At 69.1% G+C, this 48,423-nt stretch carries 44 protein-coding genes, 1 tRNA gene and 2 pseudogenes; 20 read left to right on the forward strand and 27 right to left on the reverse strand.

Going from position 1 to position 48,423, the window contains the following annotated elements:
* Window positions 1-72: 72 nt before the first annotated feature.
* A pseudogene (locus N5096_RS11320) lies at window positions 73-186 on the forward strand (IS6 family transposase); the annotation flags it as partial.
* A 423-nt stretch (window positions 187-609) separates the two neighbouring features.
* Here the strand turns inward: N5096_RS11320 and N5096_RS11325 are convergent.
* The 3 genes from N5096_RS11325 to N5096_RS11335 all read right to left on the reverse strand — a co-directional run bounded on the left by N5096_RS11325 (window position 610) and on the right by N5096_RS11335 (window position 4,102).
* Window positions 610-816, reverse strand: a complete 207-nt coding sequence (locus N5096_RS11325) for a hypothetical protein (protein ID WP_267664801.1) — start codon at window positions 814-816, stop codon at window positions 610-612.
* 3 nt (window positions 817-819) lie between these two features.
* On the reverse strand, window positions 820-2,214 hold the full coding sequence (locus N5096_RS11330; protein ID WP_267664802.1) for a cytochrome P450: 1,395 nt from the start codon (window positions 2,212-2,214) through the stop codon (window positions 820-822).
* A gap of 268 nt (window positions 2,215-2,482) precedes the next feature.
* Entirely contained in the window at window positions 2,483-4,102 is a 1,620-nt protein-coding gene (locus N5096_RS11335; protein WP_267664803.1) for a methyl-accepting chemotaxis protein, read from the reverse strand.
* Window positions 4,103-4,236: 134 nt separating this feature from the next.
* Between N5096_RS11335 and N5096_RS11340 the strand changes: the two genes are divergently transcribed.
* The 3 genes from N5096_RS11340 (at window position 4,237) to serA (ending at window position 8,562) form a co-directional block, all read left to right on the forward strand.
* Window positions 4,237-6,006, forward strand: coding sequence for an excinuclease ABC subunit C (locus tag N5096_RS11340; RefSeq protein ID WP_267664806.1), 1,770 nt, complete (start codon window positions 4,237-4,239; stop codon window positions 6,004-6,006).
* A gap of 77 nt (window positions 6,007-6,083) precedes the next feature.
* Complete coding sequence (gene thpR, locus N5096_RS11345; RefSeq protein ID WP_267664807.1) at window positions 6,084-6,659, forward strand: RNA 2',3'-cyclic phosphodiesterase; 576 nt, start codon at window positions 6,084-6,086, stop codon at window positions 6,657-6,659.
* Window positions 6,660-6,957: 298 nt separating this feature from the next.
* Window positions 6,958-8,562, forward strand: a complete 1,605-nt coding sequence (gene serA / locus N5096_RS11350) for a phosphoglycerate dehydrogenase (RefSeq protein WP_267664809.1) — start codon at window positions 6,958-6,960, stop codon at window positions 8,560-8,562.
* 90 nt (window positions 8,563-8,652) lie between these two features.
* On the opposite strand, the gene N5096_RS11355 is transcribed toward serA, so the two are convergent.
* The 5 genes from N5096_RS11355 to N5096_RS11375 form a co-directional block, all read right to left on the reverse strand.
* On the reverse strand, window positions 8,653-8,844 hold the full coding sequence (locus tag N5096_RS11355; protein ID WP_267664810.1) for an antitoxin VapB family protein: 192 nt from the start codon (window positions 8,842-8,844) through the stop codon (window positions 8,653-8,655).
* A 65-nt stretch (window positions 8,845-8,909) separates the two neighbouring features.
* A complete protein-coding gene (gene thrC / locus N5096_RS11360; RefSeq protein WP_267664812.1) occupies window positions 8,910-10,193 on the reverse strand; it encodes a threonine synthase in 1,284 nt (427 codons plus the stop codon).
* Between the two features lie 123 nt (window positions 10,194-10,316).
* Window positions 10,317-10,532 carry a DUF7569 family protein gene (locus N5096_RS11365; protein ID WP_267664815.1) on the reverse strand — a complete coding sequence of 72 codons (216 nt, stop codon included), beginning with the start codon at window positions 10,530-10,532 and terminating at the stop codon, window positions 10,317-10,319.
* Window positions 10,533-10,608: 76 nt separating this feature from the next.
* Complete coding sequence (upp, locus tag N5096_RS11370) at window positions 10,609-11,286, reverse strand: uracil phosphoribosyltransferase (protein ID WP_267664817.1); 678 nt, start codon at window positions 11,284-11,286, stop codon at window positions 10,609-10,611.
* A 216-nt stretch (window positions 11,287-11,502) separates the two neighbouring features.
* Entirely contained in the window at window positions 11,503-11,718 is a 216-nt protein-coding gene (locus tag N5096_RS11375; protein ID WP_267664818.1) for a DUF8107 family protein, read from the reverse strand.
* 59 nt (window positions 11,719-11,777) lie between these two features.
* On the opposite strand from N5096_RS11375, the gene N5096_RS11380 reads away from it, so the two are divergent.
* Window positions 11,778-12,104, forward strand: coding sequence for a hypothetical protein (locus N5096_RS11380; protein WP_267664820.1), 327 nt, complete (start codon window positions 11,778-11,780; stop codon window positions 12,102-12,104).
* 92 nt (window positions 12,105-12,196) lie between these two features.
* Window positions 12,197-12,436, forward strand: coding sequence for a hypothetical protein (locus N5096_RS11385; RefSeq protein WP_267664822.1), 240 nt, complete (start codon window positions 12,197-12,199; stop codon window positions 12,434-12,436).
* A 40-nt stretch (window positions 12,437-12,476) separates the two neighbouring features.
* Here N5096_RS11385 and N5096_RS11390 read toward each other — a convergent pair whose 3' ends face one another.
* Window positions 12,477-13,736, reverse strand: a complete 1,260-nt coding sequence (locus tag N5096_RS11390) for a CobW family GTP-binding protein (protein ID WP_267664824.1) — start codon at window positions 13,734-13,736, stop codon at window positions 12,477-12,479.
* Window positions 13,737-13,906: 170 nt separating this feature from the next.
* On the opposite strand from N5096_RS11390, the gene N5096_RS11395 reads away from it, so the two are divergent.
* From N5096_RS11395 to N5096_RS11410, 4 genes are all read left to right on the forward strand, one after another.
* Window positions 13,907-14,122 (forward strand): hypothetical protein, encoded by a 216-nt coding sequence (locus N5096_RS11395; protein WP_267664826.1) that lies wholly within the window; start codon window positions 13,907-13,909, stop codon window positions 14,120-14,122.
* Between the two features lie 119 nt (window positions 14,123-14,241).
* On the forward strand, window positions 14,242-14,538 hold the full coding sequence (locus N5096_RS11400; protein WP_267664829.1) for a DUF7990 family protein: 297 nt from the start codon (window positions 14,242-14,244) through the stop codon (window positions 14,536-14,538).
* A complete protein-coding gene (locus tag N5096_RS11405) occupies window positions 14,538-15,515 on the forward strand; it encodes an ArsA family ATPase (RefSeq protein ID WP_267664830.1) in 978 nt (325 codons plus the stop codon). Before N5096_RS11400 ends, N5096_RS11405 begins: the two co-directional genes overlap by 1 nt.
* Before the next feature lie 162 nt (window positions 15,516-15,677).
* Window positions 15,678-17,567 (forward strand): carbon starvation CstA family protein, encoded by a 1,890-nt coding sequence (locus N5096_RS11410; protein ID WP_267664831.1) that lies wholly within the window; start codon window positions 15,678-15,680, stop codon window positions 17,565-17,567.
* A gap of 77 nt (window positions 17,568-17,644) precedes the next feature.
* Here N5096_RS11410 and N5096_RS11415 read toward each other — a convergent pair whose 3' ends face one another.
* The 3 genes from N5096_RS11415 to N5096_RS11425 are packed head-to-tail and all read right to left on the reverse strand — an operon-like array spanning window position 17,645 to window position 19,289.
* Window positions 17,645-18,283, reverse strand: a complete 639-nt coding sequence (locus tag N5096_RS11415) for a DUF6517 family protein (protein WP_267664832.1) — start codon at window positions 18,281-18,283, stop codon at window positions 17,645-17,647.
* 6 nt (window positions 18,284-18,289) lie between these two features.
* Window positions 18,290-18,916, reverse strand: a complete 627-nt coding sequence (locus tag N5096_RS11420; RefSeq protein ID WP_267664833.1) for a DUF8052 family protein — start codon at window positions 18,914-18,916, stop codon at window positions 18,290-18,292.
* Window positions 18,909-19,289 carry a cupin domain-containing protein gene (locus N5096_RS11425; protein WP_267664834.1) on the reverse strand — a complete coding sequence of 127 codons (381 nt, stop codon included), beginning with the start codon at window positions 19,287-19,289 and terminating at the stop codon, window positions 18,909-18,911. The genes N5096_RS11420 and N5096_RS11425 overlap by 8 nt, the downstream gene beginning before the upstream one ends.
* Window positions 19,290-19,446: 157 nt before the next feature.
* Here N5096_RS11425 and N5096_RS11430 point away from each other — a divergent pair, with 157 nt between their 5' ends.
* The 4 genes from N5096_RS11430 to N5096_RS11445 all read left to right on the forward strand — a co-directional run bounded on the left by N5096_RS11430 (window position 19,447) and on the right by N5096_RS11445 (window position 21,191).
* A complete protein-coding gene (locus N5096_RS11430; RefSeq protein WP_267664836.1) occupies window positions 19,447-19,680 on the forward strand; it encodes a DUF8007 family protein in 234 nt (77 codons plus the stop codon).
* 56 nt (window positions 19,681-19,736) lie between these two features.
* Complete coding sequence (locus tag N5096_RS11435; RefSeq protein ID WP_267664838.1) at window positions 19,737-20,423, forward strand: DUF5828 family protein; 687 nt, start codon at window positions 19,737-19,739, stop codon at window positions 20,421-20,423.
* Window positions 20,424-20,475: 52 nt separating this feature from the next.
* Window positions 20,476-20,736 (forward strand): DUF8001 family protein, encoded by a 261-nt coding sequence (locus N5096_RS11440; protein WP_267664840.1) that lies wholly within the window; start codon window positions 20,476-20,478, stop codon window positions 20,734-20,736.
* 77 nt (window positions 20,737-20,813) lie between these two features.
* Window positions 20,814-21,191 (forward strand): helix-turn-helix domain-containing protein, encoded by a 378-nt coding sequence (locus N5096_RS11445; RefSeq protein ID WP_267664841.1) that lies wholly within the window; start codon window positions 20,814-20,816, stop codon window positions 21,189-21,191.
* Between the two features lie 4 nt (window positions 21,192-21,195).
* Here the strand turns inward: N5096_RS11445 and N5096_RS11450 are convergent.
* The 7 genes and pseudogenes from N5096_RS11450 to N5096_RS11480 all read right to left on the reverse strand — a co-directional run bounded on the left by N5096_RS11450 (window position 21,196) and on the right by N5096_RS11480 (window position 30,280).
* Window positions 21,196-23,328, reverse strand: a pseudogene (locus tag N5096_RS11450) (S9 family peptidase).
* Window positions 23,329-23,407: 79 nt separating this feature from the next.
* A complete protein-coding gene (locus tag N5096_RS11455) occupies window positions 23,408-24,016 on the reverse strand; it encodes an IMP cyclohydrolase (RefSeq protein ID WP_267664843.1) in 609 nt (202 codons plus the stop codon).
* A gap of 429 nt (window positions 24,017-24,445) precedes the next feature.
* Entirely contained in the window at window positions 24,446-25,036 is a 591-nt protein-coding gene (cgi121, locus tag N5096_RS11460) for a KEOPS complex subunit Cgi121 (RefSeq protein WP_267664844.1), read from the reverse strand.
* Window positions 25,033-27,492: an ATP-dependent DNA helicase gene (locus N5096_RS11465; protein ID WP_267664845.1), complete on the reverse strand. Its 2,460-nt coding sequence runs from the start codon at window positions 27,490-27,492 to the stop codon at window positions 25,033-25,035. The genes cgi121 and N5096_RS11465 overlap by 4 nt, the downstream gene beginning before the upstream one ends.
* Window positions 27,493-27,575: 83 nt before the next feature.
* Window positions 27,576-28,172, reverse strand: a complete 597-nt coding sequence (gene hisB / locus N5096_RS11470) for an imidazoleglycerol-phosphate dehydratase HisB (RefSeq protein ID WP_267664846.1) — start codon at window positions 28,170-28,172, stop codon at window positions 27,576-27,578.
* A gap of 453 nt (window positions 28,173-28,625) precedes the next feature.
* Complete coding sequence (gene hisA / locus N5096_RS11475; protein WP_267664847.1) at window positions 28,626-29,366, reverse strand: 1-(5-phosphoribosyl)-5-[(5-phosphoribosylamino)methylideneamino]imidazole-4-carboxamide isomerase; 741 nt, start codon at window positions 29,364-29,366, stop codon at window positions 28,626-28,628.
* A 92-nt stretch (window positions 29,367-29,458) separates the two neighbouring features.
* Window positions 29,459-30,280, reverse strand: a complete 822-nt coding sequence (locus N5096_RS11480) for a DUF6517 family protein (protein WP_267664848.1) — start codon at window positions 30,278-30,280, stop codon at window positions 29,459-29,461.
* 139 nt (window positions 30,281-30,419) lie between these two features.
* On the opposite strand from N5096_RS11480, the gene N5096_RS11485 reads away from it, so the two are divergent.
* From N5096_RS11485 to N5096_RS11495, 3 genes are read left to right on the forward strand one after another with little or no spacing between them, the layout of a single operon-like run.
* Window positions 30,420-31,700 carry a thiamine ABC transporter substrate-binding protein gene (locus N5096_RS11485; protein WP_267664849.1) on the forward strand — a complete coding sequence of 427 codons (1,281 nt, stop codon included), beginning with the start codon at window positions 30,420-30,422 and terminating at the stop codon, window positions 31,698-31,700.
* 7 nt (window positions 31,701-31,707) lie between these two features.
* Window positions 31,708-33,528, forward strand: coding sequence for an ABC transporter permease (locus N5096_RS11490; RefSeq protein WP_267664850.1), 1,821 nt, complete (start codon window positions 31,708-31,710; stop codon window positions 33,526-33,528).
* Window positions 33,518-34,651 (forward strand): ABC transporter ATP-binding protein, encoded by a 1,134-nt coding sequence (locus N5096_RS11495; RefSeq protein WP_267664852.1) that lies wholly within the window; start codon window positions 33,518-33,520, stop codon window positions 34,649-34,651. The genes N5096_RS11490 and N5096_RS11495 overlap by 11 nt, the downstream gene beginning before the upstream one ends.
* Window positions 34,652-35,100: 449 nt before the next feature.
* On the opposite strand, the gene N5096_RS11500 is transcribed toward N5096_RS11495, so the two are convergent.
* On the reverse strand, window positions 35,101-35,358 hold the full coding sequence (locus N5096_RS11500) for a DUF7561 family protein (protein WP_267664853.1): 258 nt from the start codon (window positions 35,356-35,358) through the stop codon (window positions 35,101-35,103).
* Between the two features lie 185 nt (window positions 35,359-35,543).
* Window positions 35,544-37,916: an amino acid permease gene (locus N5096_RS11505; RefSeq protein ID WP_267664855.1), complete on the reverse strand. Its 2,373-nt coding sequence runs from the start codon at window positions 37,914-37,916 to the stop codon at window positions 35,544-35,546.
* Between the two features lie 196 nt (window positions 37,917-38,112).
* Between N5096_RS11505 and N5096_RS11510 the strand changes: the two genes are divergently transcribed.
* Window positions 38,113-39,222 (forward strand): pyridoxal-phosphate-dependent aminotransferase family protein, encoded by a 1,110-nt coding sequence (locus N5096_RS11510; RefSeq protein WP_267664857.1) that lies wholly within the window; start codon window positions 38,113-38,115, stop codon window positions 39,220-39,222.
* Between the two features lie 17 nt (window positions 39,223-39,239).
* On the opposite strand, the gene N5096_RS11515 is transcribed toward N5096_RS11510, so the two are convergent.
* From N5096_RS11515 to N5096_RS11525, 3 genes are read right to left on the reverse strand one after another with little or no spacing between them, the layout of a single operon-like run.
* Entirely contained in the window at window positions 39,240-39,584 is a 345-nt protein-coding gene (locus tag N5096_RS11515; protein ID WP_267664859.1) for a hypothetical protein, read from the reverse strand.
* A 10-nt stretch (window positions 39,585-39,594) separates the two neighbouring features.
* A complete protein-coding gene (locus tag N5096_RS11520; RefSeq protein ID WP_267664870.1) occupies window positions 39,595-39,894 on the reverse strand; it encodes a DUF424 domain-containing protein in 300 nt (99 codons plus the stop codon).
* 42 nt (window positions 39,895-39,936) lie between these two features.
* Window positions 39,937-40,821: a tetratricopeptide repeat protein gene (locus N5096_RS11525; RefSeq protein ID WP_267664860.1), complete on the reverse strand. Its 885-nt coding sequence runs from the start codon at window positions 40,819-40,821 to the stop codon at window positions 39,937-39,939.
* Between the two features lie 595 nt (window positions 40,822-41,416).
* Between N5096_RS11525 and N5096_RS11530 the strand changes: the two genes are divergently transcribed.
* Window positions 41,417-42,082 (forward strand): DUF7119 family protein, encoded by a 666-nt coding sequence (locus N5096_RS11530; protein ID WP_267664862.1) that lies wholly within the window; start codon window positions 41,417-41,419, stop codon window positions 42,080-42,082.
* Here N5096_RS11530 and N5096_RS11535 read toward each other — a convergent pair.
* Window positions 42,058-43,392: a M20/M25/M40 family metallo-hydrolase gene (locus tag N5096_RS11535; protein WP_267664864.1), complete on the reverse strand. Its 1,335-nt coding sequence runs from the start codon at window positions 43,390-43,392 to the stop codon at window positions 42,058-42,060. The two genes, N5096_RS11530 and N5096_RS11535, sit on opposite strands and share 25 nt — an antisense overlap.
* Window positions 43,393-43,503: 111 nt before the next feature.
* On the opposite strand from N5096_RS11535, the gene N5096_RS11540 reads away from it, so the two are divergent.
* Window positions 43,504-43,577, forward strand: a tRNA-Lys gene (locus N5096_RS11540).
* Between the two features lie 645 nt (window positions 43,578-44,222).
* Here N5096_RS11540 and N5096_RS11545 read toward each other — a convergent pair.
* Both N5096_RS11545 and N5096_RS11550 read right to left on the reverse strand, forming a co-directional pair.
* Window positions 44,223-45,227, reverse strand: coding sequence for a PGF-CTERM sorting domain-containing protein (locus tag N5096_RS11545; RefSeq protein ID WP_267664866.1), 1,005 nt, complete (start codon window positions 45,225-45,227; stop codon window positions 44,223-44,225).
* 30 nt (window positions 45,228-45,257) lie between these two features.
* Complete coding sequence (locus tag N5096_RS11550) at window positions 45,258-48,401, reverse strand: SwmB domain-containing protein (protein ID WP_267664868.1); 3,144 nt, start codon at window positions 48,399-48,401, stop codon at window positions 45,258-45,260.
* Window positions 48,402-48,423 lie beyond the last annotated feature (22 nt).

The raw sequence follows: 48,423 nt of genomic DNA on the forward strand, positions 1-48,423 counted from the left end.
TCAGCAATAATGAGGTTATCTCACGGGCTCACGCTGTGCCGGCTGTCGAGACCTCGGGGTAAACACATACGGGAAATAGAACGACGAACATCATCGTTTGCGAATAGTTTCAGCAATGTCGCGTTAGAGACAGCTCAAAACTGGCTCGAAGCCTTCGCCGTCTACCACAATTCACGCCAAACTTAACGCGACCGATCGTTGGCGGGTTCCTCCGAAACAGTAGTCGATCATTGATAAATGGTTGATACTGGACCGGCGATGAACGCCTCCCCGCTGCCCCTTTGAGTCCCGCCTCGCACCACCGGAAGACGGTCCTGCTCGCTCACTTCGTTCGCTGCGCGGGCTGCGACTTCCGTGCTCCCGCTCGCGTTGCTCGCGGGGCCGCAACCGCACCTCAGGCCTCCCCAGCCTCGCGGCTCACGACTCGCGGCTCCGCCGCTCGCGTTCGCCGCGTCCAGCGAAAATCGAAGATTCTCTGGCAGCCGGCGCTACGCGCCTCTGGCAGTCGGGCTTCGCCCGACGTTCTCGCACGCGCTCCTCACGTCCTGCGGGCGTTCGGAGGCGCGCGCCACCGCCATCAGTTTATAACTAGTGGGTCGCCGTCGGCGGTCACTCTCGGCTCTCACCTTCAGTGGCCGCACCGTCGCACTCGCCCGGCTCGTCCACTGCGTGGTGCGGGCCGACGGGGCCGTGCGTCGGGCAGACTCCGGCGATGGGGGTGGCGTTGAGACAGCAGGCGCGCTGCCGGCTCGCGATAACTCCCCGAGAAAGGGGCTCACCGCAGCGTCGGCAGTACGACTCCTCGCCGTCGACCATCCCTCAGCGCTCGCGGATCCGCATCGGGACCGGGTGGTTCGGGTGCATCGTCAGCGAGCCGCGCAGCGAGAGGTCCGGGCCCTCGTACTCCAGGTCGTACTGCGAGCAGACCTTCGCGAGGATCAGCTTGGCCTCCAGCAGCGAGAACGCCTTCCCGATGCAGTGGCGCGGGCCGCCGCCGAACGGGAAGTACGCGAACCGGGGGCGCTGGCTCCGGCGCTGGGGCTCCCACCGGCTCGGGTCGAACGTCTCGGGGTCGTCGTACCAGCGCGGCGAGCGGTGGACCACCCACTGCGAGAGCATGAGCGCGGAGCCCTCCGGGATCCGGTACCCGCCGACCTTCACGTCGATCTTCGGCTCCCGGAATACGGTGTAAACCGGGGGATACAGCCGCATCGACTCGTTCAGGACGCGCTCGGTGAAATCCATGTCGCGGGCGTCGGCGGCGGTGGGGGGACCGTCCGCCGTCGCCGCCGCGGCCTCCTCCGCCACGCGCTCCCGCGCTTCGGGGTGGTTCGAGAGCAGGTAGAAGGTGTACGTCAACGCGAGCGCGGTCGTGTCGTGGCCCGCGAGCAGCATCGTCACCAGCTCGTCGCGGAGGTTCTCGTCGGTCTGCTCGCCGCGCTCACGGGCGCGCAACAGGACCGAGAGGAGGTCCATCGGCAGGTCGCCGTCGCCGTCTCCGGCGGGGCCGCGCACGGCGACGCCCTCGGGGCCGGCCGGGTCCACGCTCGGGTCGCGCTCGGTCCCCTGCCGGCGCTCGACGATCCCGTCGATCACGGACTCGAGGGTGTCGATGGCGGCGTCGAACTCGCGGTTCTCGCGGGTCGGCACCCAGCTCGGGATCAGGAAGCGGCGCGGGTCGGGCTCGAACCGGGCGCCGAGCGGCTCCAGTTTCTCTTGGACCGTCTTCACCTCCTCGTCGGTGATGTCGGCGCCGAACATCGCTGAGACGATGATCTTGACGGTGAGGCGGGCGACCTCCAGCTGGATGTCGACGACGTCGCCGTCGCTCCAGTCCCCGAGCTGCGACTCGGTGTGGTCGACCATCGTCCCCGCGAGCGCCCCGATCCGTCGGTTGTGGAACGAGGGGTTCGCCAGCTTCCGCTGGCGCTGCCACGTCTCGCCCTCGCTCATGAGGAGGCCGTCCCCGAGCAGGGTGTCCATGGCGTCGTCACCGAACTGCGGCTTCCGGTAGCGCTCGGCGTCGGCGACGAGGACGCGCTCGACGTCGGCGGGGTTCGTCAGGAGGAAGGTCTCGCGCGGGCCGAGGTCGAACCGAACGACGTCGCCGTAGCTGTCGGCGCAGGCGCGCATGAACGAGAACGGGTCGTCGGCGTACTGGCGACCGTTGCCGAAGACGGGGTCGCCGATGGGTCCCGGCGGCGTGACTGACATACGAGAAATAGGGTCTCGTCGAGCTTAAACGTTCGGCGCCGGGGAGAACGACCGAGGCGTGCGGCGGTCGGTTTTCCCTCTGACTCCTCCGCCTCTGCTCCGCCTCCGCCCTGCCTCCGGCCCGCCTCTGCTCCGCCTCCGCCCTGCCTCCGGCCCGCCTCTGCTCCGCCTCCGCCCTGCCTCCGGCCCGCCTCTGCTCCGCCTCCGCCCTGCCTCCGGCCCGCCTCTCCTCTGCCTCCGGCCCGCCTCTGCCCCGCCTCCGCCCCGCCTACTGTCGGGTGTCCAGCCGCTCGACGCGCGCGATCAGTTCGTCGACGGCGACCTCCTGCTCGTCGGTCGCCTCGACGATGCGGTCGGTCGCGTCCTCGGTGCGGTCGGAGCGTTCCCGGACCGCCTCCAGCGACGACGTGAGCTCCTCGACCGTCGCGGCTTGGTCGTCCGTCGTCCGGGCGACCTCGGCGACGCCCGCGGCCGCCTCGTCGACCGCGTCGGCGATCTCCTCGAGGGAGTCGAGCACCGTCTCGATCTCGGTGCCGGCGTCCTCGATGCGGTCGTGCGAGCGCTCGACGGCGGCGCTCGTCTCGTCCGACTGCGCCTGGAGCTCCGCGAGGCTCTCCGTGATGTCCTCGGTGTAGCCGCGGGTCTCGTCCGCGAGCTTCTTCACCTCCTCGGCGACGACCGCGAAGCCGTCGCCGCCCTCGCCGGCCCGGGCGGCCTCGATGTTGGCGTTGAGCGCGAGCAGGTTGGTCTGCTCGGCGACGTCCGAAATCACTTCGATCACCTCCTCGATGTCGTCCATGCGCTCCGAGAGCGCCCCGACGCTCTCGACCAGCTCGTCGCCGATCTCGACGACGTCCTCGGTCGCCTCGCGGGCGTCCTCGCTGGCGTCGAGCCCCTCGTCGGCGGCCTCGCTGGCCGCGACCGCGGCGGAGTCGACCTGGTCCGCGGTGGCGGCGACCTCTTCCATGCCGGCGGAGAACGATTGCATCTCGGAGACGCTCTCCTCTAACAGCTCGTTCTGCTCGTCGACGTTCTCGGCGATGTCGGCGGCGGCCCCGCTGGCGTCCCGGACCGTGTTGTCGATCTGACGCGCCTGCTCGTGGACGCTCTCGGAGAGGTTCTCCAGGTTCTCGGCCATTCCGTTGACGACGTCGATGACATCCAGCAGCTCCTCGTCGAGGGTCTCGCACTCCTCCCGACAGACCGCGCGGGCACCGAGGTTCCCCTCGCCGATCTCCTCGGCCGTGGTCCGGATCTCCGAGACCAGCTCCGTCGTCGCGTCGCGCTCCTTGACGTTCTCCGTGCGGTCGATGACGATCTCGGTGACACCGACGAGCTCGTCGCCGTCGTACAGCGGGGTCGCCGTGAACTCGATGTGTTTCTCGTCGCCGTGGCGGTCCACCATCGTGCTGGTGTCGCGGTAGCGGTCCTCTGTCGGACCGCAGCGCTCGACCCCGTACACCTCGTCCGCGCTCTTCGGCGCGTCGAGGACCTTGTCGGCGAGCGTGTCGGCCCGCCGGCCGTCCGGGTAGAACAGCTCCGAGACGTGAGCGTGGCCGACGGCGTCCTCGCGCTCGGCCCCGGTGAGCGAGGCGATGGACTCGTTCCACTCGGCGACGTTGCCGTCGGCGTCGAGGATGAACGTCGGGACGCTCGTCGCGTCGAACACCTGCTGGAAGCCCGCCCTCGCCAGCGTCTCGGCGCGCTCGACGCCGTCCTCCTCGGCGATCGCGAACTCCTCGCCGTCGGCTCCGTTCGTCCGGGTTCCCCCCGCGCTCACTCCGTCGTTACCGGTCGGACCGTCGACGACGACCCCGCCGTCGGGCACCGACCGCGAGTTCCGATCCCGGCCCAGCACGCGCTGGATCAACTCTCGAACTCCGGTCATATCTGTGTCGTTTTTTCCTAACTATTCTCATAAGCGGTTCCCTCCATTATTCACACGTGATAATTTCGGTCCGGCTCGCTCTCTCCCTCCCCCGCCCGCAGCGTTCAAACGCGTCCGGCGGCTACCGTGGACCGATGGACGCCGACGCCGTGCGCGAGCGGGCCGCCGCCCTCCCGACCGAGCCCGGCGTCTACCAGTTCCGAGCGGGAGAGACCACGCTGTACGTCGGTAAGGCGGTCGACCTCCGAGATCGGGTCCGGTCGTACGCGGACCCGCGCTCGGGGCGGATCCGGGGGATGGTCGCGCGCGCCGACCGGATCGAGTTCGCGGTCACCGACACGGAGACGCAGGCCCTCCTCTTGGAGGCGAACCTTATCAAGCGGCTCCAGCCCCGGTTCAACGTCCGGCTCAAAGACGACAAGTCGTACCCGCTGATCGCCCTGACCGACCACCCGGTCCCCCGGATCGAGGTGACCCGCGACCCGGAGGAGGGCGCGGTCGCGTACGGCCCGTTCACGGACAAGGGCCGGGTCGAGACCGTGGTGAAGGCGATCCGCGACGAGTACCTGCTCCGCGGCTGCTCGGACCACAAGTACGCGAACCGCGACCGCCCCTGTCTCGACTACGAGATGGGGATCTGCTCGGCCCCCTGTACCGGCGAGATCGACCCCGAGAGCTACGCCGAGGACGTCGCCGCCGTCCACCGATTCCTGGAGGGCGAGACGGGTGCCCTCGCCGACCCGCTGCGCCGGCGGATGGAGGCCGCCGCCGAGAGCGCGGAGTTCGAGCGCGCCGCGAACCTCCGGGACCGCCTCGAGGCGGTCGAGGCGTTCCACGGCGAGGGGGGTGAGGCGGTCAGCGACCGATCGGACGACCGCGCCGTCGACGTGCTCGCGGCCGCCGTCGAGGGCGACGTCGCCCGCGTCGCCCGGCTCCACAGCGAGCGCGGCCAGCTGGTCGACCGGAGCCGCCACCGACTCGATGCGGCGGCGGTGGGGGACGGGTCGACCGACGACGGAGGCGGCCCCGACGCCAACACCCCGGCCGCGGTGCTGTCGGCGTTCCTCACGCAGTACTACGCCGAGCGCGAATTCCCGGATGCGGTCCTCTTGGCGGAGCGCCCCGCGGACCCGGACGTGGTCGACTGGCTGGAGGCCGAGGGCGTCGCGGTCCGGGTCCCCGGCGCGGGCCGTGAGGCGAAGCTCGTCGAGCTCGCTCTCAAAAACGCCCGCAAACGCGGGGGTCGCGACGATTCGGTGGGCGCCCTCGGCGAGCGGCTCGGGGTCGGCCGCCCCGACCGGATCGAGGGGTTCGACGTGAGCCACGCGCAGGGGACCGCGGTCGTCGGCTCCGACGTCTGCTTCGTCGACGGGAGCGCGGAGACGGCCGACTACCGCCGGAAGAAGCTCACCGACCGCAACGACGATTACGCCAACATGCGCGAGCTGGTCCGATGGCGCGCCGAGCGCGCGGTCGAGGGCCGCGACGACCGCCCCGACCCCGACCTCCTCCTGATCGACGGGGGCGAGGGCCAGCTCGGCGCCGCCCGCGACGCCCTCGCGGAGACCGGCTGGGACGTCCCCGTCGCCGCGCTCGCGAAGGCCGAGGAGCTGGTCATCACTCCGACCGGCACCCGCCGGTGGGACGACGACGCCCCCGAGCTCCACCTGCTCCAGCGCGTGCGCGACGAGGCGCACCGCTTCGCCGTCTCCTACCACCAGACCGTCCGGGACGAGGTGAAAACGGTCCTCGACGACGTGCCCGGCGTCGGCCCCGAGACCCGCCGCCGACTCCTCCGCCGCTTCGGCTCGGTCGAAAACGTCCGGGAGGCCTCTCCCGAAGACCTCACCGACGTCGACGGAATCGGCGACAGGACCGCCGAGACCCTCGGCGAGCGCTTATAACTGAACGGCCGGGAATTCGGCGGCGTCTCCCGCGTCATCAACGATTTATAAGCCGTCTCGTGCAACTCCCCACCGTCATGCGAGCGTTCTTCGCCCTCGACCTCCCGGACGCCCTCACGCCCGCTATCGCGGACGCACAGGCCGCGTTCGAGGGCGCCGAGGGACTCCGGTTCGTCGACCCCGAGCAGACGCACGTGACGCTGACGTTTCTCGGCCAAATCGGCGAGAGCGACGACGACGACACCACTCCCGCCCTCGACGACGTGGTCGCGGCCGGCGAGCGTGCGGTCGCGGACGCCGACGTCGACCCCTTCGAGTGCGCCGTCGAGGGGTTCGGCGTCTTCCCGGGCCTCGACTACGTCTCGGTCGTCTGGGCCGGGGTCGGCGCGGGGAGCGCGGAGCTGACCGCGCTCCACGAGGCGCTTGAGACCGAAACGACCGCGCTCGGCGTCGACCCGGAGGCGCACGACTTCGCCCCGCACGTCACGCTCGCCCGGATGAACGACGCCCGCGGGAAAGAGCTGGTCCGAGAGATGGTCCGCAAGCGCGACCCCGAAATCGGTCGGTTCGAGGCCGATGCGGTCCGGCTCGTCAACTCGACGCTGACCGCCGACGGACCGGTCTACGAAACCGCCGCGTCGTTCGACCTCTGACGAGTCCCGGTCCCGACACCCCCTCACTCCTCGTCATGCGGACTCCTCGCCATGCGGACTCCTCGCCACGCGGGTACGTGCGGCCGGATGTAGACGGGAGCACCGCCCCGGGGCGGGCGCGTTCGCCGAGCGGGCTCGACGCGTCTCGACCACCGCTCCGACCGCGATTCGGGTAGACATGAACGAGGTGTTTCCACCCGAAATAGGGGGGACGAAAAAGCACGATCGCGGATCGTATCGGACGGCAAAACGGAGCGATGAGGAAAGCGTTAACCTCGCGCCGCAGGTGGGTACCCACATGAAGGTACTCGTGACCGACCCCATCGCGGACGCGGGGTTGGACCGACTCCGAGACGCCGGCCACGAGGTCGAAACGGACTACGAGGTCGAAGGGGAGGCCCTCCTCGACGCCGTGAGCGACGCCAACGCGCTCATCGTTCGCTCCGGCACCGACGTGAACGAGGACGTCTTCGAGGCCGCCTCCGAGCTCGTCATCGTCGGCCGGGCGGGAATCGGCGTCGACAACATCGACATCGAGGCCGCCACGGACCACGGGGTCATCGTCGCCAACGCGCCCGAGGGCAACGTCCGGGCCGCCGCCGAGCACACGGTCGCGATGACGTTCGCCGTCGCGCGCTCGATCCCGCAGGCGCACGGCCGCCTCCGCGGCGGCGAGTGGGCCAAAGGCGAGTATCTCGGCACCGAGCTGAACAACAAGACGCTCACCATCGTCGGCCTCGGCCGGGTGGGCCAGCAGGTCGCAAAGCGGCTCGACTCGCTCGGGATGGACCTGGTCGTCTACGACCCGTACATCTCTCAGGACCGCGCCGACCGGCTCGGCGCCGAGCTGGTCGACGACCTCGACGAGGCGCTCGGACGCGGCGACTTCGCGACGATCCACACTCCCCTCCTCCCCGAGACCGAGGGGATGATCGGCGAAGAGGAGCTGGCCCAACTGGAGGGCGGCTACCTCATCAACTGCGCCCGCGGCGGCATCGTCGACGAGGACGCGCTCGCGGAGGCCGTCGACGACGGCGTCCTCACGGGCGCCGCGCTCGACTCCTTCGCCGAGGAGCCGCTCGCCGAGGACTCGCCCCTGCTCGACGTCGAGGGGGTCGTCGTGACCCCCCACCTCGGCGCCTCGACGGAGGCCGCACAGGAGAACGTCGCGGTCGACACCGCGGCGGCCGTGATGGCGGCGTTCAACGACGAGCCCGTCCTGACGGCGCTCAACGCCCCCTCCGTCGACGAGACGGCGTTCCCCCGGATCAAGCCGTACATCGCCGTCGCCGAAACCGCCGGGAAGGTCGCCGCGCAGCTGCTCGACGGTCGCATCACCGAAGTGGAGGCGACCTACGAGGGCGACATCGCCGAGGAGGACGTCGACCTCGTCACCGCGAGCGCCCTGAAGGGCGTCTTCGAGCCGCTCGAGTGGCAGGTGAACTCGGTGAACGCGCCCCGGCTCGCCGAGGAGCGCGGCATCGAGGTGACCGAGTCGAAGACCCGACAGACCGACGACTTCCAGAGCCTGGTTCGCGTCACCGTCCGGAACGGCGACGACGAGATCGCGGTCGAGGGCACCCTGTTCGCCGGCGAGGACGCCCGGATCGTCCGGATCGACGGCTTCCGCGTCGACGCGGTCCCGTACGGCCACATGCTGGTCGCGCGCAACACCGACGAGCCGGGCGTCATCGGGCTCATCGGCACCGTCCTCGGCGACCACGACGTCAACATCGCCGGGATGTACAACGCCCGCGAGACGCAGGGCGGCGAAGCGCTCACCGTCTACAACCTCGATCAGGACGTCCCCGACGCCGCGATCGAGGCCCTGCTCGGCGACGACCGGATCATCGAGGTCACCGAGATTACGCTGGACGACGCCGACGAGCGGCCGGCGGAGTAGGCGGCAGTCAGCCGCGTCCTCACTCGAGACGGCCGCCAACCGCCCGATCGCCGCAGCCTGTCGTTCGCTCGCCGAATCGTTGAACCGCTTTCACGACCCGATCGCGGCCTCCCGAAGCGACTTGCCGTCCTCCGTCGACAACGATCCGAACCCCTCGCGCCAATCGCCTTCGCTCTCGTCGATCAGCCGATCGATGACGTCAGTGAAGCTCTCGTTGTCCCGCTTTCGCGCGCGAAGGCGCTCATACACCCCCTCCCGAACGCCGATCGTCTTGGTGGGCATCGCGTGTTTGTGTCTGTGTTTGTGTGTGTGAAATGTAGCGGGGAAGCCGCGCACGGACAGTTCGATCAGCCGTGCAGGTGGTCGAGCACCGCCTCCACGTCGTTCGGGACCGGTTCGGGGTCGCCGCCGGCCTCGTAAGCGGCCTCGGGGTCCTTCAACAGGTGGCCCGTCGTCAGGCAGACGACCCGCTCGTCGTCGTCGACGACGCCGGAGCGCCGGAGCTTCTTCAACCCGGCGACGCTCGCCGCGGAGGCGGGCTCGACGCCGACGCCCTCGGCGGCGAGGTGACGCTGCGCCGCGGTGATCTCGTTGTCGCTGACGGCGACGGCGGTGCCGTCGGTGTTGCGGATCCCGGGGATCGCCTTCGGCGCGTTGACCGGGTTGCCGATGCGGATCGCGGTCGCGCGCGTCTCGACGTCCTCCCACCGGCGGATCTCGTCGTTCCCCTCCTCGACCGCCTCGACCATCGGCGCGGCGCCCTCGGCCTGAACCCCGGTCAGCTTGGGGACCTGTTCGACGTCGAGCGCGCCCGCCTGGACGAGCTCGCGGAATCCCTTATAAAGCGCCGAGGTGTTGCCCGCGTTGCCGACCGGGAGCACGATCCGGTCCGGGAAGGTCCCGTAGTCGGCGTAGAACTCCTCTAAGATCTCGAAGCCGATCGTCTTCTGTCCCTCCAGGCGGAACGGGTTCAGGGAGTTGAGCAGGTACGCCTCGCCGCGCGCGGCGAGCTCTTGGACGATGTCGAGGCAGGCGTCGAAGTTGCCGTCGACCTCCAGGATCCGGGCGCCGTGGAGGCTCGCCTGCGCGACCTTCCCGGCGGCGACCTTCCCTGCGGGGAGGAGCACTAGCGTCTGCATGTCGCCGCGCCCGCCGTAGGCGGCGAGCGCGGCCGAGGTGTTCCCGGTGGACGCGCACGCGAGCGCGCCGACGCCCAGCTCCTTGGCGACCCGGACGCCGACCGTCATCCCCCGGTCCTTGAACGAGCCGGTCGGGTTCATCCCCTCGTGTTTGATCCGGAGCGCGTCGACGCCGACTGCCTCCTCGATCCGCGGGACGCGGTGGAGCGGCGTGTCGCCCTCAGGAAGCGTGACGCCGAGGTCGAAGGGGAGCGCCTCGCGGTAGCGCCAGACGCCGCGGTCGGGGCCGTCGGCGGAGGCGCCGGACCCGAACTCGTCGAACGTCGGCGGGTCGGCGTACCGGACTTCGAGCAGCCCGTCGCACTCGTCGCAGGTGTACCGGACGTCCTCGAAGGGGGCGAACGTCTCGTCGCACTCGATGCAGGCGAGCCACGTCCCGTCGTCGGCGCAGTCGGGCGCCGCCGGGGCCGGGGCGTCGATGGCGAGATTCATTACGTCTCTGTCCGTGCCGCCGCGGCTTAAGACGGGCGGTCCGAACGGACGTTGCCGTGCGTGCGCTTCGAGGCGAACCGGTTCGGCGTGCGGGCCCCCCGGACCGAGGCGAGCCGACCGCCCTCAGTCGATGATGATCTCTGAGCTGTCCTCGGAGTCGTCGGGGCCGGAGCCGAGCCGGTCCTGATAGCGCTCGATCCAGTCGGCGAAACAGTCGGGACAGAGCCGCTGGGTGTCGATGTTCGCCCCGTCGACGCTCAGTCGGACGGTCCGCGAGAGCGCGTCCGTCGTCGGCTCGCCGCAGCCGTCGCAGGGCCCGGTCGTCGGCGCGTCGCTCATACCGATCGGTCGCGGGGACGGCTCTTAAAAGTACGTCGGCTGAGCGAACCCGGGCCGCCCGCGGCGCCTCGCGGCCTCAGACCGTTCGGAACGCGCGGTCTCCCGCGTCGCCAAGCCCGGGGACGATGAACCCGTCGTCGTCGAGCCGGTCGTCGATGGCGACCGTCAGCAGGTCTGCCTCGGGCACCTGATCGCTCACGCGGACGAGCCCGTCGGGGGCTGAGACCGCCGAGAGGACGAACAGGTCCTCGAAGTCGCCGGCCTCCTCGAGGACGTGGCCGAGCACTGCGCACATCGTCGACCCGGTCGCGAGCATCGGGTCCGCGAGGATGACGGTGTCGTCGGGACCGATCTCGGGCAGCTTCACGTAGTCGATGGTGATCGGGAACTCCCCGTCGTCGGTCATCCCGGCCGCCTCGTCGCGGCCGGCGGAGATGACGCCCTGCTTCGCCCGCGGGAACGCCTTCAGGAGCCCCTCAACGAACGGGGTCGCGGCTCGGAGGACGTTGATGATGACCACGTCGTCGAGCCCCTTCACGCGCTCGCCGGTCGTCTCCTGGAGGGGCGTCGTCACCGGGACGTACTCCGTCTCCATCGCCCCGTCGATGATCTCGTAGCCGCAGATCCGACCGAGCTTCACGAGCCCCTTCCGGAAGGCGACCTGCTCGGTCTCGACGTCCCGGAGCCGCGAGAGGGTGTCCTTCGCCAGCGCGTGCGTGATGAGGTGCGCGTCGTCGCGGTCTTCGATCGTCATTGTCGGGAGAGGGGCCGCGCTCGGCTTAAAACGTGGCGAACGTCCGCCGTCGCGCCGTTCGGCGCCCCCTTCGTTCCGGCGCCGTTCGGCGCCCCATTCGTTCCGGCGCCGTTCGGCGCCCCATTCGTTCCGGCGCCGTTCGGCGCCCCATTCGTTCCGGCGCCGTTCGGCGCCCCATTCGTTCCGGCGCCGTTCGGCGCCCCCTTCGCCTCGGACTCACCGCAACACCACGAGGTACGTCGCGGCGAAGATGATCAGCGCGAGCGTCGCGACGTTCGGCGCGGTGAACCCGGCGATCCCGATCCGGTCGAGCCCCCAGACGACGGTCAACGCGAACACCCCCGACAGGAGCCCGTTCATCAGGAGGATCAGCCGCGGGTCGCCCTCTGATTCCTCTATCCCCTCGCGGATCCCTTTCTGCTCCTCGCTCATGGGGAATATCCGGGGAGACCGGCACTTAGCTCTTTGTCCGTGGGGCCCGTACAGCTTCCATGGATATCGAGGTGCGCGTTCGCAACCGACACGGCGACCGGGTGGACCCCGTCCCGTTCCTCGTCACCGCCGGGCTCGCGTTCGCGTTCGCGCTCTCGTTCGGGCCGCTATACGGCCTCGCGTACGGCCTCACGCTCCCGACGTCGCTGGCCGCCTCGACGCTGACGTTCGCGGTCGCGGCCGCGATCGCCTACCACCGGCTCGTCCGCTGTGCCCCCCCGCTCGACGCCGGTCCGCTCCCGCCCGGCCCGCGAGTCGAGCGGCTGCTGTACGCCGGTGCGGCGTTCGGCGTCCTCATCGTGGCGCTCACCGTCCCGCTGCTGTGAGTCCCCGCCCGAGCTTCCCCCATCGCCCGCGGCTGTGCGCCGCGTTCACACAGCACCGGGAGAATAAGATGCCCGAACTCGTATGGTTGTTTATGGGAATTCTCGACACGGTGACGGACATAATGGGGGAATCGACCCAGCGCGCTCCGGACACCGCCGGCGACGACGGCTCCAAGGGCTCGTACTGGTGCGACGACTGCGGCGTGCGGGTCCGGGACGTCGAGGTCGACGCCGAGGGGCTCGACCGCGACGCCGACGGGACGCCCGCGTGCCCCGACTGCGGCGAGTCGATGCGGTTCGAGCGCGCGAGCGGGAGCGGCTGCGCCTGCTGAGACCGGCGCCGCCCACGCTCCGGCGGTCCCATCCTCTGTTTTAAGCCTCGCGGAGCGCCAGCTCCGCGCCCTGCTCGGTCGGGAAGGGGGTCTCCCCGCCGACCGCGCCCTCCTCGAAGCCCGCCCATTCCTCGTCGGTGACGAGCGCGTCGTCCAGGCGCTCGCGGATCGCCGTCTCGTCGATCCCCGTGCCGATGACGACGTACTCGGTCAGGCGGTCGCCGTGCTCGTCGTCCCAGTCGAGCTCCGGTCGGTTCGAGCGCAGCATGTCGCGCTCGACCGACGGCAGGCTCGCGATCCACGGCCCCAGCGCCGTGACCCGGACGGACGCGCCGGCCTGCCCGACCTGTTGACGCTGGTCCGTGCCTGCGACCCACAGCGTTCCCTTCGAACGGACGACCTCGGGAGGGAGGTCGCGCAGGACGGCAGCGCTCCGCTCCGGGTGGAACGGCCGCCGCCGGCGGTAGGTGAAGGAGCTGACCCCGTACACCTCGTCCGGGTGGCGGTGGTCGTGGTCACCGTGGTCGCTCTGGTCGTCCCCGCCATTCTCTCCGTCGTCGTGGCCGTGACCGCCGTGATCGTCCGCCAGCGCCCGCTTCCATCCGGGCAGGTCGCCGAGCTCGCTCGCGTCGAACAGCCCGACGTCGAGGATCCGGTCGGGGTCGACCGCGGAAAACTCCGCGACGACCGTCTCCGCGTCGGGTTGCAGGGCGCCCACGAGCTCGATCGCCTCGTCCATCTCCGCGTCGGTACAGAGGTCGGCCTTGTTACACACCACCAGGTTCGACACCTCGACCTGCTCGACGAGGAGGTCGGAGAGCGGGCGGGCCTCCTCGTCGTCGTCCGCGGCGACGCGGCGCTCAGGGGTCCCCTCGCCACCGAAGGCGTCGAGGAACCGCCGCGTGTCGATCACGGTCACCAGCGCGTCGACACGGTAGCGGGCCGCCGCGCGCGACTCGGTGGTGAACAGCCGCGCGACCGGCGCGGGCTCGGAGATGCCCGACGACTCGACGACCAGGTTATCGAAGGATCGCTCGTTCGCGAGCCGCACTACGACGGTCTCCAAGTCGTCTTGGAGCTCGCAGCAGATACAGCCGTTCGACAGCTCCGTGACGCCCTCGACGTCGACTTCCGACTCCTCGGCGATCAGCTCGGCGTCGACGTTGACGTCGCCCATGTCGTTGACCAGCACCGCGACGTCGCGCTCCCCGGCGTTTCGGAGGAGGTGGTTCAACAGCGTCGTCTTCCCGGCCCCGAGGCTCCCCGAGAGCACGGTCACCGGAATCCGATCGTCGTCCATGCGGGTCGGTCGGCGTGTGGCCTCTTCAACGTCGCGGCGGCGGAACCGACCTCCCTCCTCGCGCACATCGCCCGTCTCGAGCGCGCTCGTCGCCTGTGTCGGCGGTCGCTCCCTCTCCGCGTTCGTCGGAAGCCGACACGTTGATACGTCGCGCCCGCGCACCGCCGACCATGTTCCAGTACGTGTCGGCGGTGGGAATCGTGGCGATCGTGATGACCTCCCTGATGGTCGTCGCGATGCTGTACCTCGTCTGGGACGCGCTCGACGGGGACGCACACGCGCCGACCCCCGACCAGAGCGAACAGCCGGAGCTCGACGACGGCGAAGAGGCGACCGACTCGGACGAGCCGCAGGCCGAGCTGACCGCCGACGGCAACTCGGCCTGATCGCGCCTCAGTCCGGCCGATCGCCCGACCGCTTCCGATCCTCCGACCGCTAACCGCTCCCGACCGCCCGGCGCCCGACCGCGACAGCTTTTAACATACCCCGACCGTCACGACCGATAATGACAGTCGCAGACCGGATCGAGCGGTTCCGAGCCACCTTCGAGGAGTGGCTCCGCGGCCTGTACCACGGGATGGTCACTCACGCGGCCTACGAGAAGATCGAAAAAGAGGCCGAGGACACGGAAGACGAGTTCATGCTCGCGTGTTTCCCCGACGCCTTCGGTATCCCCTCGCCGGTCTCGTACTACACCGCCGAGCTGCTCCCGTACCTCGAAGACGAGTTCGAAGCGTGGGAGCGGCGGCTGTGGGACCGCGAGAGCCTCATGGAACGGAAGGGCCAGCAGTACCACTTCTGATGGAGCAGTTCGTCTTCTTCGGCGGGAAAGGTGGCGTCGGCAAAACCACCGTTTCGTGCGCGTACGCGCACCGCTGTGCGAACGCCGGGCTGCGGACGCTCGTCGTCTCGACCGACCCGGCCCACTCGGTGTCCGACGTGTTCGGTCAGCAGTTCGGCGATGACCCGGAGTCGGTCGACGGGCTCGACGGGCTCGACGCGATGGAGATCGACCCCGAAGACGAGATGCAGCGACACCTCCAGGAGATCCGCGAGGGGCTCTCCGAACAGGTGTCGACGGCGATGGTCTCGGAGATCAACCGGCAGCTGGAGATGTCGCACGGCACGCCGGGGGCGTACGAGTCCGCGCTCTTCGACGCGTTCGTGGGCGTGATGCGCGAGGAAAGCGAGCCGTACGACCGCGTCGTCTTCGACACCGCCCCGACCGGGTCGACCCTGCGGCTGCTCGGGCTCCCGGACTTCCTCGGCGACTGGATCGACCGACTGCTGTACAAGCGCAAGCAGTCGATCGACCTGTTCGAAAAGGCCGCGATCGGCGACGCGGAGCCGCGACGGCTGATGGACGGCGACCCGGTCCTAGAGCGGCTCCAGCGCCGCAAGGAGTTCTTCGAGTTCGCCGGCGACACGATGCGAAACGACGCCGCCTTCTACCTCGTCTTGAACCCCGACCAGCTGTCGGTCAACGAAACGGCCCGGGCGGTCGAGGGCTTCACCGAGCGCGACCTCCGCGTCCGCGGGCTCGTGGCGAACAAGCTCACCCCGTCGCCCGAGGCGCACGAGGAGGGGCGGGGGGCCAGCTACCTCCGAGACAAGGTTGCGACCGAGCGCGAGCGGCTCGATCAGGTCCGCGAGGAGTTCGACCCGCCGCTGGTCGCCGAGATCGAGTCGCGGACCAGCGAGGTCCGCGGCGACGTGCTCTCGGAGGTCGCCGCAGCGCTTGACGTTGAGACCGGAGAGCCGGTGAGCGCGCGCCAGTAAGAATCAAGAGAAAAATAGAGAAATAAATACCCAATCAGGTGAAACGAACCTGTTCGGGGCGCCCCTTTTCGTGCTTTCTTCGTTTGAATCGGGTAACTATCACGGTTGAAGATAATACTTAATACGCTGTTTCCAAACCGGCAATACGAGGCAGGGGAACTTATGACAAGTGTAATTTGGATCACAGTTGCAGTGTTGAGTACATTCACAATCGGATACATGGGGTACTCGCGGTACCTTTCGCAGTTCGTCGAACTCGACGCCGAGACCGAGACCCCGGCGCACAAATATGAGGACGGACAAGAGTATGTTCCGTCGAAGAAACCGGTGCTACTCGGGCACCACTTCTCGAGTATCGCTGGCGGTGCGCCGATCGTCGGCCCGATCACGGCCGGTGCCGTGTGGGGCTGGGTTCCCGCGCTGCTGTGGATCGCAGTCGGTAACCCGCTGATGGGGTCGGTCCACGACTTCGTCGCGCTGTCGAGTTCGCTGCGGCACGAGGGGAAGTCGATCGGCTACATCATCGGTCAGTACGTGGGCGAGCGCGGCAAGGACATGCTGCTGTGGTTCGCGTTCCTCACGATCATCCTCGTCGTGGCGGTGTTCGCCCTCGTGGTGGCCATCGTCTTCGACGCGTTCCCGCAGGTGACGACCGCGAGCTCCGTGTACATCGCGCTCGCGCTGGTGTTCGGCGTCTACCTGTACCAGCTGAACGGCCCGTTCATCCCGGGGACGGTCCTGTTCGTCGCCGCCGTCTTCGGTGGCGTCTGGCTCGGTATCGAGTTCCCGTTCGCGCTGTTCCCGGCGGTCGGTGACGCTTCGTACCCGGCCGGGACGCTCGTTCTCGCCGACGCGTTCGGGCTCGGGAGCGGTCAGTGGATCCCGGGCTCCTCGGCCGTCGCGATGAACCCGAACCGGGCGGCGTGGGTTCCGATCATCATGCTGTACGCCGGGATCGCGAGCGCGCTCCCGGTGTGGACGCTCCTTCAGCCGCGTGACTACCTCTCGTCGTTCCTCCTGTACACGGGCGTCGGGGGCGCGCTGCTGGCGATCATCGTCGGCACGGTGTTCGGCACGTCCGCGGAGCCGCTCGTCATCGCCGACTCGATGGGTGCGTTTAACGGCTTCTGGGGCGTCGAGGGGGCCGGCCTCGCACCGCTGTTCCCGCTGTTGTTCATCACCATCGCCTGCGGGACGATCAGCGGGTTCCACTCGCTGGTCTCCTCTGGCACGACGGCCAAACAGCTCGACAAGGAGACCGACGCCCGGCTGATCGGCTACGGCGGGATGCTCGGCGAGGGGCTACTCGCCTCGGTCGCGCTGTCGACGCTCGCGGTCGCCGGGTTCGCCGACCCCGCCGGGGGTATCGGCGCCGCGCTGCCGAACTTCGCGACCGGCGGCGGCATCATCCTCACCAGCCTCGGCCTGCCCCAGTCGTTCGGGGCGCCGTTCATGGCGCTGGTGCTCGTGAGCTTCCTGCTCACGTCGACCGACACCGCCGTCCGCCTCGGCCGCTACATGATGGAGGAGATCGTCGGGGTCCCGACCGGAGACACGGCCTCCGGCTTCGAGAACCTTAGCAACGGTCCGCGCGCGGCGCTCGCGAGCCTCGCTCGCGGCCGCTACACCAACCCGCTTGTTCAGGCGATCCCGGCGTATCTGATGGTCATCTCCGGCGAGTGGCTGACGCTGTGGGCGCTGTTCGGCGGCGCTAACCAGCTGCTCGCAGCGCTCGCGCTGCTGACCGCCACCGTCTGGCTGGCCAACTGGGACGACTCGAAACAGCTCGTCTCGACCGGGGTCCCGATGGCGATCATGACGACGATCACCGTCTTAGGGCTCTCCTGGCTGGCGTTCTACAGCAACCTGTACCAGAACCTCATCCAGGGAGGGGCCGAGGGCTTCAGCTCCATCGCGTCGGCGGTCGTCCAGATGGTGCTGGCGTTGGTCCTCATCTACCTCGCCCTCTCGCTGGTACGGATCGGCTACAAGAACATCCAGTCGGCCCGCGGCGGGACCTCCGGCGCAGCCGTCGAACCGAGCGACGACTGAGCCGTCCCTCCGCGGATTCGGGGTGCCGTTTCCTTTTATCAAACGCTCGTCAAAAGCGGCGCGTCGACGCGCTCCGATCAGGCGTCGCGGGAGATCTCGCCGAACGGCGGGTCCGCCTTGTCGCCCGTGGGGGCGATCGCGATCGCCGTGACGGCGTCGCCCCCGGCCCGAACTCGGGCCCGTTCCAGTTCGACGTCGGTCCCGTCGCCGGTCGCGGTCGCCGTCGCGCTCTCGGCCCCCGTGCCGAGCACCGTCCGCGACTGCCCGTCGGTCCAGTCGGAAACCGACGAGACGCTCGCGCCGGTCGCGAGCTCTACCGCCCGCGCGGCCGAGACGCCGGTGATCGGGTCACGGACGACTTCCGGCTGTTCGATCACCGCCACGGCCGGCGCGGTGACGACCCCGAAGCGCCGCCCGTCATCGGCGGCGTAGCCGCGCCGGAAGACGGTGGCGATCACCTCGCGGGTGTTCGAGATCTGGACGTCGCCGGACAGGTCGACCGTGATCGAGGTGGTCACCGTCGTCTCGGCCGAGATGGTCTCCTCGTACCCCCGCTCGGCGGCCGCAGCGTCCGGGAGGAACGCCGGCCGCTCGGCGCGAGCCTCGATGGGTTCCGGTTCCTCCGGCAGCAGCGCGCACCCGGCGGTCGCCGTCGCGGCGCCGGTCACCGCGGCGAGGAGCGCGCGCCGAGAGCGGGGGGAGCGAGTCCGGCGCATCGGAGATCACCGCCAGAACCGCTTCGCGAACCGGGAGAGGAACCCCTCGTCCGGTTTTTCGACGGGTTCCCACAGCCGGAACGCGCCGGAGACGTCCGCGGCCTCGCTGGCGACGAGCGCCTCGTCGTCGGGCGCGACGACGACCAGATTCACCTCGTAGTGCCCGTAGTAGCCGAGCTTCAGCAGGGTGCGATCCCGGAACCCGTCGACGAACTCGACCACATCGTCGGGGATCCGGTCGGCGACGAGGACGAAGGTGACGTCGGTGCCGAAGTGTTCCTCGTTCGGCGTGATCCGCTCGTCGGCGACCCGGTGGCCGACGTCGACGAGCCGCTCCAGCTCGCCCACCGTCGGGTTCGCTACGCGGCGCGCGAACAGGTGTTCCATGATGTCGTGGTCGGCGTAGCTCAGCGCCGGGTGGAAGAACTGCTTCTGGTTGCGCATCCGCATCTCTCCCGCGAACTCGAACCGCTCGCCGTGGACGACCACGTCTCGCTCCAAGTCGTAGCTGTACATCAGGCGGTCGGAGACGCGGTCGAGGTACTCGTCGTCGTAGTCAGGGACTGCCTCTCGGATTTCCTCCGGGAGCTCGCCGGGGTCGCGGCGGTCGTCCCCGCTGGCCGTCTCACTCATCGTCCGGGTCGTAGGCGACCGCGTCGTCGTCGGCCGGCGGCGCGCCGATCGCGAGGACGGTCACGGGGGCGTCAGCGTCGGCCGGGTTGTACGCTCGCTGCGGGCTCTCGGAGTCGACCACGAACAGGTCGTCCGCGGGCACCTCGACGGTCCCCTCGGGCGTCTCAACCCAGAGCGTCCCGTCGAGGACGTAGAACGCCTCCTGTTGGGTCTCGTGGTAGTGGTACGCGAGCGGGAGCTGCTCGCCGGGCTCGGCGCGGAACCGGTTGACCGCCGCGGCGTCGAGGCCTCCCGGCTCGGAGAGCTTTCGGCACTCGCAGGGGCGGTCGGGCTTCGGCTCCACCGAGTCCGTGTCGACGACGCGATATCCCATGTGAACTCATTTCACGGAGCGGTTGAAAAGCTCGTCGGGGCAACGTCGGACCGACATCGGCCGGTTCCACGTCGGACGTTTCCGGTCGAAAAACGCCGCAGCGGTGCTAACGCCGGGTTTTAAGTCAGTCAAACACGAACATTCGATACAGATACACATGTCCGACGAAGAGATTCAAACGGAGGCGTGCGGACGGTGTTCGATGTCGACCGTCGTCGGCGCGGTGAACGGCGACAAGGACCCGGAGGAACGCACCGATCACGACCCGTTCGCGGGCGAGCGTATCGAGGTCGACCAGTCGTCGCTCCGGCGGATCTCGCCGGGAGGGTTCCTCAGCGACCTCAAAGAGCGGGCCGACGAGCTGGGTCGCCGACTCTCGTACGGGAAGTAGGCGACGCGCTCGGTCGGAGAGACTTATAAGCGTTCGTTTCATATGGGGCCCACGCGATGGAAGAGAGCATCTCCGGCTTCAAGATGCGCGGGGACTGGGGTGACGTCGTCGAACACGGCGAGCGGATCGCCTTAGCGCTCCGCGAGACCGGCGCCGACGACGACCCGTTCTACGAGTACGACGACTGGCGCCCGAAGTCCCACGAGCGCATCGACGAGGACGTGTCGGCGAAGACCGCCGAGCAGGCCTCCGTCGCCGAGGGCGAGGGCGAACAGGCCGGCAAGACACCCGGTGATGACCTCCAGACGGCCGGCGAGAAGCTCACCGAGTCCTACGAGCAGGTCGAGGAGAACGACACCGAGAGCGCCGTGGAGAGCTGGGGGGAGTCGATCGGTCACGTCGCCCGCGCGGCCGACTCGGCGAGCCGCAAGGCGCTCCGGAAGGTCGAAGACACGGTGTACCGGAACGTCATGACCCAGATGGCCCCGTACTACTTCGACAACGAGCTCGTCAGCGCCAACATCCAGGAGGTCGGCCGCGGCGAGGACGGCGAGACGTTCGAGTTCGAGGTGAACGTCAACGACGACGAGCTGAAAGACGACGTGAGCGACATCCTCGCCGAGTACGAGTCCGAGATCGACCGCTGGCACGTCGAAACGGAGAAGCGCACGGACGACGTCGCCGCCGCCGAGGGCGTCGAGCCCCCGGAAGAGGAGGGCGGCCCGGACTCGACGATGACGTGACCCGCGAGCGCGGCACGCACGGTTTTAATTCGAGGACCCGCGAAGAGAGGGTATGACAGAGGTACTCCGGGTCGAGGCCGGCGAGCTGTCGGCCGACGAGATCATCGACGCCCTCAACAACGGCCGCCGGATCCTCGTCGACGTCGAGGTCGCAGGCGGCCGCCACGAGGTCGTGCTCCGCTACGACGGCGAGACGTACCACTGCGACACGCCGACGAACCTCCACCGCCACGCCGAGGAGGCCGAGATGCGCGGCTGTCTCGACCGGATGGGGTACGCCGGCGGCGGGACCGAGGCCGACAGCGGCGACTGACTCGCCCCTGCCGTCGCCCCGCCTCGCTCTCCCACCGCGATGCCGGCTTTTAACCCGGCCGCAGTCGAACGGCGCCCATGAGCGACCCCGAGATCGAGGACCTCGTCGGCGACGTCTCTCCCTCGTTCGAACACGTGCTCTCCTGCGTGTTCGGCATCCGCGACCACGAGAGCCGCACCTACCTGACGCTGCTCGATCACCCGGGAAGCACCGTCGCCGAGCTCGCCGAGACACTCGACCGGGACCGGTCGAACGTGAACCGCTCGCTGTCGACGCTGCGCGACAAGGGGATCGTCGAGCGCCGCCGCCGGCTGCTCGACTCGGGCGGGTACGTCTACCAGTACACCGCGATTCCGGTCCCGGAGGCCAAAGCCCGGCTCCACGACGCGCTCGACGAGTGGGTGGAGGGCGTTCACGGGGCGATCGACGCGTTCGACCCGGACGACCGGGAGTGAGCGCCTACTCCTCGCCGGCGTCCGTCTCGCTCTCCGCCGCCCCTCCCTCGCCGCTCCCGGCGCTCAGCCCCTCCCCGTCCAGACGGTCGAGCGCCCGCGGCGCGTCGTGGTGCTCGGAGTAGCCGTCGAACCAGCGCCCGATCCGCTCGATACGGTCCACGACGTGTCCGGGCTCGCCCGAGCGCGAGAGCTCGTGGCCCTCGCGCGGGTAGCGCACGAATCGCGTGTCGACGCCGTTCTTCCGGAGCATCCGGTGATACAGCTCCGCCGTGCAGATCGGCGTCCGCGTGTCGTCCTCGCTGTGGATCAGCAGCGTCGGCGTGTCGACCCCGTCGGCGTGCCCGGTCGGCGACTGCTCCCAGAGCCACCCCGGCTCCTCTGACGGGACGGTGTCGAAGTCGCCCTCCAGCAGCTTGTACGCGGCGTCGGTCGAGCCGTAGAAGCCGGTGAGGTCGTAGACGCCGCGTTGGGAGACGGCCGCGCGGAAGTAGTCGGTCTGCCCCACCGCCCACGCGGTCATGAATCCCCCGAAGGAGCCGCCGGTGACGAAGGCGTTCGTCCCGTCGACGTACGGGCGCTCGGCGACCGTCTCCACCCCGGCCATCACGTCCGAGAGGGTGACCGCGCCCCAGTCGCGCTCGATCGCCTGCATGAACGATTCGCCGTAGCCGGTCGAGCCGCGGGGGTTCGACCAGAAGACCACGTAGCCGCGCGCCGCGAGCGTCTGGAACTCGTGCCACATCGTCCCCGCAGTCGACCACATCGCGTGGGGGCCGCCGTGGATCTCGACCGCGAGGGGGAACGCCTCGCCTTCGCTTCCCTCGCCGTCCGGGTCGAACCCCGGCGGCGTCAGCACCCACCCCTGGATCTCCGCGCCGTCCGACTCGAACCGGACCTCCTCCGGCTCGCCGACCGCGCGCTCGGCGAGGTAGTCGCCGTTCAGATCGGTGAGCCGCGCCGTCTCGCCGCGCCACGCGTCGTGCGCGAAGACGTCGCCCGGGTGGTCTGACTCGCTGGCGGCGAACGCGACGGTCACCTCGTCCGGGCCCGCGCCCTCGTCGCCGCCGACCGTCGCCCCGGAGACGGTCCCCGGCCGGACGAGCCGCTCGGGGGCCGCGCTCCCGTCGGCCGGGACGTGCCACAGCGCCGTCCTCCCCTCGTCGGGGGTCGCGAAGAACAGCGTCGCGTCGTCGGGGCCCCACTGCGGCGCGGCCTCGTAGCCGAGCCCGCGGTCGATCTCGCCGGTGAGGTCGGTCACCTCGCCCGTCTCCCGGTCGACAACTCGGAGGTCGACCGGCTGCATCGATATCTGCTCCGGCTCGGCGTGGGTGAACGCGACCCGGCCGTCGGCGGTCGCCGCGAGCGCGGCGCCCCACCCGGTCGTCGCGTGAACGCGTTCGGTCTCGCCCGTCTCGAAGTCGTGTGCGCGGATCGCGATCTCCACGGCGTCGTCCGGGTCGTCGCCGACCTCCTCGGCGACCTAGAGGGTGTCGGCGTCCCCCCAGTCGGGCGCGGCGAAGTCGGCGTCGCGGTCGGTCACCCGCTCGACGCCTTCGGCGGGGTCGGGCGCCGCCGCGCCCTCGACCGTCGCGTCCGCGTCGACGACGTACACGCCCGACCGGCGACCGTCGAAGTACCGCTGACCGGACCGGTAGACGGTCCGATCGACGACGCGGGGGTCGGGACGCTCCTCGGGCTCGTACTCCTCCGAGACCGACAGGTCGCGGTCCGCCTCCCGGTCCTCCGCGGTCGGCGACTGCACGAAGGCGATCCGCTCCCCGTCGGGCGACCAGGCCACCTCGGAGACGCCGCCGACGACGTCGGTGACTCGCCGGGCCTCGCCCCCGTCGACCGGGAGCACCCACAGCTGCTGACGGTCGTCGTCGGCGCCCCGCGTCGAGGTGAACGCGATCCGCTCGCCGGACGGGCTCCAGCGCGGCTCCGCGTCGGAGCCCTCGGCGAGGGTCAGCCTGCGGGGGTCGCCGCCGGCGATGTCGACGACGTACACCGTCGACTCGTACTCCTCGTCGTCGGTCGGCTGGCGTCGCAGGAAGGCGACCCGGTCCCCGTCGGGCGAGATCCGCGGGTCGGCGGGCGTCGCGATGTCGTGGTAGTCGGCCGCGGTGACACGCTCCATGGGGAGGGGTCGACCGCCCCGGGCAGAAGCCGTCGGGAGCCGGAAAGCCGGGCGGCCGTGGCGAGGCGGCGCCGTCCCGCTACTCGCCCCCGTTGTCGACCGCCAGCGTCACGCCGTCGCCGTCGACGGTCGCGCCCGCGGCGCACACTGGGTGCTCGAAGTCGGCGCCGAGGACCTCGGTCGCGGCCGCGCCCGCCTCGGGGACGTCGGCCTCGGCCGCCGCGAGAGGGTACGACTCCGGGGCGTCGGTCTCGTAGGTGGCCGCGATCGTCGGCTCGTCGACGGTCTCGACGAGCAGGGCGTCGCGGCGGACGACGCCGATCGTCGCCGTCTCAGCGCCGACGACTCCTGCGATTCGCGGCGTGTCGTAGTCGTCCTTCTCGAAGTCTAGCGCGAGCAGCGGGGTCGCCAGCGCGTCGCGGGCGGGGTACCCGAGCTCCAGTTTCTCCGCGATCGGGTCGACGTGCGAGCCGTTGCCGACGACCGCGAGCGGCTCGTCGGTCGGCGTCCGGACCTCGCGCGCGCAGTTGTACGAGACGTACGGGTTGTCCGTCTCGGGCGCGTCCGGCGTCGGGCCCACCGTGAGGGTCCCATCGCGGTCGAGCACGCGCCGGTTCGGGAACGAGCGCGAGGAGACGCGGTAGGCGCCGATTCCGGGAGCGACGACGACGAATCGTCCGACGTACATACAGCTTCGTGGCTATTCGGGCGAGTAAAGCGCGTCGATATACGCACGTACGTCCATCAGTACGGAGTCGGTCGCGGTCGGGGCGTCGCCCTCGTCGCCGCCTGTGAACCCGTGACAGAGGGCCGGCGACGCGCAACGCTTACAAACACCCACAGGTTATCGATGGGTACGCGTAGTCCATTGGGGTAGTGGCCAATCCTGAAGCCTTCTGGGGGCTTCGACCCTGGTTCGAATCCAGGATGGACTATTCTCGCGGCCCGTCCGCGTTCCGCCCCAGACGAGAGGGCACGCTTCGCTGACGAGGGCTCCTTCGCGTGGATCCTCCCGTTCGAGTGGTTCCCCTCGACAAACCGTTTCTTCTGGAGACACAACCCGGCTACGTACTGCGGTTTCCAGTAGAAACTAGGGGGTACGTGCGTTCCCACTCGATCATTTCTCGACATCCAGCAGCGCGACGCGCTCGCGAACGACATCGGCCAGGTCGCCGGCCGTCGCCGCGAGCTCGCTGTCGGAGACGTCGTAGAACGCCCTGACTCGCTCCGCGTCGAACTCGGCCGTCGCGTCCGCGGCCGTCGTCATCTCTCCGAGCGCCGCGACGGCCGCGTCAAGGTCCGCGGAGGGTCGGCCCGCACCGGGCACCCCACCGAAGTCGGCGACGACCACGACGGCGCGCTGCTCGCCCCCGGAGACGCCGAGCGTCAGCGCCCGGTCGATCTGTCGGCGGCCGGCCGCGTACAGCAGGACCTCGACGCCCGGGTCGCGCGCGACGGCCTCGCCGCGAGCGATCGCGCGGGCCGCGAGGCGGGTCGCCGCGCTGAGGTGGTCGTCGGAGACGACGAGGTCGGCGTCGAACGCCTGAACGACCGCGCCGGTCTCGGTACCGATCTCGTCGAGCCGGGAGAGAAAGGCGTCGAGGTCGTCGATGACGACCGTCCCCCGAACGAGGCGATGGGGCGGAGTCGGCGGGTCCGCGAGCCCGTCGCCCGCGGCGTCGTCACGGCCGACGGCATCGCCGCTCACTCGAAATCACCCAGGCTCGCCTGTCCGTCACCGCTCTCGTCGGTCCCGGAGCCGGCGGTCGCCGCCGCCGAGGCCGACTTGTCCGGCCGCACGTCGTCCATCGACGGGTCCTCGCGCCCCGCGTGTTCGAGGATCCGCTCGGCGGTGCGCTCGCGGCCGCGGAGCGCGCCGAGCACGACCGCCTTGTCGGCCTCGCGGAGGTCGGCGCGGGTCTCGACGCCGGCCTCGTACAGGCGGCGGGCGCGCTTCCGGCCGACGTTGCGGACGCCGGCCAGATCCAGGAGCTCCTCGCGGACGCCGTACTCGATCCGCTTGCGCGCCTCGCGGACCGCGACGACGACGTCGCCGTCGACGCCCTCCACGTCGCGCGCGAGCGTCTCGGCCGCGCGGAGCAGCCACTCGGCGGTGTCGACCTTCCCGCGGATGTCGCCCGGGCCGACGCCGTACCGCTCCGTGATGCGGTCTTCGTCGACCTCGTTCGCCCAGTCCTCCAGGAGGCGGGCCGTCTTCAGCGACGCGAGCCAGTCCTCGAAGCGCACGTCCTCGTACTCGGAGGGCACGTCGCCGAGGAACTCCGCCTCGCGCTCGTAACAGAGCTCGGTGTACTCCTCGCGGTCCCCGGACTTCAGGTAGAGCTCGTACATGTCGGGGGTTCGGCTGACGAGGTGATAGAGGCCGAGCGGAGTGACTTCGGGCGACGAGGCGTCGCCCTCGCTCGCGCCGTCCGCGGCGGCCTCCGTCTCGCCCTCCTCCCCGTCCTCGCCGGCCCGTGTGTACGTGCCGAATCCGGGCTCGTCGCCGTTCTCGTCGGCGGTCCTGACGAACTCGCCGGCGTCGCCCGTTTCGTCGAGGGCCCCGCCGTCGCCACTGACCGACCGCACCCCGTCTATCATCTCGGCCGCGCTCATCGGGTCGAGGTAGAGCCGGGAGACGGTGTGGCCGATCCCGGTCGCGGTCAGGCTCTCGCTCCCGCCGTCGCGGTCGCGCTCGACGAAGCCGTTGACCCCGAGGTAGTCGAGGACGGTGTCGGTGACGGCCGCGAGCCGCCCCTCGTCGTCGGTCTGGGTCGCGTAGAGGGTGTTGTCGAGGAACGAGAGGAGGCCGTCGCGCGTCGAGGCGAACCCGGAGGCGACCGTGGCGAGCACGTGGGTCCGGAGCGCGGGCTCGGCGGCGAGCTTCGACCGGACCGGCTCGGGGTCGGCCCAGAGGTACCGCTCGAACAGCTCCTCTTTGGTGTCCGCGTCGTTCGCGAGCAGGACCGCCTCGCCGTACGGGTCGAGCCCGGGCCGCCCCGCCCGGCCGCACATCTGGTGGATCTCCAGCACGTCGAGGGGCTTCATCCCGCCGAAATCCCCGTCGTACCGGCGCCAGTCGCGGACGATCACCCGGCGGGCGGGGGTGTTGACGCCGGCGGCGAGGGTGGGGGTCGCGGAGATGCACTTGATGAGGCGGTCGCGGAACGCGTCCTCGACGAGCGACCGGTGCTCGCTCGCGAGCCCGGCGTGGTGGAACGCCGACCCCTGTGCGACCGCGTCGGCGAGGTCCTCGGAGGTGTCGGTGTCGGAGACGCCCCGGATCTCCTCGGCGAGCTCGCGGAGGGAGTCCCGCTCGTCGTCGGTGAGCCGCGAGTCGGTGACGTCGGTGAGCTTGCGGGCCGACGACTCGGCGTTGCGCCGGGAGTTGACGAAGACGAGCGAGGAGCCGCCCTGCCCGTCCTCCTCGGTGTCGAGCGCGTCGGCGACGAGCCGGGCGGTCTGGTCCTCGCCGCGCTCGACGGGCACCTCGCGCTTGCTCCCGTCGGCGAAGTCGATCGCGTTGCCGAAGTGGACGCCGGTTCGGAGGTCGATGGGTCGCCAGTCGGACTCGACCAACTCGGCGTCGAGCCACTCGGCGATGACGTTCGCGTTGCCGACGGTCGCCGAGAGGGCGACCGTCTGGAGCCCGGGGTTCACCTTCCGGAGCTTCGCGAGCGTCACTTCGAGGGTCGGGCCGCGGTTCGGGTCGTCGACGAGGTGGACCTCGTCGCTCACGACGCAGGTGAGGTCGTCGATCCACGGCGCGCCGTTCCGGATCAGCGAGTCGACCTTCTCCGAGGTGGCGACGATGACGTCGCGCGTGGCGAGCCACTCGCCGTCGGACTCGTAGTTGCCGGTGGAGACGCCGACGGTGACCCCGTGGTCCTCCCAGCGCTCGAACTCTGTCTTCTTCTCGCTAGCGAGCGCGCGCAGCGGGACGATGTACAGCGCCTTGCCGCCGCGCTCGATCGACGAGAGCATGGCGAGCTCGGCGATCAGGGTCTTTCCGGAGGCCGTCGGGACCGCGGCGACGAGGCTCTCGCCGTCGACGACGCCGGCCTCGACGGCGGCCGCTTGGGGCGGGTACAGCTCGGCGACGCCCTCCGCTTCGAGCGCCTCGCCGACGCCCGCGGGGAGCCCGGAGAGCGAACTCGGTTGCATTACCGGAGGGTGGGTCCCGACCCGATTTAAACCGTCGGAACGGCGCGATAGCGCGGAGCGGGCGGGGACCCTCAGTGGCCGGGCTACAACTCTCCTTTCGTGCTCGGCGTGTCGCTGCGGCGCTCGTCGAGCCGCGTCGCGTCGTCGAGCGCCCGCGCGAGCGCCTTAAAAAGGGCTTCCACCTCGTGGTGGGCGTTGTCCCCTCTCTCGACTGCGGCGTGGAGCGTCAGACCGGCGTTGTGCGCCAGCGATAGCGCGAAGTGGTCGGCCATAACGCTCGTGAACTCGCCGACCGACTCCTGGGAGAACTCGCCCGAGAAGTCGTAGTACGGGCGCCCGGCCACGTCGACGACGACGCTTGCAACCGCCTCGTCGAGGGGGACCCGTCGGTCGGCGTAGCGCCGAATGGCTCGCTTCTCGCCGAGCGCCTCGTCGAACGCCTCGCCGAGGCAGATCGCCACGTCCTCGACCGTGTGGTGGTCGTCGATCTCGGTGTCGCCGTCGCACCTGACGGTCAGGTCGAAGAGGCCGTGCTTGGCGAACGACGCCAGCATGTGGTCGAAAAAGCCGATCCCCGTGTCGACCTCGCTGTCGCCGTCGCCGTCGATCGCGAGGGTGAGCTCGATCGTCGTCTCGCTCGTTTCGCGGGAGACCGCGGCCGTCCGGTCGTGCTCGCTCATACCGGCCCCTCGCGGCGGATTCGTAAGTCGGTTGCGGGTGTGGGAGAGGGGTGGTTTTTATAAATGGGCTGTGCGGTGGCGCGCGCCTCCGAGCGGTCGCCGCCGGCGACCGCGAGGAGCGCGTGCGAGGGAGTCGGCCACTCGGAGCGAAGCGGAGAGTGGCCGACGAGGCTGGGGAGGCGTGAGGCTGCGGTCGTTGTGCGGGGTGGGAATCAAAGGGGCAGTCGCGCTCGGCGAACCCCAGCGAAGCAAGGACCACAGGGAGCGAGCAACGCGAGCGATCGAGGACCGCAGCGAGCTGTGGGAGCCGAGCGCGGCTGGGGCTTTGGAGATGTTCGTCACCGACCCACAGTCAGCTATTTATAAGCGATCGGCTGGGTCTTTGGAGGTGTTCCCTGTTGATCCGCAATTACTCATTTATAAATGAACAGCGGCAGAATCACATTCTGATGATTAAACCTCGTCCGCCGCGTCCTGCGCCTCCCGCAGCGTGAACTCCCCTTCGTACAGTGCGGTCCCGACCACGACCGCGGCCGCACCGGCCTCTTTCAACGCAACAACGTCCTCGACGCTCGCCACCCCGCCGGAGGCGATAACCGGAATATCCACGGCCTCGACCACGCTCTCCACCGGCCCCCGATCGATCCCCTCCAGCTGCCCCTCGACGTCGACGTCGGTAAATAAGATTGCGCCCGCGCCCAGCTCCTCGTACCGGGCCGCGGCCTCGGCGGGGTCGAGGCCGGTCCCCTCCGTCCACCCGCTTACGACGACCTCGCCGCCCTTCGCGTCGAGGCTGACCACGACGCTGTCGGGGTGCGTCTCGTCGATCTCGGCGACGATATCGGGCGTCTCGATCGCCGCGGTGCCCAGAATCACCCGATCGAGCCCCAGATCGAGGAGCTCACGCGCGCCCGCCGCGGCCCGGATGCCGCCGCCGAGCTGGAGGCCGACCTCGTTCGGGACGTGCTCTACGACCGCCTCGATCGCGTCGGCGTTGACGCGCTCGCCCTCGAACGCGCCGTCGAGGTCGACGAGGTGGAGCGTCTCCGCGCCCGCGTCGATCCAGCGCTCGGCGGCCTCGACCGGGTCGCCGTAGCGCTTGCCCGTGCCGCGCTCGCCGCCGACCAGCTGGACGACCTCGCCGTCCTGTACGTCGACCGCCGGGATCACCTCGAACTCGGAGAAGCCGCTCATACCCGCTCGGAGTCGCGGGCGGGGATTAAACGGGTCGGTTCGTGGGGCGGCTCACGCGCCGCGGTCGCCGCCGTGCCGGCTCGCCGGGCGCCTCATTCCACCGAGACGATCAGCGCGGATATCTCCTCGTCGAACGCGGCGGGGTCGGTCGCGAGCGCCCCGGCGGTCTCCGCGTCGGCGATTGACTCCACGACGGTCTCACCGTCGACCCCGAGCGAGAGCGCGTCGCCGATGACCTCCGTGATCGCCTCGGACGGGAACGCACCGCCCGCGACGAGCACGTCGGTGCCGTTATGCCAGACCGCGAGCCGCGCCGTGACGCCAACGGCGTCGTCGACCGCCGTCGTCGAGCCGTCCGGCAGGGGGACCTCCCCGTCGAGCGCGAACTCCCCCTCGAACCGCCACGCGGTCGCCGTGTGGCCGCCGGTCACCGTCGTGGTCCCCTCGTCGACCTCTTCGAGGCCCTCGATCCCGGCGTTCCGGAGCTGCGCGCGGAACGCGTCGACAGCGGCCGTCTCCACCTCCGCCATCAGCCGGTCCCGACCGACGCCGGCCGGGAGCCCGTCGAGCGCGGGCCGGAGGTCGATCCGAGTCGCGAAGAAGACGACCGGCGAGCCGCTCGCGCCGAACGTCTCCGCGAGCGCCTCGGCGACGGAGACGTACTCGTAGATCAGCGTGCGTTCGAGCGCGCGCACCGTCACCGGGCCGTACGCCCGTTCGAACACCGTGCTCTCCGACTCGTCGAGGAGCCGCCAGCCGTCGTCGATCCGGTCGCTCGTCACGGTCGGCTCCGGCACCGGGCCGTCGCGGGTGCCGAGACACCCCGCGAGGCCGAGGGCCGCGGCGCTCGCGCCCGCGGCGAGCAGTCGGCGGCGCGTGGCTCCGCTCTCGTCTCCCGTCGGCGAGTCGTCCATACGGGTCCGCTGCCCACGCCGCCGTAAATCGGTGTCGTCGCGGCTATCGGGAACGATACTTCCGTGGCCGACTCGCCGCCTTCCCCCTCGCCGTCGCCGACACGGATCCCTTATAATCACTCGGTATAACAACCGAGTAATGGCAGACGACACGGACGCGACCATCGACTCGGACCCGAGCGATCGACAAGCGCTGTCGCGGCCCGACCCCTCGACCCGGCGCCGGTTTCTGGCGCTCGGCGGCGCGGCGGGCGCCCTGGCGCTCGCGGGCTGCAGCGCGCAGCAGACCGGCGACGACGGGGGCGACGGGTCAGACGGGGAGGACGGAAGCGACGGGTCGGACGGCGACGGCGGCTCCGACGGAGAGGACGGCTCCGACGGCGACGACGAGGAGACCCCAACCCTGACGGTCGCGACGTACACCAGCTTCATCGACGCGCCCTCCGTGAGCCCGGGCGAGTGGCTCAAAGAGGAGTTCGAGTCGCGCGTCGACGCCGAGCTGGAGTGGGCGACGCCCGACAACGAGTTGAACTACTACGTCGAGCGCGCCGCCTCGGGCGTGTCGGTCGACGCCGACCTCTACGTCGGGCTCACGACCGGGGACCTCGTCCGCGTCGACGACCAGCTCGACGACGCTCTGTTCGCTGAGCGGGGCGAAGTGGACGGGTTCGACGCCGTCCGCGAGGGGCTCCTCTTCGACCCGTTCGACCGGGCGATCCCGTTCGACACCGGCTACGTGAGCCTCGTCTACGACGGTACGACGACTGAGGCGCCCGAGACGTTCGACGGCCTGCTCGCCGACGACCACAGCGGGGCGCTCATCGCGCAGAATCCCGGCGGCTCGTCGACCGGACGCTCGTTCCTGCTGCACACGATCCACCGGTTCGGCGACGGCGGCGTCGCGGGCGACGGGGACGAGGAGACCGTCGCGGGCGACGACGGCGACCCCGACTACGACTACCTCGACTACTGGGCGGACCTCCAGGCCAACGACGTGCGGGTGCTCGGCTCGTGGGACGACGCGTACACCGCCTGGAGCAACGGCGAGGCGCCGATGGTCGTCTCCTACTCGACCGACCAGGTGTTCGCGGCCGACGCGGGGGAGGACCTCGAACAGCACCGGATCCGCTTCCTGAACGACCAGGCGTACGCGAACCCCGAGGGGATGGCCGTCTTCGCCGACGCCGACGAGCCGGAGCTCGCCCGCGAGTTCATGTCGTTCGTGCTGGAGCCGGAGGTGCAAGGCGAGATCGCTCAGCGCAACGTCGCGTTCCCCGCGACCGACACCGCGACGCTCCCGGACGACTACGCCGAGCTCGCGAAGGAGCCGGCCGACCCGGTGACGTTCACGTACGATGAGCTCCAGGGCTCGGTCGGCGAGTGGATCGACGCCTGGGAGCGGCAGTACGCCGGGAACTGAGGGCCGCGTGTCCGACGCCAGCCGCGGCGCCGCCGGCGGTCGTCACACGCTCCACGACCGGATCGAAGGACGTCTCCGCGGGCACCTCCTAACCGCGCTCGCGGTCGTCACGAGCGTGACGCTCGTCGTCGCCTTCTACTACCCGGTCGGCACGGTCCTGATCGAGGCGGTCGTCGTCGACGGCGCGGCCACGCTCTCGGTGTTCGCCGCGGTGCTGCGCGACCCCTTTTATTTCGGGGAGCTCGCCCGGCTGTTCGCGGGCGAGTCGCCGCTCGCGGTCGCGCGCGCGCTCCTCGGGCCGGACCGTCGGCTCGGGATCGTCGGGTTCACCGCGTATCAGGCCGCGCTGTCGACGGTCGCCAGCGTCGCCTTGGGGCTCCCCGCGGCGTACCTGCTCGCGCGCTTCGAGTTCCCCGGCCGCCGGACGCTGCGGTCGCTGACGATCGTCCCGTTCGTCCTCCCGTCGATCATGGTCGCGGTCGGTTTCGTCGCCACGTTCGGGACCAACGGGACCCTGAACGCCGCCCTGTCGACGCTCGGTCTCCCCCGCGTCGACCTCATGTTCACGCTCCGCGCGGTCGTGATCGCCCACGCCTTCTACAACGCGCCGCTCGTCGCTCGAGTGACGACGGCGGCGTGGGAGTCGGTCGACGCGCGCGCGGTCGAGACCGCCCGGAGTCTCGGCGCGGGACCGGTCCGGGCGTTCTTCGACGTGGTCGCGCCACAGGTGTACCCCGCCGTGCTGACGGGGGCGGCGCTGACGTTCGTCTTCACCTTCGGGACCTTCCCTATCGTGCTCGCGCTCGGCGGGTTCGAGCTGGCGACGATCGAGGTGTTCGTCTACCACCTCGTCCGCGACCTGAGCTACGCCGAGGCGGCCGCGCTGGCGATCGTCGAGCTGGTCATCTCGCTCGGGGTGCTCCTCGCGTACCTGCGCTACGAGGCGCGCAACACGGTCAGCGCGCGGGGCGCTCGCCCGCTCCCGCGCAGGTCGCTGCTCCCTTCGGCCCCGACCGCGAGGGAGCTCCTGCCGCGTCTCGGCCTCGGCGCCTACGCCGTCGCCGTGGGGGTCCTCTTCCTCGCGCCCATCGCCTCGATGGTCCTCGCGAGCGTCACGGGCGGCGACGGCGCGCTCACGCTGGAGCACTACCGCTTCCTCGTTGACCGCCAGCAGACGGGGGCGGCGTTTCAGGTGCGGCCGTGGCCCGCGATCCGCAACTCGCTGGCGTTCGCGTCGGCGTCGACGCTGCTCGCGCTCCCGATGGGCGTCGTCGTCGCGGTGCTGACGACCCGGCGGTACCGCGGGCGGACGCTGGTCGACGCGGCCGCGATGGCGCCGCTCGCCGTCTCCGGAATCGTCGTCGGGCTCGGGCTCCTGCGCGGGCTCGTCTTCGGCGTCGAGGTCGCGGGGTGGCGGATCGCGGCGTCCGGCGCGATCGCCATCGTCGTCGCACACGCGGTCGCGGGCTACCCCTTCGTCGTCCGGACGGTTGCGCCCGGGCTGGAGGGGCTCGACCGCTCGCTGATCGAGTCGGCCCGCGCGCTCGGTGCGTCGCGGGCACGGGTGATCCGCGACGTGGAGCTCCCGCTCGTGTGGCCCGGCGTCGTCGCGGGCGCGGCGTTCGCGTTCGCCATCTCGATCGGCGAGTTCACGGCGACGGTGGTGCTCGCGACCGGGGGCGACGCGTACACGATGCCGGTCGCCATCGAACGGTTCATCGGGCGTCGGCTCGGACCGGCGACTGCGATGGGCGTCGTCCTGCTTGTCGTCACCGGGCTCAGCTTCGTCGTCATCGAGCGGCTGGGAGGTGAGACCAGTGGGCTCTGACCCGCAGCGTCCCGCCGGCGACGCCGGCGGGTCGCCCGACCCCGACGCGCCCCCCGCGGTCGAGCTCGACGGCGTGACGAAGCGCTACGGCGACACCGCCGCCGTCGACGACGTGACCCTCCGGGTGCGCGAGGGGGAGTTCTTCACGCTCGTCGGCCCCTCGGGCTGCGGGAAGACGACGACGCTCCGGCTGATCGCGGGGTTCGAGGAGCCCTCCTCGGGCGCCGTCCGATTCGCCGGCGAGTCGGTCGCCGGCGTGCCCCCCGAGGACCGCGACGTGGGCGTCGTCTTCCAGAACTACGCGCTGTTCCCGCACATGACCGTCGGCGAGAACGTGGGCTACGGCCTCAACTTCGCCGACCCGCCGGAGGGGGTCACCCGCGACGAGCGCGTCGCGGAGCTGCTCGAGCTGGTCGACCTCCCCGACGCCGCCGACCGCGAACCGGAGAGCCTCTCCGGCGGGCAGCGGCAGCGCGTCGCGATGGCGCGGGCGCTCGCGCCGGGTCCAGACCTCCTCCTCCTCGACGAGCCGATGAGCGCGCTCGACGCGCAGCTCCGCGAGCGTCTCCGGGTGCAGGTCCGGCGGATCCAGTCGGAGCTCTCGATTACGACCGTCTACGTCACCCACGATCAGGAGGAGGCGCTGGCGATCTCCGACCGCGTCGCGGTGATACGCGACGGGACGCCCGAGCAGGTCGCGCCCCCGCGGACGGTGTACCGGGAGCCGGCGACTCGGTTCGTCGCCGAGTTCGTCGGCGACAACAACGTCCTCGCGGGACGGGTGGTGGACGCGGAGGGGAGCGAGAGCGACGGCGCACCCCGAACCGTCGCCGTCGACGTGGGCGGGGAGCCGCTCCGGATCGAGACGGACGGCGCGGTCGATACCGCCCCCGGCGACCGTCTCACCTTCTGCGTCCGGCCCGAGTACCTCCGGATCGGCGAGGGGGAGAGCCGGCTCGCCGCGACCGTCGAAAACGCGGAGTTCCTCGGGGAGACGACTCGCGTGACTCTCGACTGGGGCGGGCGCGACCTCGTGGTCCGGACGCGCGATCCCCTCTCCGGCGAGGTCGTCGTCGGCTTCGATCCCGAGGACGCGCACGTGATCAGTGTCAACGAAGCGTGACGGACGGGATTTATCAGCGACCGCTGCGGTGGCGTCGCCGGCGCTACGCGCCGGCTGCAAGCGAGAGCTTCGCTCTCGCCCTGCGTGCCTTCGAGCGGCCGGCAGGCCGCGAGTTGCACGCGCGAGGTCGCCGGACTACGTCCGGCTGCCAGAGGGACCTTCGGTCCCTCGCTGGAGTCGCGAGCGCAGTGGGCGACCGAAGGGAGCCCCGAGCGAGCGACGAGGTTGTGGAGGTGCGAGGCTGTGCGGTGCGGGTGGGACTCAAAGGGGCAGTCGCGAAGACGAAGGCGCGCGACGTAAGGACCACAAGGAGGGAGCGGTAGCGACCGACTGAGGACCGCAACGAGCGCACCGAGTCGTCGCGACTGGGGCGTTGGAGGCCTTCACTGCCGAATCATCGGCAACGACCGATAAAAATCGATTCCCCCCGACGCGCCGGTCCCGCGGTTTCACTTCCAGTGCCAGAAGTCGTTTCCGTCCTCCTCGACGGGGTCGGTCCGCGCCTGCAGGTCGGCGACGTCGTCGGCGGTCGGTTCGTGGTCGTCCGGCAGCGACTCCATGCACTCGAAACAGAGGAAGAACTCGGAGCCGTCGGTCAGCTCCAGCGTCAGTCCCTGCGTCGACTCGAACGCGAAGTTCCACAGGTCGCCGATCCCGCCGGCGATCCTGACGGACCGCTCGCAGACGTCACAGGACTCCGAGGCCATACGAACCGGTTGCGGCTCCGCGCGCTAATGCGTGTCGCCGTCATACGTTGGCGACCGCGTACAAATGGCTGACAGCAGCTTGGTAGTGAACATCTCCAAAGCCCCAGCCGCGATTTCCGCTCGCTTCGCTCGCGGAAATCGCGGCTGCCCCTTTGAATCCCGCCCGACCGCGACTCCACAGCGCCTCACGCCTTCGCGTCTTCGTCGTCGCCGCCCTCGTCAATCTCCGGCGTCGAGGGCTCGGGGCTGACGCCGGTGTCGGCGGGCGTCTCGTCGGTCTCGACGATGTCGTTCGCCCGTGCCCCGCTGCCGAACAGCCGGTCGAACACCCCGCGGTCGCTGCGCTTCTCGGCGAGCAGCACGGAGCACTCCACGTCGCCGAGCACGTCCAACACGAGCGACCCGCTGACCAGCCGCGAGAGCAGCCCCTTCTGCGTCGCGCCGATGATCAGCATCGTGGCGTCGCGCGTGGCGCGGCCGATGGCCGCCTCGACGTCGCCGCCCTCGACCCGCATCGTCGCGTCCGAGAGGTCGTGCTCGGCGGCCCACTCGGTGAGGAACCGCTGGCCCGCCGCCTCGTCGTCGGCGACGTGCAGGAGGGTGACCTCGCCGTCGAACTCTACCTGGAGCATCTTCGCGACTGCCCCGGATAGGTCCGAGGCCGGGCCGCCGGCGGTCGGCACCAAGATCCGCGAGGGGTCGAAGCCGCGGTCGCGGAACACCAGGAAGTCGGAGGGGAGCGAGTGCGCCAGCTCGTCGACGGCGGACTCCGCACGCCCCGGCGCCCCGTGGGAGTCCTCGCCCCAGCCCATCACCGTGAGGTCGGCGCCGTAGGTGCGGGCCGCGTCGAACACCTCCTCGAACACGCGGTGCGAGAGCACGACGTGCGTCTCCACGTCGACGCCGAACGTCTCGGCGTCGTCGCGAGCCTGGTCCAACAGCCCGTGCGCCGCCTCGTGGGCGCCGCGATCGCGGGCCGCCTCCAGCGACGTCTGGTCGGGCACGTTCGCGATGTTGACCGCGACGACGGTCCCGTTCCGCTGTTTGGCGATGGCGGAGGCGAGCGTGATGAGGTGCTCCTCGGTCGCCGGGTTCGCGAGCGGCACCATCACCCGGTAGTCGTCCCCGCTCGGCTGGACCGACGTGGCCGCCGACACGGCGGCCTTCGGCAGGTCGTCGGACCGGTCGAGGATCCACGCGCCCAACACGCCGCGCGACTCCACCTTCCCGCGGGCGTACAGCAGGTACCAGAGCAGCGCGAAGGCGACGAGCCCCCCCGAGATCGCGATGATCCGCGGCTCGATGTAGACGATCAGCGCGAACGACGACAGCGCGCCAACAATCGGGACGACGGGGTAGAAGGGGACCTCGAAGTCGGGGTCGTACCCCTCGACCCCCGACTCGCGCATCACAATGAGCGCGATGTTGAGCAGCCCGTAGACGATGAGGTGGAGCACGGATCCCATCGCCGACAGCGACTCGACGCCGCCGGCGACGAGGAAGACGATGATGAGCGCGCCGGTGAGCGCGATCGACTTGTACGGGGTGCCGAACCGCTCGTGGATCTCGTTGAGGTTCGGGGTGACGATCTTCTCGCGACCCATCGCGAAGTTGATCCGCGAAGAGGAGAGGATCGACGCGTTCGCGGAGGAGGCGGTCGCGAGCAGCCCGCCGATCAGGAGCATGCCGGCGCCGAGGGCGCCGAGCGAGTAGCCGAACACCTGGTAGTTGCCGAAGAGGAGACGCGCGGCGTCGACGACCGCGGTCTCGTTGTTCGCGACGAGGTCGGTCGGCACAGCCGCGAGCAACACGACGAGGAACAGCGCGTACACGAGCGTGACGATGACGACCGAGCCGAGGACCGCGAGCGGGAGGTTGCGCCCGGGATTCTTGATCTCCTCGGCGACCGAGGTGATCTGGACGAACCCGAGATACGAAACGAAGATGATACCCGTCACCGGGAGCACCTGACTCGTCGTGCCCGGCGGCGCGATCGGTCGCAGCGACTCCATGTCGGCGTTCAGCATGCCGACGACGGTGAACACCGCGAGGATCCCCAGAAGCGACATGACGATGACGATCTGGAGCCCGCCCGTCTCCTTCGCGCCGAAGTAGTTGACCGCGATGAAGAGCAGCGCGCCCCCGAGCCCGATCACCTGCGCGGCCTCCAGCGTCACCGGACCGAGTCCGACCGTGCCGAGCCCGACGAGCGCGTTGACGTACTCGCCGAAGCCGTACATGTAGAAGGCGGAGGCGAACGCGAGCCCGAGCCAGTTCGCCCAGCCCGCGATCGAGCCGAACATGGGTCCGAGCGCCCGGTTGACGTAGAAGTACGCGCCGCCGGACTTCGGCATCGCCGTCCCGAGCTCGGAGGCCGACAGCGCCGTGAACAGCGCGATGACGCCGCCGAGGACGAACGTGGCCGCCGCGAGGGGGCCGGCCCTTGCGACCGCGGTGCCGGGCAGCACGAAGATCCCGGCCCCGATCATCGTCCCGATCCCGATCGTGAGCGCCGCGAGCGGGCCGAGGTCCTTCGCGAGCTCCTCCTCGCCGCTCACGCCGGTCCACCTCGGACGGTTGTGACTCTCCGGGCGCGTGTCATACGCGTCCTCTCTCCTCGTCTCGTATAAAGCCGGCTGATCCGGGCAACGGCGCCGTCTCCCTCGTCGGCGCCACCAACGCCGGTCCCGTTTTCGAGCGTATCACAAGGACCATACCGTCTCGCGACCCGATACGATCTATCAGGTGGATCCCGTGACGAAGAAACGCGAATACCGAGACGACTACGACGACAAGACGCTGTACATCCCAGGCCCGACCGAGGTCCCCGACGACGTGATCGAGGCGATGACGGAGTCGACGTTCGGGCACCGGATGGACCGGATGACCGATCTGTACACGACCATCGTCGAGGACACGAAGGAGTTCCTCGGCACCGATAACGACGTGATCATCCTCACGGCCTCCGGCACGGAGTTCTGGGAGGCGTCGACGCTGAACCTCGTCGATGAGCGCGTCCTCGTGCCGACCTGCGGGAGCTTCAGCGAGCGGTTCGCCAACGTCGCGGAGCGCCTCGGCAAGGACGTCACCCGGCTGGAGTACGAGTGGGGCGAGGCGGTCAAACCCGAGGACGTCCGCGAGGCGCTCGACGCCAGCGACGAGGGGTACGACATGGTCGCGGGCGTGATGAACGAGAGTTCGACCGGCGTCCGCAACCCGATCGAGGAGATGGGCGACGTGATCAGTGAGTACCCGGACACCTACTTCGCCGTCGACGCTGTCTCGTCGCTCGGCGGCGACTACGTCGACATCGACGAGCACGGCATCGACGTCATCTTCGCGTCCACGCAGAAGGCGTTCGCGATGCCGCCAGGGCTTGCGGTGTGCGTCGTCAGCGACGACGCCTACGACCGCGAGGCCGAGAAGGGCGACTCCTCGTGGTACGGCGGCTTCCGCCGCGCCATCGACTACTACGACCGCAAGGGCCAGACCCACTCGACGCCCGCCATCCCGATCATGTTAGCGTACCGCAAACAGATGAAACGGATGCTCGACGAGGGCCACCGCGCCCGCGACGAGCGTCACCGCGAGATGATGGCGTACGTCCACGACTGGGCGGACGAACACTTCGCGATGTTCCCCGAGGAGGGGTACGAGTCGCAGACGGTCGCCTGCATCGAGAACACGCGGGGGATCGACGTCGCCGCGACGATCGAGGAAGTCAGCGAGGAGTACGACATGGCCTTCTCGAACGGCTACGGCGACATCGCCGAGGAGACGTTCCGGATCGGCCACATGGGCGAACACACCGTCGAGAGCGTCGAGGAGCTCACCGACGCGATCGAGGACGTCGCGGACCTGTAGCGCGGCCGCTCCGGTCGTTATTTAAGAGGTCGGCCGTCCGACCCCGGCTCGACCAGGTCGATCCGGTACCGCCGCCCGCCGGCCTCCGTCTCCTCGACCGCGACGACGACGAACGAGTGGGCGCCGACGTCGACGATGTCGCCCGGCGAGAGCGGGCCGTCCGGGCCGGGCTCGCCGCGTCGCCGGCGGTTCCGGCGGGCTCGCTCCGAGTCTTGGTCCTCGTCTCCCGTCTCCTCCCCCACGACGCCCGCATCGACGCCGATGACGGCGCGCTCGACGTCGATCGCGCGATTCCAGAACGCGTCCGAAGGGGGGTGCGGACCCAGCAGCTCCGCGAGTTCGGCTCGTCCGAGTCGCTTCATACGTCCACGCTCACAGCCAGAGCAGTTGTGCGTGTCGGGTCTCCGCGACGTCCAGCACCGTCTTCTCGTCGACGAGCCCGGCCTCGACCGCGACGTCGACGGCCTCGGTTCCGACGATGTTGGCGACCTGTGCGCGATGGAGTCCGGCGACCACCGCCTCGGCGCTCGCCTCCACGGCGTCCTCGCCGCCGTAGAACTCCTCGGTGACCTCGAGCGTCATGGGGCCGTCCTCGTACGTCTCGCCGAGGCAGTCCGCGTCGCAGACGGAGACGAGCGTCCCTTCGGCGGTCTCGCGCTCGCGGAGGAGCATCCCGGAAGCCGTGTCGTCGCTCTCGGCGTCCCGGTCGCCCATCTAAAAGCCCTCGGGTCCCTCGCCCCGGAGCTCGCGCTCCGGCTCTTCGCGTTCGACGTCCCGCCCGCCCGCGCCGGGCCGTCCCCCGGCTTCGGGTCGGCCGCCCTGGCGAGCCTGCCCGCCCGGCCCGGGGGCCTGGCCCGTCTGCTCTTCGATCATCTGTCCCTCCGCCTCGCGCCGGATCTCGTCGGCGCGGTCGGCGACCTCCTCGGCCTGCTCGTGCTCGCCCGCCTCCTCGAGGGCGCGCGCCTTCTCCTCGAGGACGCCCGCGCTCCGGTAGCCGAGGCGGATCGCGTTGTCGAAACAGGTGACGGCGTCCTCGGCGAGCCCCCGCTCGACCAGCATGAAGCCGCGGTTGTACCACGCTTCGGCGAAGCGCGGGTCGGTCTCGACGGCGCGCTCGGCGTGTTCGAGCGCCTGCTCGCTGCGGCCGAACTCCCAGAGCGCGTACGCGAGGTTGGTCTCGGCGGTCGCGGCGTGTTCCGACGAGTCGTCGATCCGCAGCGCCTCCTCGTACGCGCCGATCGCCTCGTCGTACTCCTCCAGTTCGGCGTGGGCCGCCCCCTTGTTCACCCAGGCCTCTTGGGCCTCAAGCGAGTCATCCTCGGCGAAGTGGGCGGCGCGCTCGAAGGTCTCCGTCGCCTCCTCGAAGCGGTTGATCCCCATGTACGAGAGCCCCACGTCGACCAGGCGCTCCACGTCGATGGCGTCGCTTTCGACGTTCCGCTTGTCGAGGATGTCGGTGAGGACGCGGGAATCGACGGGGTCGACCGTGTTCGGGTCGGCGTCGATCTCCTCGGGGTCGAGGGTGAACTCCTCGTAGCCGGCGTCGACGCCCTGCCCGGCGGAGAACTCGTGGCGGTCGTCGTCGCGTTTCTCGGTCATATACTCGGTTTTGACGGTCACGACGCGTAAGGGTTGCGTCGAGAGGCGGACGACTACGCAGTTGGTACCGACGACGCGGCGAACTCACCCGAATCTCCGGTCGATTATCTATAAATGACCGACTTTTCCGCGGTGAAGATCTCCAAAGCCCCAGCCGTGAGGCGTGCGCACGCTCGCTGCGCTCCTCGGTCGCTCACTTCGTTCGCTCCCTGTGGTGCTTAGCGTCGCCTGCCCACGCCTCACGGCTGCCCCTTTGACTCCCACCCGACCGCACCGCACAGCACCTCACACCTCCCCAACCTCGCCGCTCGCTCGGGGCTCCCTTCGGTCACCCACGTCGCTCGCGGCGTCCCTCGCACGCGCTCCTCGCGGCCTTCCGGCCGCTCGGAGGCGCGCGCCATCGCACCGTCTGTTTATAAATCGCCGTGACGCCTTGTCGCGATTTATTTATAAACCACATTGCCGTCGCCGAGGCGATGTCGCTCGCTACGCGCTGCTATCAACCGTTTTCCGGGGATTCTTCGGCCCGTCTCGGTCGTGAGCGAATCCTGCCCCGGTGCCGGTCGCTTATATGTGTACAACGGGAGATGGATGTATGAACGAGGACTCCCGCGCGGACCGACGCTCCCCCGTCGGCGAGCCCGTCGTCCGGGCCGACCCCGAGGTGACGGGCGAGCGGGCCGCGGAGGCCGTCGGCTTCGACCCCGACGAGCCCGAGAGCGTGGCCGACGCGGCCGAAACGGTGGCCCGCTTCGCGGCCGGCGACGTCGGCGACGAGGACAACGTGTTAATGCTGCGCGGGGCGGCCGCGTGCGCGGCGCTCGTCCGCGGCGTCGGCTCTTATAAAGCGGCCGCCGAGCGCGCGGGCGACGACGTCTCCGTGGCGTTCATCCGCAAGTGGGCCCGCGTCCACGACCTGCCCCAGGCGATCCGGCGCCAGGTCGCGAGCGGCCGGATCGCGCCGAGCGCGGCGAAACACGTCGCGCGCCTCGGCGGCGCCGACCGCTACCTCCTCGCGTGGGCGACCATTGACGGCGGCCTCACCGTCCGCGAGGTGCGCTCCATCGCCTCCGCCGTCAACGACGGGGCCGACGTCGAGAGCGCGGTCCGCGAGGCCGGCGTCGAGCTCGGCGACCTCGGCGTCCGGCTCCCCCTCGACACCTACGCGGAGCTCCGGCGCCGCGCCTCGAACCGGAACGTTGAGCCCGGCGCCCTCGTCGCCCGCGCGCTCGACGACTACTTCGCCGCCGACCCCGAGTAGTCCTCGCCGAACCGGCCGACCGCGGCCGCGATCGCCGCCCGCGCCTCCTCGACCTCGCTCCACGCGACCGTCTCGTCCGGGTCGTGCGCCTCCAGGATGTCGCCTGGGCCGAGCAGCACGGTCGGGATCCCCGCCGCCACGTAGTGCCGGGAGTCCGCGCCGTAGGTCCCGCCCGTGGGCTCCGGATCCGGGAGGCCGGCGTCGACGAGCCCCGCCCGCGCGGCCTCGACGATCGGCTCGTCGACCGCGACCTCGCTCGCCTCGAACTGCACCGAGAACCGCTCGAACGTCGGCGGGTGTTCGCGCAGCCACGGGTCTCCGGCGACGACCTCGTCGAGCCGCGCGCGGAACGCCGCCTCGACCTCGTCGACCGTCTCGCCCGGCGCGACCCCGATCCGGAACTCGGCCGCGAGCGTCGCCGGCACCGTCGACGCCCACGAGCCGGCCTCCACGGTCCCGCAGACGACCGGCCACGGCACCGGGAACTCCTCGTACAGGGGATGGGTCACCGATTCGCCCCGCTCGGTCTCTAACTCCATGAACGCCTGCCGGATCGCCTCGAATCGCGGGAGGACGTCCTCGCCGCGCCACGGCGTGGCGGCGTGCGCGCTCCGCCCGGTCAGCTCCAGCCGCGCCATCAGCGACCCTTCCGTGGCGACGACCGGGCGCAGCTCGGTCGGCTCCGCCACGATCGCCGCGTCGCGCTCGAAGGGGTACGGGTTCGCGAGCGCCGCGGTCGCCGCGCCGTACCCGCCGTCCTCCTCGCCCGCCACCGCCTCGACGACGACACGCAGCCCGCCCGCCGGGAGGGCGAGTTCCCCGGCTTCGACGGCCTCTCTCACGTCGAGCGCCGCGCCCACGCACGCCGCGACCCCCGACTTCATGTCCGCCGCGCCGCGGGCGGTGAGGGTGTCGCCGGCGCCGTCGATACCGTCGCCGTCGGTGTCCGTCCGCCCCCACGCCGGCTCGAAGGGGTCGCTCGACCACTCCGCGGGTTCGGCCGGTACCACGTCGATGTGGCCGTTGAGGACGATCGCTGGGACGGAGTCTGCGGGATCGCTCGCGTCGGCCACCTCGCCGAGTTCGAGCACGCCGCCGACGCTCCGGCGCCCCGCCACGTCCGCCTCCCCCAAATCGTCCGGGAAGGACGGGTGCTCGGCGAGGATCGCGGGGTCGGCGTTCCACGCGTCCGTCTCGAAGCCGAGGTCGTCGAGTCGGCCCTCGACGAAGTCGGCCGCGGCCGCCTCCCTCCCGGCGGTGGAGGGGAACCGACAGAGGTCGGCGGCGAACGCGCGCATGTCGAAGTCCATGCCCCCGGCGACGCGGGCGGTCCGGAAATCGCTTCGGATCGATCGGAGCGACCCTCGCCGCACGCGGTTTCTAAACGTTTATCCGTGGTCTCTTCCTACTAATTCGCGTCTGGGCCGGTAGCTCAGTTAGGGAGAGCGTCCGGCTTTTAACCGGACGGTCGGGGGTTCGAATCCCTCCCGGCCCGTTTTCCTGCGACCGCCGGGAGCAGTGAAAACGCCAGAGGGATTCGAATCAGGGAACGGAGCGAAGCGGAGTGACCGTGGTTCGAATCCCTCCCGGCCCGCTGTACCGCCGCGAGCAACATCGCGAGCGGCGGTGCTGTGCTGAGGGAGGGTTCGAACCAGGGAGCACGCAGCGCCGAGCGAAGCGAGGCGACCGTGCGAGTGGGGTTCGAATCCCGTCGCACCCGTTCCCTTCACTTCGTTCGGTCACGGGCGCGACTGGCTCCACGCTCGCTTCGCTCGCGTGGATCCCTCCCGGCCCGCTGTACCGCCGCGAGCAACATCGCGAGCGGCGGTGCTGTGCTGAGGGAGGGATTCGGAACCCTGCCAGAGGCAGCCCGCGCAGCGAAGCGAGCAGGAACCTCTGGCTTTGGTTCGAATCCCTCCCGGCCCGTTTTCCTGCGACCGACGGGAGCAGTGAAAACGCCAGAGGGATTCGAACCAGGGAGCACGCAGCGCCGAGCGAAGCGAGGCGACCGTGCGAGTGGGGTTCGAATCCCGTCGCACCCGCTCCCTTCACTTCGTTCGGTCACGGGCGCGACTGGCTCCACGCTCGCTTCGCTCTTCGGAGCGAAAAAACGGAGAATGCGGTGGTCGAACGGGGCTGTTCAGTCGTTGCGACGCGTCGCGAGCAGCGCGGCCGCGACGAGCGCGACGAGCGCGACGAGCGGACCGAAGCCGGGGACGTCGAGGATGCTGGAGTCGTCGTCCTCGCCGTCGGTACCGTCGTCACCGTCGGCACCATCGTCGCCGTCGGCACCGTCGTCACCGTCGGCACCGTCGTCACCGTCGTCGCCGTCGGCCGCGAGGACGGTGATCGTGCCGGTCACGCTGTCGTCTGACGTCTCGACGACGAGGTCATACTCGCCGGGCTCGACGTCGACGGTGGCGTCGGTGAACTCGACGGTGGTCGTCTCGTCTCCGTCGAGCTCGACCGACTGCGTGCCGATCGTCTCGTCGCCGACGCGGAGGTCGACGTCCTGGGTGTCACCGGAGATCCCGTCGGACTCGAGCTCCGCGCTGACGGTGATCGACTCTCCCTGCGTCACCTCTGTCGACGCCGGGTCGAGGTTCGAGACGAGGAAGTCGGCGGCGAGCGAGCCACCGCCACCGCCGCCACCGCCGCCTCCTCCGGCGGTGTCGTCGCCGTCGTCGCCGCCGTCGCCGCCGTCGCCGCCATCGTCACCGCCGTCGCCGCCGTCACCGTCTTCGAACGCTCCGGCCGGGAATACGAGGCTCTCCTCGTAGACGCCCGGTTCGAGAGCGTACGTCGACTCCGACTGCGGTCCGTCCGCAGAGCCGATGTGGAATCGAACTTCCTCGCCGGCGTTGCTGTCGACGCGTAGCTTGTCGTCGGTCGCGTCACCGCCACCGAACTGTCCGGCAGTCTCGACGGTGATCGACCCTTCGACGGACGTGTCACCGTTCTCATCGATGGCGACCGCATAGATCGTCGTGTCCACCGGGGCAGCAGCGCCGTCGGCGTCTTCGACCGAGCCGTAGAACGACGCCGGGTCACCCGGTGGCGACTCCTGCGCCGTCGCTACTGCTGCACCGCCGGTCACGACGGCCAAGGCGATCATCGCGACGACCAACGTGTGTTTGAGCGTCATTTGAGTGTGGTTGTTGATTTGTCTATTCTATTATACCACATTCACGCTATCCCCAGTACTGGCCGTACTCGAGTATCCCGGCAGGACGATCTGCCGGCTGTCGTTCTCGTAGAGGTATACGTAGTAGGCTGCGTGGTTCTCAACTGTGTCGTCGTTGTCCAGCTTCGTCCCGGGTAGGGATTTCAGCTGGACGTCGGTGACATCAGTTTCTGGGCCGTTCTCAATGGCCAAGTCCTCGTCGAGAGTGATTGTGGAGCTGCTGATATTGTAGTTCGATCCAACGATATGCCAGCCCTCGCCCATATCGACGCTGCCGACGTTGGTCTGCGGACCGCTACGGTCCTCGTCGTAGGCGAATCCGTACTCAGCGCCGTCGGATTCGGCGTTGACGAACAGCGCGTTGTGGACGCGCTGGACCTGCCCTGCCGGGCTGTAGGACCCGAAGTCTTCCGCGTCTTCAGCGGCATCAGCGTCGTAGTACGTCACGTCACTGATGTTGTCACCGGCAACGAACTCACCGGGCATCGGCTGCGAGGTGAGCGCCCAGCCTTCGTCCTGCGTGAAGGCCTCGTGGACGTAGGTGACGTTCTGCGTGTTGGTAACTTCAGCGCCCGCAACGTCAACGGTCACTTCGCTGCCGACCTCAACATTACCTTGATCGATATCACCAGGTGTAGTGATGTCGACCGTCGCGGAATCACTGAACCGGTTCGGCGACACGTCGAAGGATTCACCGCCGATTTCGACATCAACATCGTCGCTTGCGTCGATAACTTTCGTTCCGTTATCGTCAGCGAAGCCGGTAACTGTTACTGTCGGGTTGCCTGTCTTATCGACATCGGTGCCGATCAGTTCAGTGTCTATCTCGGTGCTCTCGACGGTCGCGAGGTCACCAGCGATCTCGTTGCTGACTTCATCGGTGCTGTCGTCAGCCTGGAGTGCTGCACCGTTGTCACCCTGGATGTCGACACTTCCAGGTTCATCTATCGTCAGCACTGCATCCTCAAGGTTATCTCCTGCTCTGACTGCAGAGGAGGCTGACCCAGAGGTCGAGGTGAATTCGACAGCAACTTCGTTACCCTGAACCGCAACTATCTCATCACCAGCCTGGAACTCGATAGAAACATCTGGTGTGTTGGACTCGAATTTGAGTCCGCTAACGTCGTCAGAACCGACTTCATCAACATTTTGGTCGAAAGCGAGTACGATCTCACCGTTTCCATTATCAGCGTTGTTCACATCGACATCGTCGACAGTCGCGTTCATTAGCTGCGGTGATGGTGAGAGCGGATTCGTCACGCTGACAGTCTCGTCAAGTGCAACAGCACTTGAACCGGATGCATCGACTGAAGCTCCGTCAGCATCAGCGTAGCTGAGCGTGATACCCCTGTCAGTATCACTGAAGCCCGGATCGAGAGTCAGCGAGAACTGGTCTGCATCGCCATCATCATTGATACCATTCAGTTCAGCGGTCGTGCCACTGAGAGTGAAGGCATCATCATTGCCTGGCGCGACTACGTCTTCGCTGTAGGTTAGCTGAATGTTCGATTCAGTTTCAGTAACATCCGTAATGAACGGCTGGATGTTGTTCGTTACGCTTTCAGTGGTGAACTGTGACGGCTGTTCGTCCTGCGCATTGAGGAGTGCGCCCGATGGCGTGTAATCGATTGTCACACCCGTCGAGGAGTCAACATTGTTCGGCTCGTTGACAACAGAGCCGGCGGACGTGTGATCGTTACCGTTATTGAAGACGACTGTGTCTCCGTTTTTGATCTCTTCGAAGGCGTCCTCCTCAAGCGAGATCGCAGTTCCACTGGTGTCGAATTCCGAGACAACTTCGGACGGTGTGCCAGCGCGGCTGATATCCTCGGTGAACGTCACGTTGAGGTACTGGCCACGCTCGCTCAGCTCTGCCGTGATACCGACGTTGTTCGCAACGTCTTTGTCACTGAAGGTTCCAACTGGTTCTTCAGTACCACTGGCAGCGATGAACGGTTCTGCCTCGTCACCGCTTGGACCGCTCGCACCGCCCTTATTGTACGTCAGTGCCCCGCTAAGATCTGCAGTCGACGGTACATCCGTTGAACCACCGTCTTCTGGGCCAAGGTTCAGAACGATCGTGTCCCCGCTATGGCTCGACAGATTTCGGACGCGGTACGTAGTACCTCCAACATCTTGAAGTGTGAATGCGTCAGTCACCGCACTGTCGATATTCCCGCTACCGACATCGGTCTGAACATCTTCGGTGAACGTGACTCTCAGTTGATCCGGGTTCTCGTCGGTCACTTCGGCCGATTCAAGCGTCGGAACAACGTTGTTCGACGCGCCGGTATTGATTGCTTCCGTACTGACGCCGGCCAGCGACTGGATGGCGTCACTACCGCTTGAGTACTTAAGCGTCAGGTCACCGTCACCGGCTTCAACTGCTTCGCTCAGCGTGATCGTTACCTCAGCATTACCGTTATCAATGCTAACGTCGTCAGTGATCGTCGCGTCAGTGCCACTGAGGGTGAAGCCATCAGTGGGATTGTCATCTCCTTGTTCAAGCGCAGCGTTGCTGTCGCCGTCATCGAAGGTCACCACGAGTTCATCTCGCGGATCTGCGACCGTTGCACCCGTGATGTTCGGTGCGATGGTATTGGACACAGCACCGCTGCTGACTGCAACCGTTTCTCCGCTTGAGGTGGAGATGAGGTCGCCCGTTGCTGCAGTATCGTCATAACTCAAATCATCGAAGTCGTCTGCAGGCTGGACTTCGGGATCAACTCCAACGATAACTTGGTCTTGCTCTCCGGCATCGGCGTTCTCGACAACAGTTGTGTTGGAACTGTAAGTACCGAAGGTGAATACGCCACTACCATCGAACGAACTTGCCTGAGCGTCGATCTCCTCGCTGAAGGTGACGACGAGCTCCGGTCGGTCGTCATTAGTGACCTCCGCAGATTCGAGTGTCGGGAAGGTGTTCCCTTGGACACTCTCATCTTTTGAGGTGGAGAGTGCAGGAACATCCGAGTCGCTTTGCAGAACGACCACGTCGTCGCTGCTGGTCGTTTCGCCGCCATTATCTGCTGCACCCTGATAATCGACGGTTAGCTCGTCCGTACCGATTGAACTGTTGATGTAGCCATGCCTTGTTGAACGCAAGACTGCGTCGGGGTAGGGTCGATAACTCACGGTTTCACGGTGTCAGAGACTG

Origin of the sequence: Halorubrum yunnanense, from assembly GCF_026586675.1 — an archaeon.
Lineage (GTDB): Archaea > Halobacteriota > Halobacteria > Halobacteriales > Haloferacaceae > Halorubrum > Halorubrum yunnanense.

What these genes read in the sequence shown, in the direction of transcription:
- N5096_RS11480 (WP_267664848.1), bottom strand. Translation starts at nt 30,280, where the DNA reads ATGGACGACTCGCCGACGGGAGACGAGAGCGGAGCCACGCGCCGCCGA.
- hisB (WP_267664846.1), bottom strand. Translation starts at nt 28,172, where the DNA reads ATGAGCGAGCACGACCGGACGGCCGCGGTCTCCCGCGAAACGAGCGAG.
- N5096_RS11535 (WP_267664864.1), bottom strand. Translation starts at nt 43,392, where the DNA reads ATGGACTTCGACATGCGCGCGTTCGCCGCCGACCTCTGTCGGTTCCCC.
- N5096_RS11365 (WP_267664815.1), bottom strand. Translation starts at nt 10,532, where the DNA reads ATGAGCGACGCGCCGACGACCGGGCCCTGCGACGGCTGCGGCGAGCCG.
- N5096_RS11335 (WP_267664803.1), bottom strand. Translation starts at nt 4,102, where the DNA reads ATGACCGGAGTTCGAGAGTTGATCCAGCGCGTGCTGGGCCGGGATCGG.
- N5096_RS11385 (WP_267664822.1), top strand. Translation starts at nt 12,197, where the DNA reads ATGGGAATTCTCGACACGGTGACGGACATAATGGGGGAATCGACCCAG.
- N5096_RS11500 (WP_267664853.1), bottom strand. Translation starts at nt 35,358, where the DNA reads ATGGCCTCGGAGTCCTGTGACGTCTGCGAGCGGTCCGTCAGGATCGCC.
- N5096_RS11400 (WP_267664829.1), top strand. Translation starts at nt 14,242, where the DNA reads ATGACAGTCGCAGACCGGATCGAGCGGTTCCGAGCCACCTTCGAGGAG.
- N5096_RS11395 (WP_267664826.1), top strand. Translation starts at nt 13,907, where the DNA reads ATGTTCCAGTACGTGTCGGCGGTGGGAATCGTGGCGATCGTGATGACC.
- hisA (WP_267664847.1), bottom strand. Translation starts at nt 29,366, where the DNA reads ATGAGCGGCTTCTCCGAGTTCGAGGTGATCCCGGCGGTCGACGTACAG.
- N5096_RS11465 (WP_267664845.1), bottom strand. Translation starts at nt 27,492, where the DNA reads ATGCAACCGAGTTCGCTCTCCGGGCTCCCCGCGGGCGTCGGCGAGGCG.
- N5096_RS11520 (WP_267664870.1), bottom strand. Translation starts at nt 39,894, where the DNA reads ATGCTCCTCCGCGAGCGCGAGACCGCCGAAGGGACGCTCGTCTCCGTC.
- N5096_RS11420 (WP_267664833.1), bottom strand. Translation starts at nt 18,916, where the DNA reads ATGAGTGAGACGGCCAGCGGGGACGACCGCCGCGACCCCGGCGAGCTC.
- N5096_RS11375 (WP_267664818.1), bottom strand. Translation starts at nt 11,718, where the DNA reads ATGAGCGAGGAGCAGAAAGGGATCCGCGAGGGGATAGAGGAATCAGAG.
- thpR (WP_267664807.1), top strand. Translation starts at nt 6,084, where the DNA reads ATGCGAGCGTTCTTCGCCCTCGACCTCCCGGACGCCCTCACGCCCGCT.
- thrC (WP_267664812.1), bottom strand. Translation starts at nt 10,193, where the DNA reads ATGAATCTCGCCATCGACGCCCCGGCCCCGGCGGCGCCCGACTGCGCC.
- N5096_RS11325 (WP_267664801.1), bottom strand. Translation starts at nt 816, where the DNA reads ATGGTCGACGGCGAGGAGTCGTACTGCCGACGCTGCGGTGAGCCCCTT.
- N5096_RS11340 (WP_267664806.1), top strand. Translation starts at nt 4,237, where the DNA reads ATGGACGCCGACGCCGTGCGCGAGCGGGCCGCCGCCCTCCCGACCGAG.
- N5096_RS11525 (WP_267664860.1), bottom strand. Translation starts at nt 40,821, where the DNA reads ATGACCGAGAAACGCGACGACGACCGCCACGAGTTCTCCGCCGGGCAG.
- N5096_RS11405 (WP_267664830.1), top strand. Translation starts at nt 14,538, where the DNA reads ATGGAGCAGTTCGTCTTCTTCGGCGGGAAAGGTGGCGTCGGCAAAACC.
- N5096_RS11410 (WP_267664831.1), top strand. Translation starts at nt 15,678, where the DNA reads ATGACAAGTGTAATTTGGATCACAGTTGCAGTGTTGAGTACATTCACA.
- serA (WP_267664809.1), top strand. Translation starts at nt 6,958, where the DNA reads ATGAAGGTACTCGTGACCGACCCCATCGCGGACGCGGGGTTGGACCGA.
- N5096_RS11435 (WP_267664838.1), top strand. Translation starts at nt 19,737, where the DNA reads ATGGAAGAGAGCATCTCCGGCTTCAAGATGCGCGGGGACTGGGGTGAC.
- N5096_RS11485 (WP_267664849.1), top strand. Translation starts at nt 30,420, where the DNA reads ATGGCAGACGACACGGACGCGACCATCGACTCGGACCCGAGCGATCGA.
- N5096_RS11330 (WP_267664802.1), bottom strand. Translation starts at nt 2,214, where the DNA reads ATGTCAGTCACGCCGCCGGGACCCATCGGCGACCCCGTCTTCGGCAAC.
- N5096_RS11445 (WP_267664841.1), top strand. Translation starts at nt 20,814, where the DNA reads ATGAGCGACCCCGAGATCGAGGACCTCGTCGGCGACGTCTCTCCCTCG.
- N5096_RS11440 (WP_267664840.1), top strand. Translation starts at nt 20,476, where the DNA reads ATGACAGAGGTACTCCGGGTCGAGGCCGGCGAGCTGTCGGCCGACGAG.
- N5096_RS11425 (WP_267664834.1), bottom strand. Translation starts at nt 19,289, where the DNA reads ATGGGATATCGCGTCGTCGACACGGACTCGGTGGAGCCGAAGCCCGAC.
- N5096_RS11380 (WP_267664820.1), top strand. Translation starts at nt 11,778, where the DNA reads ATGGATATCGAGGTGCGCGTTCGCAACCGACACGGCGACCGGGTGGAC.
- N5096_RS11545 (WP_267664866.1), bottom strand. Translation starts at nt 45,227, where the DNA reads ATGACGCTCAAACACACGTTGGTCGTCGCGATGATCGCCTTGGCCGTC.
- N5096_RS11515 (WP_267664859.1), bottom strand. Translation starts at nt 39,584, where the DNA reads ATGAAGCGACTCGGACGAGCCGAACTCGCGGAGCTGCTGGGTCCGCAC.
- N5096_RS11430 (WP_267664836.1), top strand. Translation starts at nt 19,447, where the DNA reads ATGTCCGACGAAGAGATTCAAACGGAGGCGTGCGGACGGTGTTCGATG.
- N5096_RS11355 (WP_267664810.1), bottom strand. Translation starts at nt 8,844, where the DNA reads ATGCCCACCAAGACGATCGGCGTTCGGGAGGGGGTGTATGAGCGCCTT.
- N5096_RS11530 (WP_267664862.1), top strand. Translation starts at nt 41,417, where the DNA reads ATGAACGAGGACTCCCGCGCGGACCGACGCTCCCCCGTCGGCGAGCCC.
- N5096_RS11455 (WP_267664843.1), bottom strand. Translation starts at nt 24,016, where the DNA reads ATGTACGTCGGACGATTCGTCGTCGTCGCTCCCGGAATCGGCGCCTAC.
- N5096_RS11415 (WP_267664832.1), bottom strand. Translation starts at nt 18,283, where the DNA reads ATGCGCCGGACTCGCTCCCCCCGCTCTCGGCGCGCGCTCCTCGCCGCG.
- N5096_RS11390 (WP_267664824.1), bottom strand. Translation starts at nt 13,736, where the DNA reads ATGGACGACGATCGGATTCCGGTGACCGTGCTCTCGGGGAGCCTCGGG.
- upp (WP_267664817.1), bottom strand. Translation starts at nt 11,286, where the DNA reads ATGACGATCGAAGACCGCGACGACGCGCACCTCATCACGCACGCGCTG.